The following is a 57671-nucleotide window of genomic DNA, read 5'->3' on the forward strand; positions in this document are numbered from 1 at the left end:
GTTTCCGCATGTTGAACACGTCCTTTTTATTGGTATCCTCAGTATGATAAAAAGGATATCTACGTGTCCACTTTTTATTCTAACTTCAGTTTGATGGAATCATTTTCTGGAAAGAAGGAATTAATTTTTCAAAAGAAGGGATTAAATTCTAGAAAGCCTGAATAAGTGTCGATAATGAAGGAATCCGGCCCCGCGCCTTCAACGGACTGCTTCACACACAGCGCCTGTCGCCTTTCGCGACGGGCGCGTGTTGATACCCACCGGCCACAAAAAAACCCCTGCACCAGCAGGGGCCACAATCAATACTCCTCCAAGATCTCCTCCACCACAAACTTCACGCCATGGTACAAATACAGTGCGGCCATCAGTGATGGAAATCCGAAACGTCCGCCTGTTTCATCCGGAAGCATGCCGCGGATGGTTTGGGTGTTCAGGAAAGAATCGGCTGAAGCAGCCAAATCATCTTCTGCGTCCTTCACCTTACCTGCAATAGCGACAAAAGGGACGTCGTTTGACTGAAGTTCTGCTGCCAGCTTCAGCGCCTGCGGGTCCGTGGAGCGGCGGGTTACGAGCAGCACGCGGTCAGCGGTTGTCAGTTCAGTAACGCTAGTAAGTTCGCGTGCGCCAGTCAAGGGTTCTTCGCCGCGCAGTGCTTCGGCTGTGACGCCCTCCATTTCACCGAAGCCTGCAACGTAAATGGATCCTGCTCCGACGTTTGCCTGAGCGAGCAGGCGTGCGGCGTTTTCGATTTCGTTTTCTTCTTTACTATGCAGCCGCCCGAACAGCCCGGTCAGCTGTGTTGTGAACATCTTTAACATCCATATCAAGCCTTTCTATACCCCTAAAGGGTTTGTCGAATCTTGTAAACAAAATCTGTAAAAATCTTTAAAAGGATTCTGTACAACTCGTGTTGAATGTACCATAATACAGAGGGGCAGTTCAAAATATTGACTGGGATACTTTTGATGAAGAGGTGTAAGAATGGATGAGAAAATTTTGATTGTCGATGATCAGTTCGGCATCCGGATTCTTCTGAATGAGGTTCTTTATAAAGAAGGTTATAAGACGTTTCAGGCTGCGAATGGACCAGAGGCATTGGCACTTCTTGATGAAGAACCTGATTTAGTCCTTCTGGATATGAAGATCCCCGGGATGGATGGAATTGAGATTCTGAAACGAATGAAGGAAATACGTGAAGATATCAGGGTTATTATTATGACGGCTTATGGTGAATTGGATATGATCAAAGAGGCAAAGCGGATGGGCGCACTGACCCATATTGCCAAGCCGTTTGACATTGAGGACATTCGAAAAGTCGTAAGATCATACGTTCAGGTCGGATGAGAAGCAGTGGCCTGTCTTATTAAAAACTGGACTGGATACACATTTACTTCCCGGAGCACTGATAAAGTTGTCCTGAATGAAGATGTGTCCGGTCCTGTTTTTATGTACATTTCAGAAACATAGGGCTCCTGCATGGTCAAATCGCTCAGTGTTTGATATGATACTATGGAAAATGGTTGTGAAGAGTAATGGTTTTGACGTAAACTTGAAAAAGGCGAGCGTTAATAACCATTCATTTTAAGGAGGAAAACGATTATGCCATTAGTATCAATGACAGACATGCTGAACAAAGCAAAGGATGGGGGCTATGCAGTAGGCCAGTTCAACCTGAATAACCTTGAGTTTACACAGGCGATTCTTCAGGCAGCTGAAGAAGAGAAATCACCTGTAATTCTCGGTGTTTCTGAAGGTGCGGCACGCTACATGAGCGGATTTAAAACGGTTGTGAAAATGGTTGAAGGTCTTTTAGAAGACTTAAACATCACAGTACCAGTGGCAATTCACCTTGATCACGGTTCAAGCTATGAAAAATGTAAAGAGGCGATTGATGCAGGCTTTACATCTGTTATGATCGATGCTTCACACGGTCCTTTTGAAGAAAACGTGGAAGTAACTTCACGCGTAGTAGAATACGCACATTCAAAAGGTGTTTCTGTAGAAGCAGAACTTGGCGTTGTCGGTGGTCAGGAAGATGACGTAGTAGCAGACGGCGTTATCTATGCTGATCCAAAGGAATGTAAAGAGCTTGTTGAGCGTACAGGAATCGATACGCTTGCGCCGGCACTTGGTTCTGTTCACGGTCCTTATAAAGGTGAACCAAACCTTGGATTCGTTGAAATGGAGCAGATCGGCCGCGAAACAGGTGTACCAATCGTTCTTCACGGTGGTACAGGCATTCCAACAAAAGATATCCAAAAAGCGATTTCTTACGGAACAGCTAAAATCAATGTAAACACGGAAAATCAGATTGCTTCTGCGAAAGTAGTACGTGAAGTACTTGCTGCAGACAGCGAAGTATATGATCCGCGTAAATACTTAGGACCAGCACGTGAAGCCATTAAGGCAACAGTACAAGGCAAAATGCGTGAGTTCGGTTCTTCAAACCAAGCATAATAAAGATTTAAACACTTAGTTTCAGAGGGGTAGAAATTGAGTCGTTTGAAAAGAGGGCTGACTCATAAACAGACAGGCCGCTTTGCAGATTGCATCGCGGTCCAACGTTTTTTGAGTCAGCTTTTTTGCAAACGATGTAAGCGCTTGTTTCATTTTGATAAATGTCTCAATCCGGTTAGAGGGTCCGGATGAGGTACGGTAAATATCAGGAAATAGAGTAGAGAAAGGATGGGTTAAGATGAAGTTTTTTATTGATACAGCAAATATGGAAGAAATTAAAGAAGCACACAGCTGGGGCATTTTAAGCGGGGTGACAACAAATCCGTCGCTCGTTGCGAAAGAAAACATCTCATTTCACGATCGTCTGAAGGAGATTACATCTCTTGTAGATGGCTCTGTCAGTGCAGAAGTCATTGCGCTTGATGCAGAAGGGATGATTCGTGAAGGAAAAGAGCTGGCTGCAATCGCACCGAATATTACAGTCAAGGTTCCAATGACGCCGGATGGCTTAAAAGCAACGGCCGCTTTTGCAAAAGAAGGCATTAAAACGAATGTAACGCTTGTTTTCAGCGCAAACCAGGCACTTTTAGCAGCGCGTGCAGGTGCATCTTATGTATCACCATTTTTAGGAAGACTTGATGATATTGGTCATGACGGAATGGAATTGATCAGTACGATTTCTGAGATTTTTGCGCTTCACGGCATTGACTCTGAAATCATCGCAGCATCGATCCGCCATCCACAGCATGTAACGCAGGCTGCGCTGAATGGTGCGCACATTGCCACTTGTCCAATGAAGGTATTGAAGCAGATGTATAATCACCCATTAACGGAAGCAGGAATCGAAGCCTTTTTAAATGATTGGAACAATCGATAAAACGATACAAAGGATTTCGGCTTCCTTCACATGAATCGATCAGTAGGAGACATACTAAGAAAAAGAACTCACTGATCAAGCGGAAGGAGCTCTTACAACATGGAAAAACTTAAAATTGAAGGAGGACGTCCTCTTTCAGGAACAATTAAAGTGAGTGGTGCCAAGAATAGTGCAGTTGCACTGATTCCCGCCACGATTTTAGCAGATACGCCAACGGTTATTGAAGGATTACCTGATATTTCAGATGTTCAGACACTGAAGGAACTGCTCGAGGAAATTGGTGGAGACGTGTCATTTGAAGATGGCGAGATGTACGTGAACCCTGAGAACATGGTTGCGATGCCATTACCGAACGGACGCGTAAAAAAACTGCGCGCTTCTTATTATCTGATGGGTGCAATGCTTGGGAAATTTAAAAAAGCGGCAATTGGCCTGCCTGGTGGCTGTCACCTTGGACCGCGTCCGATCGATCAGCACATTAAAGGCTTTGAAGCGCTCGGTGCAAAAATCACCAATGAACAGGGTGCGCTGTATTTGCGCGCTGATGAATTAACAGGGGCCCGCATTTACCTTGATGTAGTAAGTGTTGGTGCTACGATTAATATTATGCTGGCAGCTGTCCGTGCCAAAGGCCAGACGATTATTGAAAATGCCGCAAAAGAGCCTGAAATCATTGATGTGGCAACGTTACTGACGAATATGGGAGCGAAAATCAAGGGAGCGGGAACCAACGTAATCCGCATCGATGGTGTCGATGAACTGAAAGGTACGCGCCACACCATCATTCCGGACCGCATTGAAGCCGGTACATACATGATTCTCGGAGCAGCAGCCGGTCATGGTGTCACCATTGAAAATGTCATTCCCCTTCATATGGAATCACTGATCGCCAAAATGCGTGAAATGGGCGTTCCGATTGAAGTCGGGGATGAAGAAATTCACATTGGTAAAGCAGATACACTGCAGTCCATTGATATTAAAACGCTCGTTTATCCTGGATTCCCGACAGACCTTCAGCAGCCAATGACCTCACTGATGACCAAAATCCATGGTACGGCGATGGTCACTGACACGATTTACTCTGCACGCTTTAAGCATATTGATGAGCTAAAGCGTATGAATGCCAACATTAAAACAGAGGGACGTTCAGCCATTGTATATGGTCCATCCACCCTTCAAGGAGCAAGAGTCAAAGCGTCTGACCTACGTGCGGGTGCAGCCCTTGTTATTGCCGGATTAATGGCAGATGGCATCACAGAAGTGACAGGACTTGAGCATATTGATCGCGGCTACAGTGACCTGATCGAAAAGCTGACCGGACTCGGTGCCAATATCTGGCGTGAAGCCATGACAGAAGAAGAGCTGGAACAGGTTAAAAACGCCTGATTTTTTAAATAGTATGTCATAATCACGATTCAATGTGTTATACTTATTCCCGACAATGAAATCGTGAGGAGTTGGGCAGAATGGAACGCAGTTTATCGATGGAACTTGTACGTGTAACCGAAGCAGCCGCACTGGCATCAGCAAGATGGATGGGAAGAGGTCTGAAAAACGAAGCGGACGATGCTGCAACGACAGCGATGCGTGACGTATTTGATACGATTCCCATGAAAGGGACTGTTGTGATCGGTGAAGGGGAAATGGACGAAGCGCCGATGCTTTATATCGGTGAAAAGCTCGGAACCGGCTATGGTCCCCGTCTTGATGTGGCAGTGGATCCGCTTGAAGGGACAAATATTGTCGCATCAGGCGGATGGAATGCACTCGCAGTATTAGCGGTTGCGGACCATGGAAATCTTCTGAACGCACCTGATATGTACATGGACAAAATTGCTGTTGGACCTGAAGCGGTCGGATGTATTGATATCAATGCTTCTGTTCTGGACAACCTGAAAGCAGTGGCCAAAGCGAAAAATAAGGATGTCGAAGACGTAGTGGCAACCGTTTTAAACCGTGAACGCCATGCGAAAATTATCGAAGAACTTCGAAGTGCGGGAGCCAGAATCAAACTGATTAATGACGGTGACGTAGCCGGTGCCATCAACACGGCATTTGATGCAACTGGTGTCGATATTCTGTTCGGATCAGGCGGTGCACCTGAAGGCGTGATCGCAGCTGTCGGGCTGAAATGTCTCGGCGGTGAAATTCAGGGACGACTGCTTCCGCAAAACGATGAAGAAATCGAACGCTGCAGAAAAATGAATATCGACGTGAACAAAGTGCTGCTGATGGAAGATCTCGTACGAGGAGATGACGCCATTTTCGCAGCAACCGGTGTAACAGACGGCGAACTTCTAAAAGGCGTTCAGTTCAAAGCCACATATGGAGAAACACATTCTCTTGTTATGCGCGCTAAATCAGGAACCGTCCGCTTTATCGAAGGAACACACAGTCTGAAGAAAAAACCGAACCTTGTCATGAAATCGTAATCCGGCCCTTAGCCTGATTAAACCGGCTCTGGATCCAGTCAATGACCATTTTTCCAGAGCCTTTTCTTTTTTAATATTGATTGTCTTACTCAATAAGAGTAGAATGATGAATGACTTCAGCTAGACAGCCTCTATTTAATATCTACAAATCTGAATTCCTTGCCGAACTATCATCAATAGAATGATCCCGCTGAAGACCTTATGTGAATCATGCAATGTAAGAGCGAACTCATGTGATACGACATTGAGTTTATTTCAATATTAGATTAGCTGATTGTAGCGGAAGGCGGCGACTCCTGCGGGATAGAAGGGCAGTTGAGACTCCGAAGGCGCGAAGCGTCAAGGAGGCTCAACGCCCGGCCGCGGAAAGCGTCCGCCTGCAGCGGAAATCAGCCATTTTCAGCCAAAATTAAAGAAGTGTGGTGTCTTTATGGAAGAATTAAAAATGTCGTCACTCGACAATATGAAATTAAAAGATTTATATGAACTGGCAAAGCAGTATCGGGTTTCTTACTACAGTAAGCTGACAAAGAAGGAACTGATTTTTGCTATCCTGAAATCACGTGCTGAACAGGAAGGCTATTTCTTTATGGAGGGCGTTCTTGAAATTATTCAGTCAGAAGGCTTTGGGTTCCTCCGTCCGATCAATTATTCTCCAAGCTCAGAGGACATTTATATTTCAGCTTCCCAGATCCGCCGTTTTGATCTTCGAAACGGTGACAAGGTTTCAGGTAAAGTACGTCCTCCTAAGGAAAACGAACGTTATTTTGGACTGCTGCACGTTGAAGCAGTAAACGGTGAAGATCCGGAAACGTCTAAAGAGCGCGTGCATTTTCCTGCACTGACGCCTTTATATCCTGATCGTCAGATTAAGCTTGAAAACCAGCCTCGTCAGCTGTCAACGCGAATCATGGATTTAGTATCACCGGTTGGTTTCGGACAGCGTGGTTTGATCGTTGCTCCTCCAAAAGCAGGGAAAACGATGCTGCTTAAGGAAATCGCGAACTCTGTGACAACGAATCATCCGGAAGCAGAACTGATCGTGCTACTGATCGATGAGCGTCCGGAAGAAGTAACAGATATCGAACGTTCGGTGCAGGCGGATGTAGTCAGCTCTACATTTGACGAAGTGCCTGAAAATCACATTAAGGTGGCAGAGCTGGTGTTAGAGCGCGCGATGCGTCTCGTTGAGCATAAGCGTGACGTGATCATCCTGATGGATAGTATCACACGTCTTGCCCGTGCCTATAACCTGGTGATCCCGCCAAGTGGCCGTACATTGTCAGGTGGTATTGACCCTGCGGCCTTCCACCGTCCGAAGCGCTTTTTCGGAGCCGCACGTAACATTGAAGAAGGCGGAAGCTTGACCATTTTGGCAACTGCGCTGGTTGATACAGGATCCCGTATGGATGAGGTCATCTATGAAGAGTTTAAAGGGACAGGTAACATGGAGCTGCATCTTGACCGCAGTCTTGCAGAACGCCGTATCTTCCCTGCGATTGATGTTCGCCGTAGCGGAACGCGTAAAGAAGAGCTGCTTGTACCAAAAGATCATCTGGACAAGCTGTGGGCGATTCGTCGTGCGCTGTCTGATTCTCATGATTTCGGTGAGCGTCTCATCCGCAAAATCCGTCAGACGAAAACAAACGATGAGTTTTTCCAAAACCTGACCGATGAAATGAAGGCGGGAAGCAACGCGAGAAATAAATCATAATCATATTTGAGGCGGATCCCTTTTGATTAAGGGATCCGTTTTTAATTGTGATGGTGGGGAGTTCGTGAGGTTGAAGGTGTAATTCGTGAGTTCCTCGCCGGAGTTCGTGAGGATAGCCGGCGGGTTCGTGAGGTCAGAGGCTGAATTCGTGAGCTTGCGGGAAAGTTTGTGAGTTTAGTGAAAAAAGCCCTATAACCTTCTCTGCCTAACCTGTGCGAAGTTTGTCGCCGGGACATCCCAATCAATCAGCCGCACTGTCCCTTCTTTTTCAAAAATCATATTGTCACCTCAAATCATCACTGTTATAATGTAAGCAGTGTGCTTGAAAGATCACTGGCGGCATGCTAGTATATTAAATACTTACTCTGTTCCAGATGGTTCAGGGCGGAAGGAGATGACAGAGATGAAAACTGAAATTCATCCAAATTACAAAGTCGCAAAGGTTACTTGTACTTGCGGTAATGAATTTGAAACAGGTTCTGTAAAGGAAGACATTCGCGTAGAGGTTTGCTCTGAGTGTCACCCATTCTACACAGGACGTCAGAAGTTCGCTGCTGCGGACGGTCGTGTTGATCGCTTCAACAAGAAATACGGCCTTAAGTAAGTCGTTTAATCGTAAATCAAAACAGGCGAGAAAAATTTTCTTGCCTGTTTTTTTACGGTTAAAATCAGGGCTCAGAGGGAATAGTACATCGAAATCAGTCGAAACGCTCTTGAATTGGAACGTTTTTTTCCATAAACTAAAGTCATGTCTTAAATCAATCATGACATAAAACCTCAATGCTGTTTACTCAGAAAACAGCTGGATATAAACAAGTCTGCAGAATGATCCGCAGCACAAAGCGGGCATTCTTTTCTTTTTTTTATGAATTGCTGAAGAGATTTCAGCGACCCCAAAATCAACAGAACATCTCTTAATTTATGTAGCAGGTACATAAAAGATGCGGTCGAAATGAACCTAAGGAGCTGAATGGAACGTGTATGTAATGAAACAGACGGGCTGGGTGGAAGTGATTTGCGGAAGTATGTTTTCCGGGAAATCAGAGGAGTTAATCCGACGTGTCAGACGTGCGCAATTTGCCCGTCAGCATATTCTTGTATTTAAACCGAAACTCGATGACCGTTACAGCGAGGAAGCGATTGTTTCACATAATGGTGCATCCGTGATTGCGCTGCCGGTTGAGCATTCAAGTGAAATTCTTGATCAGGTCACAGAGGAAGCAGATCTAATTGCCATTGATGAAGTGCAATTTTTTGATGAAGGTATTATCGAAGTAGTCACGACCCTTGCAGATAAAGGATTTCGTGTCGTAACAGCAGGACTTGATCAGGATTTCCGCGGAGAGCCGTTCGGTCCGATGCCTCATCTGATGGCTTTGGCGGAACAGGTAACCAAACTTCAGGCTGTATGTGCAGTATGCGGTTCACCGGCAAGCCGGACACAGCGTCTGATCGAAGGCCGCCCGGCAGGTTATGATGACCCGATCATTTTAGTTGGCGCATCCGAAGCTTACGAACCACGCTGCCGCCATCACCACGAAGTCCCGACAGGTGTAACGGTTGGGGAAGAATAACAGACAGCCTTAACCGCACCAGGCTATATATTCCTAAACAATCTACCGGGAAAATTCTTCAGCCTCTTTATTTAAATCAGAGGCATTCAGTATCACAAAGTGCTGGATCCGTTTACAGACTGCTGTTGCCGTGAAGCAACATATAGTCATGTTTTATATAATCTAAGATATATGATTTATATTCATGGTATCCCACTTCAAGCCTTACTTTTAAAAGCAATATGCAAGTAATCCGACATTAAAGTGCCGGGACCGTCCGAAGACTCCTGCGGCAGAGAAGCGACAGGTGAGACAGCGTAGCGCAAAGCGCTAGCTGGCTCACCGCGCGGCCGCGGAAAGCGCAGGACGGTCCCGGCACGGTTCTAAAAATATTGAACCTGAACGGGTGGGACAACCTCATGTCCCGCCCGTTTTTTAAGGGAATCGCACCCCAAGAAATAATTGTCCAACCGCCATCCATCGGATATACTATCTAAAGAGGTGAAGAATCATGTTTGATCGTTTACAAGCGGTAGAAGACCGTTATGATAAATTAAATGAATTACTAAGTGATCCCGAGATCGTCAATGATACAAAAAAGCTGCGTGAGTATTCTAAGGAGCAGTCTGATCTGACGCCAACGGTTGAAGCGTATCGCCGTTATAAAGAGGTGTCTGAGCAGCATAAAGATGCCAAGGAAATGCTCAATGAAAAGCTTGATGCTGACATGCGCGACATGGTGAAAGAGGAAGTGAATGAGCTTTCTGCTGAGCTTGAAGAGCTTGAAGATCGACTTCGCGTTCTGTTGCTGCCGAAGGATCCGAATGATGATAAAAACGTAATCATGGAAGTTCGTGGTGCTGCCGGTGGAGATGAGGCGGCGTTGTTTGCAGGCGATCTTTACCGTATGTACAGCCGTTATGCGGAATCTCAGGGTTGGAAGATTGAAGTGATGGATGCGAGCACGACAGGTGTTGGCGGTTATAAGGAAATCACCTTTATGATTAATGGAAACGGTGCTTATTCTAAAATGAAATACGAAAATGGTGCGCACCGCGTTCAGCGTGTTCCAGAAACGGAATCCGGCGGTCGAATTCATACGTCTACGGCAACCGTTGCCTGTCTTCCTGAGGTGGAAGAAGTGGAAGTGGATATTAATGAAAAAGATATCCGCGTAGATACATTTGCTTCGAGTGGACCGGGTGGACAGTCGGTTAATACAACAATGTCTGCTGTACGTCTGACGCATTTACCGACAGGTGTCACGGTTTCCATGCAGGATGAAAAGTCGCAGATCAAAAATAAAGAAAAAGCGATGAAAATCCTGCGTGCCCGTATTTATGACAAATTCCAGCAGGAGGCGCAGGCGGAATATGATGCTGTGCGTAAATCTGCGGTAGGAACGGGAGATCGTTCTGAACGTATCCGTACGTATAACTTTCCTCAAAACCGGGTGACGGATCACCGAATCGGCCTGACGATCCAGAAGCTCGATCAGATTTTGCAGGGTAAAATGGATGAAGTCATTAATGCGCTCATTATGGAAGAGCAATCCGCTAAAATGGAGTCTATGAATAATGGCGACTCGCTATAAACTGTATGAGGCCCTTCAATGGGCTTCTTCTTATTTAGAGGAGCATGATCGTGAGGGTCACGCTGCGGAATTGCTGCTCAGACACGTCACGAGTCTGAGCCGTTCCGCTTTTTTTGCGGAAATGCGGGAAGAGCTGCAGGATGAACTGTTTAAACAGTTCCAGCAGGCGGTTGAAGATCATAAAAATGGTGTGCCGGTTCAGCATATTATAGGCTTTGAGGAATTTTACGGCCGATCCTTCGAGGTGAATGGGGATGTGCTTATTCCTAGACCTGAGACAGAAGAACTGATTTACCATGCGCTGAACAAAGCTGAGCGTCTATTCTACAAAGACCATCCACTACACGCCGTGGATGTAGGCACAGGCAGCAGTGCGATTGCCGTCACACTGAAGCTTGAACAGCCAGCCTGGAAGGTGACGGCAACTGACCTTTCAGCCGCTGCCCTGAAAACAGCTAAACGAAATGCAGAAAGACTTGGCGCAAAAGTTGAGTTTCTTGAAGGGGATTTGCTGGAACCGGTTAAGGGCCGCAAAATTGATATCTTTTTATCAAACCCTCCATATATTCCTTATGACGATCTGAAAACAATGTCAGACGTCGTAACAGAACACGAGCCTCACCAGGCACTGTTTGCGGATGAAAATGGTTTGATTCTGTACCGGAAAATGTGTGAGCAGCTCCCCGAGTTGATGAACACTCCGGGGCTGATTGGTTTTGAAGTTGGGGCAGGCCAGGGGGAAATCGTGGCTGAAATGCTGAGAAAAGCGTTTCCTAACGGGCAGACCGAAGTGATTTTTGATATAAATGGAAAAGATAGAATGGTTTTTTGTGAGCTTCACGTTTAAATCATGAAAAATTCGTCCACAATGCTTTTAACAAACATTGTGGGGGAATCAACATGCTTTATAAAACCATCATTCTTGTAATCATTTTATCTTTTACAGTCGTAATCAAGGCTCATGCTTCCGAAGAGGATGTGCGGCTCCGTGTGATCGGAAACAGTGATTCCGCTTATGATCAGCAAATCAAACAGGCTCTTTTCTACGAGGTGACGGCAGACTTAAAGCAGCGTTTCGGAGCAAAGGGACTAACAAAATCAGAAATGACACAATTTCTTCATCTGGAAGCAGGTGTGCTGGAAAGGGAGTACCGGGATGCTTTATATGAAATAGGTGGAACGAATGAGTTGGAAGTTTCCTTCGAACCCCACACGTTTCCAGATGGGCAGACGTTCCAGACGCTGGTCATAAAAATAGGTGAAGGTAAAGGTCAAAACTGGTGGTGTGCTCTTTTTCCGGATTTGTGCGGGCAAATTTTGCTTGTGGATGAAAAAGATACAGAGAAAGATCAAGAATGCGAATCGGACTTATCCCCAGAAAAAAGTCTGTCGAATAACGACATCAAAGTGGAATCATTTATCCTCAACTGGGTTTCAGGGACATGGAACCGCTTAACTGAAAAGTAGTGGATAACCTGATTTATTCACATACTTGTGCACAATTTGCGATAAGTTATGCACAATTTGTGGATAAGAATTGTATTCTGTTAATTAAAATCAATATAATATACTAATAACGAGATAAGAATGTTGATAAATCAACATGTCGAAAAAAATAGAATGATAAAGAAAAAATAATTTGAGAGGTGATTCACATGGATACAAAACGATGGACTGTGGATAGTGATGTGGATAAAAAAACAGATTATCCACAGCTTGAAGAAGCGGCTCATTTTTTACAGCGTGGCCATGTTGTTGCCTTTCCGACTGAAACCGTTTACGGACTTGGAGCTGATGCGACGAGTGATGCAGCTGTTAAGGGTATTTTTGAAGCAAAGGGCCGCCCGTCCGATAATCCACTTATTGTGCACATCTCATCGCTGGACGAACTGGATTCATTGGTCGCGGAGGTTACTGACATAGAGGAACAGCTGATGAAGGCTTTCTGGCCAGGACCTTTAACGATTATTTTTCCTAAAAAAGAAGGTGTTTTTTCCAATCTGGTGACAGCGGATCTGAATTCGGTCGGTATCCGAATGCCGGCTCACCCGGTTGCGCTTGAACTGATCCGTTTGGCAGGAAAACCGCTTGCAGCGCCGAGTGCGAATACTAGTGGAAAGCCGAGTCCGACAACAGCTGATCATGTTGCAAAGGATCTGACCGGCAGAGTGGCCGGTATCGTGGATGGTGGGGAGACCGGGGTTGGACTGGAATCAACCGTGATCGATTGCACCGTGTCACCTCCTATGATTCTTCGTCCTGGCGGTGTGTCAAAAGAGGAAATTGAACGATGCATTGGTGAGGTGGATATCGATCCCTCTCTAAAAAAAGAGGATGCTCCACGGTCGCCGGGAATGAAATATACCCATTATGCCCCAACTGCCCCGATGTTTCTTGTGAAAGATGCCCGTTCAATACAGGAACACATAAATACTTTTGTGGCGGAAGGTAAAAAAGTAGGCGTACTCGTCACACGTGAAACGGCTGTGAATCTCTCAGCCGATTTTGTGCGTGTATGCGGCTCGAAAACTCAGCTGGATGAAGTGGCAAGACAGCTATACGGAGGTATCCGGTCATTTAATGACACAGATGCAGATGTCATTTTAGCTGAAACGTATCCCGATGACGGAATCGGAAGAGCGATTATGAATCGCTTAGAGAAAGCGGCAGGACAAAAATGGATAGACTGATTTGAAAACCCGGAGGCGCATGCTTCCGGGTTTTTCGTGCTGCGATCCTGATTGGAAAGAGTTTTGGGTGATTTGGATAAAGTGTGCTAATCGTCCTGACTCTGTGAACCTCGTATGAAATTCTCCGAACAAGCTGCCTCATGTTATGAACCTTCGGCGAAAACCTGAGAACCATCAGCGAAATGCTGCGAACCTCCTCAAAAATCACGCGAACCTCATACTGCTTCCACAAACCAAACATACTCCGCCTCTTTTACTCATAAAATAAAAAGACATATACAGAGGGGGTTTCTCGTTGGAATTTACGATTTTGCTGGCATTTGCACTTGGGATGGATGCTTTTTCAGCGGGCATTGCCGTTGGCTCCCGTCAGCTTACCTCCAGGGTTAAATGGGTGGTCAGCATCTTAACAGGTTTTTTACATATTCTTTTACCGTTAATAGGCATGTTCATCGGCGACTATTTACTAAGTACAGTCAACTGGCTTGGTATCATTTTACTGATCGTCATTGGCAGTCAGATGATTTATGCCGGGTTTAAGAGGAGATCCTCGGAGGATTCAGTCATGTCGTTATTGAAGTGGCTCGCCTTTTCATTTGCTGTCAGTCTGGATAGTCTGTCTGTTGGCATTACGCTTGGTTTGACTGATATTAATCAGTGGACAGCTGTGCTGCCTTTTGGGATTGCGGCTTTTATCCTGACAAGAACAGGATTGGCGCTCGGACAGGTCGTAACATTGACCGCAGGCAGATTCAGCGAGGTGATTGGAGGAAGTATTCTGATTGGCCTGGCTATGCGGATGATACAGGGGTGAAAACCGGCTGAAATGTGATCAGCCGGTTTTACTTTGCCATTTTAACAAAAGATCAGGGAGGTTTTCTTCATTATCAGAACCTCTTGCCATGACATCAAAGCCATGTTTAGCGTAAAATGCCTGTGCCTGTGTGTTGACTTCAAATGTATATAGTGAAAGCTCACCGGAAGACTGCTCTTTGGCCCGGTTTAAAAGCATCTCGCCAATGCCTTTCCCCTGAAAGTCCTTGTGAATATATAACTGGCTGATTTCTTTATCGTTATAGGCGATCATGCCGGCAACCTGCTGCCCGGAGATGGCCAGTTCCACCGTAAATTGTTGAAGAAGGATATGATTCAGGAAATACAGCTGATCCTCAAAAGTGTGGAGCTCGGCCTGGTGAATGGCTTTTTCTTTGCTGTCCCTCCACATCTGGACGGTTTCGTGACCAAAGGATGGATGATAGGGGATGATGGATAATGAGAGGTCCAAATGGTTATCTCCTTTCTTATCAAATAATCATGGTATGATGACTAAGTATAGCAAAAAGAGGCAAATGAATGAGTAGAAAATAAAATTAAAGCGTTTTCAAAACAGGGTGGATTTTTACTTCGGCAAGTAGTAAACTTTTAGTAAAATATCTAGTGAAAAGGAGTGTTTGTATTGGCGATTTTAGTAACGGGCGGTGCCGGTTATATCGGAAGTCATGCTGTTTTAGCCTTACAGCGTTTAAATAAAGAGGTGGTTGTGGTGGACAGTCTCCAGACGGGTCATCAGAAATCACTTCAAAACGGTGTTCCTTTTTACCAGGGTGACTTAAAGGATGCTGCATTTCTGGATCAGGTATTTACAGCGCACAATATTGAATCGGTGATTCATTTTGCGGCGAATTCCCTGGTCGGAGAAAGTATGGAAAACCCATTTAAATACTTTGACAACAATGTTGGTGGAACGCTCAGTCTGTTGACAGCGATGAATAAATATGATGTTAAAAAAATTGTTTTCTCTTCTACAGCAGCCGTTTACGGTGAACCGGAGTCAGTGCCAATTAAAGAAACAGACCGGACTGAGCCGACGAATCCTTATGGGGAATCCAAGCTTGCAGTGGAAAAAATGCTGAAATGGGCGGATCAGGCTTATGGGCTTAAATATGCGGTACTCCGCTATTTCAATGTGGCAGGAGCCGACCATGAAGGGCTTGTGGGAGAGGATCATCATCCTGAAACCCATCTGATTCCGATTATTTTACAGGTGGCGCTCGGCAAACGGGATGAAATTAAGATATTCGGCGATGATTACAAGACGGAGGATGGTACTTGTATTCGTGATTATATTCACGTTTCAGATCTGGTGGATGCTCATTTACTGGCACTTGAGAAGATCGGGGAGACCGGAGAGAGTAACACCTATAATCTTGGAAACGGCAGCGGATTTAGCGTAAAGGAAGTCATCGAAGCAGCCCGGGCAGTCACCGGACATCCGATCCCTGCACTAGTGGAAGCGAGGCGTGCAGGGGATCCGGCTGTATTAATTGCATCCTCTGAAAAAGCACAGACCCAGCTCGGCTGGAAACCGGCTTATACAGATATGGAAAAAATCATTGAGACAGCATGGAACTGGTTTCAAAAACACCAGGATGGTTACGGACAAAACAGAGGGGGGCATGCATCATGAGCATTGATCTTCAGATTGAGCGCCTCCTGCAATTCGGGGTTCAAAAAGCGCTTATTCAGCCTGAGGATAAAGATTATGCAAGAAACCGGATTTTACATGTGCTCAAAAAAGACAGCACGGATCAACCGGCAGCACCTGAAGAAAACCTTGATTCTGCAGTGCCGATTCTCAGACAGATCATTGACCTGGCAAAGCAGCAGGAGGAGCTTGGTGTAGAAACACTGAATGATGAGGACCAGCTTGATGCAGCCTTAATGGATTGTCTGATGCCGCGTCCGTCTGAGGTTCGTCAGACCTTCTCCACTCATTTTCAAAAGCACCCAGGGCAGGCTACGGATTATTTCTATCAGCTGTCAAAAGACAGTAACTATATCAGGATGGACCGGATTGCGAAAAATGAGCATTGGTACAGCGAGACTGAATTTGGGGAGCTTGAAATCACGATTAATCTTTCAAAACCTGAAAAGGACCCGAAAACGATTGCCGCAGAGCGTAATGCTAAAGCTGTGAACTATCCGCTCTGTTTATTGTGTAAGGAAAATGAGGGGTACGCAGGAAGAATCAATCATCCTGCGCGGCACAATCACCGGATCATTGACCTGAATCTAAACGGGGAGGCATGGTTTTTCCAATACTCTCCTTACGTTTATTATAACGAGCATGCGATCGTGTTTTCCGAAGACCACCGGCCGATGAAGGTGTCTAAGGAAGGGTTTGAAAGACTTCTTGCTTTCGTTGAGCAGTTCCCGCATTATTTTGTCGGCTCCAATGCAGATCTGCCTATTGTGGGCGGCTCCATTTTAAGCCATGACCATTTCCAGGGTGGACGCCATACATTTCCAATGGCAAAAGCGGAGTCCGTGTACAGCTTTGAACTGAGCGGATTTAATCGGGTCGAGGCAGAGGTTGTGAAGTGGCCGATGTCAGTCATTCGTCTGCGCTCTTCAGACCGTAACATGCTTGCAGAAGCGGGCGGATATATCCTGAATCAATGGAAACAATATTCAGATCCTGAAGCGGATGTTCTGGCGGAGTCGGCAGGAGAAAAACATAACACGATTACCCCGATTGCCCGGATGAATGATGAACAGTTTGAACTGGATCTCGTCCTGCGAAATAACAGAACGACTGAGGAGCATCCACTCGGTTTGTTTCATCCGCACGAAGAGGTTCACGCCATCAAAAAAGAAAATATCGGACTCATTGAGGTCATGGGACTGGCTGTACTGCCGGGCAGACTGAAGGAAGAACTTTCAGTACTTGGCGGATATTTAGCATCGGGAGATCTGGACACAATTGAGACTGATGCACGGACAGCAAAGCATGCAGAGTGGGCGAAAGCACTGGCAGCTGATAAACAGATTAACGCTTCAAACGTTGAAGACATACTGAAGCAGCGTGTCGGAGATATTTTTGCGACCGTGCTCAGTCATGCAGGTGTATTTAAGCAATCAGAAGCAGGATTACAGGCATTTAAACGCTTCACAAACGAGTTATCTTCTGTGCGAGGTGAAAAAGTATGACCGCTTCCTTTAAAGGAATTGACGCATTTATACTGGAAAACGATAGTTTAAAAGCCGTTATTTTACCAGACTTCGGTGGAAAGCTTGCCAGTCTTTATGATAAAAAAGCGGACTACGAATGGCTTTATCAGTCACATCTTGAGGAACTGAGGCTTCCTCATTATGGCGCAAGTTTCGGCGATTATACGCCGAGCGGTTTTGATGAGATGTTCCCTGGTATCGACAAAGGTCCTCACCCTTTAAACGGAAAAATCGTACCGGATCACGGGGAAGTCTGGGCCATGCCGTGGCTGGTCGTTGCTAAAGGGGAAACGTGGATCACAATGAGCGTGGAAAGCCCGGTATTCCCATATAAGCTGGAGAAAACCGTCACCCTGCTAAAAGACGGACTGGAGTTCCGCTACAAGGCAGAAAATACTGGGGAAGCACCATTTTCATATATCTGGACACCGCATGCGCTGCTTAACATGAATGAACACACAAAAATTGAAGTGCCGGAAGACTGCACAGAGGTGATCACCGTTGAAAAAGGCACAAAGCACCTGGGCGAATGGGGAACACACCATCCTTATCCCGTCACCACTTCGAAAGGCACAGGAGAACAGCTTGACCTGTCGAGAATGGAACCAATCGAAGCTGAAACAGTCGAAAAGTTTTATTTTCTCAACCGGATGAAACAGGGCTGGTGCAGAACGGTCCAGGAAGACCTCGGACGAAAACTTGTCTATACCTTCGATCCGGAAAAGGTTCCATATCTGGGCGTCTGGAAAACGCACGGAGGCTTCCAGGGAGACTACAACTTCGCACTCGAGCCCTGCACAGGCATCTACGACGACGTCTATGTCGCAGAAAAAATAGACAAAGTCTCAAAAATCCCGCCAGAATCCAACCATAAATGGGTCTTCACCATGACCCTGGATGACGTTGGGGAAATGGAATAAAACATCTTGAAAACATGCCGGGTCATTCCGCAGAAAGTCTGCAGAATAACCCGGCATTTTATTTGTCCGATCGCCAACTGAAACAATGTCATCTAAACCTTAAATTTCACGCGGTAAACAACTTAATAAAGCGCGATCCAACCTCCGCGTCAAACAGTTACTGAACTGACTTTGAAAGCAGACTCAGTGACTGTCGGGCGATTCCTTCACTCACGCTACTTATTCGATCGTTCCAAAAATTAATCCCTTCCTTTGAGAAATTAATTCCTTCTTTCCGGAAAATCATTCCTTCACAAGCACTCAAACCATCCATTTTCCCTTCATAACACCACCTTAATCACCTCACAACCCAACACAATTCCTTCATTCCAGTTCACCATTCCATCATTACACGCCCCCTCATTTGCCGCGAAACCACTCTCACTCTTGCACCAAAAACATCCGCGTCAAACATCCTTTCCCTCAAAAAATAGTGGACTTACAACCCAACAAAGGACCGTTCCCACCCGGAGACTCCTATGGTGGAAAGCGTAGGGTGAGGACGGTCCGGTTCTCAAATAAACACACAAACCCCACCCACCTATTTTACTAAAAAATTTTCAGTTAATTTACTAAAACATATTGACTCAAACAAATAATTTTACTAAAATATAATCAAATGTAAGCGGTTTCTTTCAAAGGGACAAACACAGCAGCTTGGATGAAGATCGCTCGCATCAAATTATTCATTTTAACAAGGGGGAACAAAAATGAAGAAATGGTGGTCGGCAACAGGTTTAGTCGCTGCAAGTGCAATGATGTTGGCAGGATGTTCAGGAACAGACGGTGGAAACGGCTCGTCAGGTGATGGTGAAGGCGGAAAAACGACGTTAACAGCCTGGGCATGGAACGTAAACGTTGGTGCTTTGAACGATGCGATGGAAATGTATCAGGAAGAAAACCCGGATGTTGAAATTCAGGTCGAGGATTTAGGGCGTCTTGATGTTTATGACAAGCTGTCTACGGGTCTTGCTGCAGGCGGTGTCGGACTTCCGGATATCGTACTCGTGGAGGATGACCGTATCGGCGGTTACGCAACAGCGTTCCCGGATGGATTTGTGAATCTGTCGGATATGGGATTTGATGACAATGCTGATTTGTTCCCATCATTCAAACAGGAGCTTGCACAGGTAGACGGATCTTATTATGCAATGCCGTTTGATGCAGGTCCAGGAGGTATGTTCTACCGCAGAGGGCTGTTCGAGCAGGCTGGTGTGAACGCGGATGAAATCGAAACGTGGGATGATTTCTTAGAAGCTGGTAAGAAAATTAAAGAAGAAACAGGCGCATTTGCAATGCCGCTTGATAAATTCAAGGATGATCCAACTTTCCGTATGATGCTGAATCAGCTTGGCACTTACTACTTTGATGAAAATGGAAACATTGATCTGACAAGTGACGAAGCGGTTATGGCGATGGAGAAGCTGATCGAATTTGAAGAAGCTGAACTGATTAAAGAAGTAGACGGCTGGAATGGTGTTGTTTCAGCAACGGTTGATAATTCTGTTGCGGCGATCCCGTTTGGCGCTTGGTACTACGGAACAATCATTGATCAGGCTGCTGATTCATCAGGTGACTGGGGCGTATTCCTGCTTCCGGCATTTGAAGAAGGTGGCAACCGTGCATCTAACCTTGGTGGTTCAAGCTGGATGATCCCTGCTGGTGGAGAAAATGAGGAAGCGGCTTATGAGTTCCTTGAGTACTTCTCTACAACACCTGAAGTTCAACTTGTAGCGATGCAGGATTACGGTTTATTCCCATCATTGAACTCAACGTATGAAGAAGAACTGTTCACAAGTGAAGATGAATTCTTTGGCGGACAGAAGATCTGGGAGCTGTTTGCAAACCAGATGGCAGACGTTGAAACACCTTACTACACTGAAGATTATGCGATTGGTTTAGATGAAGCGATTAAAGCGCAGGCGGATGCCTTTAATGGTATGGATCCTGCAGAAGCATTGAAAGCAGCGGCGGAACGTCTGGCAGAACGGACGGATCGTGAAATCAATAACTAACTGACAAGAAAAGAGATTTAGCAGGACCCATTGCTAAATCTCTTCTTCTTTTAAATGAACGAGTGAAAGAAGGTAGAAGATGAGATCAAAAACGTTAGTACCTTATATGTTTGTTGCACCAGCCGTTATATTATTCTCTATTTTTATGGCCTATCCGATTATCTACTCTTTTATCTTAAGCTTTCAGTCAGGACAGGGAAGCAATATGGAGTTTACAGGACTGGACAACTTCGCGCGGCTTTTCAGTGATGATATTTTTATTACTGCACTTAAAAACACTTTTATCTTATTAATTATTCAAGTACCGATTATGATTTTCCTCGCACTCATTATTGCGAATCTATTGAACTCAGCATTACTGAAATTTAAAGGCGTATTCCGGGTATCGTTTTTCCTGCCGGCAGTAACGTCATTAGTAGCTTACTCGATTATTTTTTCAATCATGCTGATGAACGACGGGGTTGTGAACCAGTTTATTACAGCAATTGGACTCGACAGTATCCCATGGCTTTCAGATCCTTTCTGGGCAAAAGCATCTCTAATCATTGCGATGACGTGGAGATGGGTGGGTTATAATATGGTCATTTTCCTTGCAGGACTTCAGAATATTCCAGAAGAGCTTTATGAAGCAGCGAGTATGGATGGCGCAAGTAAAATCAGACAGTTTTTCTCGATTACGATTCCGAACTTAAAGCCGGTTATTTTGTTTACTGTGATTCTTTCAACAATTGGAACACTTCAGTTATTCGATGAGCCGTTTGTTTTAACAAAAGGTGGACCGAGTGATGCAACGCTGACAATCGGTATGTACCTTTACCAGACAGGCTTCCGATTCTTTGATTTCGGTTATGCTTCAACGATTGCATACGTTATCGTAATCCTTATTGCGATCATGACATTTATCCAATTTAAAGTGACGGGTGATCAGGAATGAAAACACAAAACAAAATTAAAAAAGTGTCGTTATTAGTCGTGTTAATCATTGGTGCACTCGTGTCACTGTTCCCGTTTTACTGGGCAGCGATCGGGGCAACGAATACGAGTGGAAGTATGTTCTCGAAGCCTCCAACTCTGATTCCGGGCAGCATGCTGATGGAGAATATCCGCAACCTGGATGAGTCAATCGGTATTAGCCGTGTCATGTTTAACTCTTTATTTATTGCTACAACGTACACCATTTTAGCTTTATTTATCTGTACAATGGCTGCTTATGCATTTGCGAAATTCCAGTTCCCTGGACGCAATGTCATTTTTACGATTTTTCTTTTGTCGATGATGGTACCGTATCACGCCACGATCATTCCGCTGTTTAAAATGATGGCTGCGCTTAACTGGCTGAATACGTATCAGGCGGTTATTTTACCAAACCTGGCTTATCCGTTTGCGATTTTCTTAATGAGACAAAATCTGCTGGCGTTTCCAACGTCACTCATTGAAGCAGCAAGGATTGACGGAGCGGGTGAGTGGAAAATCTTTTTCCGCATCGTACTTCCGTCCATGAAGCCGGCATTGGCTGCAACTGCGATTTTCTTGTTCCTGTACCAGTGGAACAGCTTCCTGTGGCCGTTAATCGCGCTTTCTACAACGGATATGTACACGTTCCCTGTGGCACTTTCAACATTATTTGGCCTTTCGCGTATCGATTATGGTCAGGTTATGGCCGGGGTAACCATTGCAACGATTCCAATCATTATATTCTTCCTCCTTCTGCAGCGTCAGTTTATCTCAGGGATGCTTGGAAGCGCAGTGAAATAAGGAGACTCAGGCGATGCCGATATTTGTTCATGAATCCAGACAATTTCATCTGCAGGGCAGAAACGTCAGCTATGTGATCCGTCTGCTGGACAACGGACAGCTTGAGCAGACGTACTTTGGAAAAAAGGTAGCGGATCGGAGTGATTTCTCCGGTCTCGCTCCTTTACCGGCTGAACCGCTTGGGAACGCCAACTTTCCAATAAAGGATAGCCCGTTTTCTCTTGAATGGAGCAGACAGGAGTATCCTTCATTCGGCACTTCTGATTTCCGGGAACCAGCCATAGAGCTGACGGAATCAATTGGATCGAAGCTGACTCATTTCACCTTCTCTTCTTACGAGACTGTAAAAGGGAAACCCGCACTTGCAGGGCTTCCTGCGGTATATGCAGAGACGGAAGACGAATGCGAAACGTTGAAAATCACCCTGGAGGATGCTGTTTTAAATGCTCGCCTCATTCTTTCTTACACTGTTTTTCATAATCGGGACGTCATTATAAGACATGTGGAACTGAAAAATACAGGTGCTGAATCATTCAGGATCAACCGCCTGATAAGTGCTTCAATCGATTTACCTCATTCGGATTTTGAACGGATTCAGCTTGATGGCGCTTGGATCCGCGAGCGCCATCTTAACCGCTCGAAGCTGCAGCCGGGTCTTCACATCATAGATAGCAAGAAGGGAGTCAGCAGTTCCTGGCACAATCCTTTTCTTGCTCTTTGTTCACCTGATACTTCGGAAAACGAAGGGGAAGCAATCGGCCTGAATCTCATTTACAGCGGGAATTTCAGAGCGATTGTTGAAGTAGACACCTATGACACAACGCGGCTGATGATCGGATTAAATCCGTTTGATTTCAGCTGGGCGCTTGGATCTGGTGAATCTTTTCAAACACCTGAAGCTGTGCTTGTCTATTCCGCATCAGGCTTAAACGGCATGAGCCAGAGCTTCCATTCTTTATATCAGGATCGGCTGATCAGAGGAGCATGGAAAACAAAGGAGCGCCCGGTGCTGTTGAATAACTGGGAAGCCACTTACTTTGACTTCGATGAAAAAAAGCTTGTCAGTCTGGCTGATTCAGCATCGGATCTCGGCATTGAACTTTTTGTACTCGATGACGGCTGGTTTGAAGGACGCAACAACGATACGACTTCACTTGGTGACTGGACCGCTGATCTGAAAAAGCTGCCGGAAGGTCTTGGCAGCCTGGCTGATAAAGTGAGAGAAAAGAAGGTTTCATTCGGGATCTGGGTCGAACCCGAGATGATCTCTGAAAAGAGCCGTTTATATGACACGCATCCGGATTGGGTGCTTCGTGCTCCACATCGTCCACACACACCGGGGCGACATCAGATGGTACTGGATCTGACAAAGCGGGACGTGCAGGACTATATAATAGATGCAATTTGCGAGGTTCTGGAAGAATCAAATGCTTCTTACGTAAAATGGGATATGAACCGGACGCTGACAGAAGTGTATTCAGACTCACTTCCTGCAGATCGTCAAGGAGAGGTACTGCACCGCTATACACTCGGTTTATACAGGGTGCTCGATGCGATTACATCAAGATTTCCGGACGTCTTGTTTGAATCATGTGCAAGTGGCGGGAATCGGTTTGATCCCGGTATGCTTTACTATATGCCACAAACGTGGACGAGCGATAATACGGATGCCGTTGAACGCTTAAAAATCCAGTATGGCACGTCTCTGGTCTATCCGATTTCTGCTATGGGCGCGCACGTCTCTGCGGTTCCGAATCATCAGACCGGCCGAGTTACACCACTTGATTTCAGGTTTCATGTGGCGATGTTTGGTGCGTTCGGATATGAGCTGGATCCTGAAAAAATGGATGAAGCAGACAGGCAAACGGTTGCAAAGCAGATTAAACGTTTTAAAAATGAGAGAAACCTTCTGCAATTTGGTACCTTTTATCGACTGCTGAGTCCGTTTGAAGGGAATGATACGGCCTGGATGACCGTCAACAAAGATCAGTCTGAAGCCATCGTCGCATTTTACCGGGTGCTCGCACAGCCGAACAGCGGAATGAGCAGGATTAAATTAGCCGGTTTACATCCGGAATCAGAATATGAAGTAGAGTGGCAGGAAGGCAGCCGTATCAAGACGCGTACTTATTATGGGGATGAACTGATGAACATAGGCTGGCAGCTGCCACCATTTTATAACGGTACGGTAAAGACCGCACACACACATTTTTATGGGGATTTTCAGTCAGCTGTATGGAAGTTCAGGGAGGTAAAGAAAGGATGATCAGAATGAAGACGATCACAGAAGCGTTTATCAGTCAGTTTGGAGGAAGCAGTGAAGAGGTCCGCGTGTTTTTTGCGCCAGGACGTGTGAATCTGATTGGCGAGCATATTGATTACAATGGTGGGCATGTCCTTCCGTGTGCACTTGAGATTGGCACTTATCTGGCTGTGAGAAAACGTTCTGATTCCAAACTTCTTTTTTACTCGAAAAACTTTCAAGATAAAGGTGTAATTGAAGCGGACCTCTCAACGCTTGTCAACGATCCGGCGCACAGCTGGGCGAACTATCCGAAGGGGGTCATCAGCTTCCTTTCAGACCGGATCGGGTCAGAAGGGTATGAATTTTATTTCTGCGGCAATATCCCTAATGGAGCGGGGTTATCCTCGTCTGCTTCTATTGAACTCGTCACAGCTGTCTGCCTCAATGAAATGAATGGAATCGGACTGTCAAACATGGAGCTTGTTAAGCTGAGTCAGCAGGTGGAAAACCAGTTCATCGGTGTGAACTGCGGTATTATGGATCAATTTGCAGTCGGGTTTGGTGAAGCAGATCAGGCGGTTTTGTTAAATTGTGAAACGCTTGAATACCGCTATGTCCCGCTGAATCTGCCTAACCACTCGATCGTCATTGCCAATACGAATAAACAGCGCGGGCTCGCTGATTCTGCTTACAATGAGCGCAGAGCGGTGTGTGAGTCGGCACTTGAGAAAATAAAAACTGAATTTCCAATTCAGGAGCTGTGTCATTTAAATGAAGGTCAGCTTCCTCAGGCAGAGCGTTTGTTAAATGATGAAGAAAAACAGCGGGTGCGTCATGTGGTAACTGAAAATGAGCGCACTTTAAAAGCGGTTGAGGTGCTTGAGCAGGATGATTTGTTTGCCTTTGGCGACCTTATGAAGACTTCTCACGTTTCACTGCGTGATGATTATGAAGTATCCTGCCATGAGCTGGATGTGATGGTTGAGGCAGCGTGGAGACAGAAAGGTGTTGTCGGCGCAAGAATGACGGGAGCCGGCTTTGGCGGCTGCACTGTTAACATCGTGGAAGATCAGCATGTCGAATCATTTAAAGCCAATGTTAAAGAAGAATATACAGCAAAAACAGGATTAGTTCCTGACTTCTACACCGTAAAAGTGGGTCGTGGAACGCGTGAACTGACAGGTGAAGAAGTAACGCAGCTTCAGCTTTAATGGAGGAGGAATCAGACGATGTATGTAGGAGTCGATTATTATCCGGAGCACTGGCCGGAGGATATGCTTGAAAAGGATTTAGATGGAATTAAAGAGCTGGGTGCCAATATGATCCGGATCGGGGAATTTGCCTGGCACCTGATGGAATCACAGGAAGGGACCTTTGATTTTTCCTTTTTTGATAAAGTGATTGAAGAAGCCAAAAAACGCGGCATTGATGTGATGTTTGGAACTCCGACAGCCACTTTCCCTGCCTGGCTTGCTAAAAAACATCCTTCTATATTATCTAAAGATGAATATGGTCATGTGCGGGCATTCGGGGGGAGAAGACAGTATTGCTTTAACTCGGAAGCATACAACCGCTATGCAGCAAAAATCACTCAGGAAGTCGTGAAGCACTATGCCAATGAACCGGCAGTCGTAGCCTGGCAGATCGATAATGAATTTGGCCACGAAGGCAGTGACTGGTGCTTCTGTGAGCAGTGTCACAGCGGTTTCCATCAGTTCCTTGAAAAGAAATATAAGACTGTTGAAGAATTAAATGAACGCTGGGGGACGATTTTCTGGGGACAGACGTACAATGAATTCTCAGAGATTCCGATGCCTGTTCCGACCGTGACAACGCATAACCCTTCACTGAAGCTGGATTATTCACGTTTCCGCTCTGAATCCGTAAACGGTTTTGCGCACCGGATGACAGATATCGCGAGAAAATATGCAGGTGCTCACCAGCCGATTACAACCAACGTCTCCGGCGGATTTTTCGATAAAGCTTTTGATCATGCGGAAAACGTTCGTCCGATGGATTTTGTTTCTTACGATAACTATCCGGTGTGGGGTGGCTTGACTGAACCGATTCCTCCTGCTGCGATCGCGATGACACATGATTTCAATCGGGGGCTGAAAGATCAGAACTACTGGATCGTAGAGGAACTGATGGGGGCACAGGGTCATAACGTCATTGGCTATCTGCCGCGGCCAAACCAGGCGAAAATGTGGTCTTACCAGGCGTTCGCACATGGCTGTACCAACATGCTTTACTTCCGATGGCGCGGGATGACAAAAGGTGCTGAGCAGTTCTGCTTTGGTGTTGTGGATCAGGATAACCGCTACGGACGTAAATTTAAAGAGGTTCAATCACTGTTCAGTGAAATTTTACCTTACGAAAATGTGCTAAATGAAAAAATCGAATCTGATATTGCGGTCATCTATGATTACGATAATATCTGGTCATGGAAATCTCAGGTGCAGAGTGCGAGCTTTGATTTTAACGCAGAACTGATGCGTCTATATGCACCGTTTTACCGTCATAATGCATCCATCGACGTGATTCCGGCTGACCGTGATTTTACAAAGTATCGCGTATTGCTCGTTCCGGTGATGCAAATCATTGACGATGAACTCGCTGTCCGTCTGAAGTCGTTTGCTGAAGCGGGAGGCACGATTATCTTCTCGTTCCGCGCAGGCTTAAAGGACCGCGATAACAATATTCATTTCAATCAGACGCTGCCGGGGCCTGTGGCAGAACTTGCAGGTATTGAAATTTATGAAACGGAAGCATTAGCGACTCACCAGTCCGTTCCGGTACAAACCACTGACGGCAAAAAGGCAGAAGGAAGAGTATGGCGCGACCTGGTTACAGCTACATCGGCAGACGTGCTATATAAGTATGCCGATGAATTCTATGAAGAACGTGCAGCACTGACTGTGAATTCATTTGGTAAAGGAAAGGTGTATTACCTCGCAACTGGTCTTGATACAGCTGAGCTTGCGCCGCTTGCACTTGAGTTGATTAAGGAGTATGGCGTCTGGCACGCAGAAACGCCGGATGGGACGGAAGCGGTTAAACGTGGAGAGCACCTGTTCCTGATGAATCATACTGGTAACGCGCAAACCGTTATGGGTGAATCATTAGCGCCTTACGGTTCGAAAGTGGTAAAGTTAACGTAGGTGAAAAAAGTAACCGTATAAGCAAACCTGCTTTATGGCAGGTTTGCCTTATCGTTTAATGATAATTTAAGAACCTGGCGAATGATGGGTGGTGATTGAAAATGGCAACATTAAAAGATATTGCAGCAAGAGCGGGTGTTTCCCTGGCGACCGTTTCCCGTGTACTGAATGATGATGTCAGTCTGTCTGTAACAACGGAAACAAGGGATCGCGTCATGACCATTGCAAAGGAAATGAACTACCAGGGTGTCAGGCGGAAAGCAACAGTAAGGAAGTCAAAAACATTGCGTGTTGGACTGGTCTACTGGTATTCAGAAGAACAGGAGCTTGAGGATCCTTATTATCTTTCTGTCAGACTCGGTGTTGAACGGGCCTGTGTAGACAGAAGTATTAACCTGGTGAAGCTGTATAAGAATCAGGATACATTCCGCATCCGTAATGATGCTGCCCTGGATGGGATCATTGCTGTAGGAAAATTCAGTATCGAAGATCTGGATGAATTTAAAAAGTGGGCAGATAAGCTGGTGCTTGTCGATTTCACACCAACGGATGAGGTGGACTCGGTTGTTGTAGATTTCAGAAAAGCGATGATTGATGTGTTGCGCCATCTGATTGAACTGGGCCATGAGCGTATCGGATATATCGGCGGGCATGAATATGTGCACGGTGACGAGCTGATCAAGGATGAGCGTGAAGTGACTTTTTACGAGTATTTGTCATTGTATCACACGTTTTATCCTGAATTTATCTGGACCGGCAAGTTCACTGCTGAAGACGGCTACGCCATGATGAAGGAAGCGCTGAAGCTGGATAAGGGCCCTTCCGCATTTATCATGGGAAGCGACACGATGGCGATTGGTGCGATGCGTGCCCTGCATGAAAAAGGTGTCCGTGTCCCGGAGCAGGTCTCCATCGTCGGTTTTAACGACATTGAAATGTCCCGCTACCTGCAGCCATCCCTGACCACCATTCAGGTTCATACAGAATACATGGGTGAAGCAGCGATTGACCTGCTGCTCGAACAAATCAATCTGAAAAGATCGATTCCGAAAAAAGTCGTGCTGCCAACATCACTTTTAGTGCGCGAAAGCAGCGGGCCGTATACAGGATAGCAGAAACCTCTGGTGATCATCATCGGGGGTTTTATTTTGGGATGTATGGAGAGTTTCTACTGCGGATGAACAGTACAAAAATGGGTTAAAACGATACAAATGTAGAGTTGATTCGATGTGAAAAAATGGTGGAACATAACAAAAAAGTCGGCTTTGAGCCGTATCAGTACAATTAAAAAGTAGAACAGTACATAAATCTTTTGAATCGATTGAATAAAAAATTCAATCGATTTAAAATGTCCACGAACGATACAATTCCCGCGGAGTGACGCCTCCGGTCTTATGCCATAAATCACGCAATCCCCTCTTCAAACAAACGTTTAATCAACCCTCCGCTAAGAAACCCTCCCGCGCGAAAAAGTGTCTAAATTGTGATAGAATAAGGTGCAAGGTATAGGAAAACCTAGTACGTAAAGGAATTTTACAGGGGGTGCAGTCATGAGGATCCTATTTGTATGCACAGGAAATACGTGCAGGAGTCCTATGGCAGAAGCGATTTTAAAAAATCGTGTTGAAGAGGAAGTAGAAGTCCGGTCGGCCGGATTATTTGCGATGGAAGGTGGCAGAGCGTCACACCACGCACAGCAGGTGATGGACGAGCAGGGGTTATCCCATGATCACCGTTCTCATACTGTAACCCAGAGTGACGTACACTGGGCGGATTACGTGTTTGCCATGACAAGCGCTCACAAATCGATGCTGATGGATCAATATCCATTTGCGGCAGATCGCATTTTCACCTTAAAGGAATTTGCGTCAGGAATGGGACTGGATATTTCAGACCCTTATGGCGGTTCAGTTGATACGTACAGACAGACGTTCAGAGAAATCAATCATTTAATGGATGGCATGCTGGCGAATCTTCAAAAGCAGAGCCAGCAATAAAGGAGGAACCATACTTATGAAGGTAGCATTGGCATCAGATCACGGCGGTATTAACTTACGTAAAGAAATCGCTGATCTTTTAACGGAAATGGAAATTCCATTCGAGGACTTCGGGTGTGACTGTGAAGGATCTGTCGATTACCCTGACTATGCACTGCCGGTCGCTAAAAAAGTCGCGTCTGGTGAATTTGACCGCGGTATTCTGATTTGCGGAACAGGTATTGGCATGAGTATTGCAGCGAACAAAGTAAAAGGAATCCGCTGTGCACTTGTACACGATACATTCAGTGCAAAAGCGACGCGTGGGCATAACGATTCCAATATGCTTGCTATGGGTGAGCGTGTCGTTGGACCGGGACTTGCACGTGATATTGCGAGAATCTGGCTGTCTGAGGAATATGAAGGCGGACGTCACGCTAATCGTGTAGGCAAAATTACTGAGTTTGAAGCGCAGGAATCTTAACGAAAAGAGGAATCGCGATGAAACAGGAATTGCTGGCAATTTTGAATGAATATCAGGAACAGTCTTCTTTGAAAAAAGGTCAGCTTTTTGTCATTGGCTGCTCTACATCCGAAGTGGTCGGTAAAAAGATTGGAACGTCTGGAACAGATGAGGTGGCAGCTGATTTGTTTGATGGGTTCAAAACGTTTTCTGAACAGACTGGCATTCATCTGGCGTTTCAGGGCTGCGAGCATATTAATCGTGCGCTGATCATGGAGCGGGAAGCAGCGGAAAAGTATGGCTTCGATGAAGTGACAGTCGTCCCTGTCCGTAAAGCGGGTGGTGCGATGGCCTCATACGCTTACCGACACTTTAAAGATCCTGTTACCGTTGAACGTATTCAGGCGCATGGCGGAATCGATATCGGGGATACACTCATCGGGATGCATTTAAAACCGGTCGCCGTTCCTGTGCGTGTCAGTACCAAAACACTCGGTGAGGCGCACATCACACTCGCCCGCACCCGCCCTAAACTGATCGGCGGAGCGAGAGCAGTATATGAGCTTGAATAAACGAAAACCGGCCATAGAGCCGGTTTTTTCTATAAGGATTCGTTTTAACGATTCGTTTATAATAGTAAGCAAGAAGTTAAAGTGAGCAGGGAGGTACAGAAGTGGATACCAATCATCGTAAACTACTAAACAGCCTCAATAATCTTGAGCTGGCTATTGCAAGACTCGAAGAAGCTTTATCAGAAGATGCAACGAATCCACTTATTGTAGATGGAACGATACAACGGTTTGAATTTACCATTGAACTTTTTTGGAAGACGTTAAAAAGAGCCCTTCAATCAGAGGGGATAGAGACTAAAACGCCTAAAGAAGCTTTAAAAGAAGCATATCAAGCGGGATGGTTAAATGACGAGAGCGCGTGGCTTCAAATGCTGAAGGACCGAAATGAAACGTTACATACGTATAACGAAGAATTAGCCCGTGAAATACTTGCACACATTCATCAGTATTTTCCTGAAATGAAAAGGGTAAGTGAGTTTGTTTTGAATAAATATCAGGAGGGGTCAAGTTGATTCCTGTTAATCTTGAAAATAAACTGATTGACATTGTTGCTACCTATCCAGATGTTAATAGACTTTTATTATTTGGTTCAAGAGCACATGGGGATTATCAGGAAAGATCAGACGTTGATTTAGCGCTTGAAGCGCCTGGACTATCAAATGGCTCGTGGCTGTTATTATGCCAGGAGATAGAAGAGGTTGAAACATTGTTGAAAATAGACCTTGTAAGATTAGATGGAGCTCCGGAAAAACTACTGATTGAAGTGCAGCGATGTCATCATGTTTTATTTGAACGGACAGGAGAAGTAACTAATTTAACATGAGGCTGAGCTTATTAAAATTTCGCCTTTATAAAACCTTGCCTGGTCAATTTTCGAATTGACCAGGCACTCTCATGTAATTCATCACCCTATTTGTCTATTCCTTCACAATCTCTATTTTCACAATCGTTAAAATCATGTTAAGATTAAGTTGATTTTTGACCACGACGGGACGGGTCCCGACGATGACATGAGGGAGGATTCACACACAATGAATAAGATTCAACAGCAGGATCAGGCATTGTTTGAAGCAATGCAGAATGAACTGAAACGTCAGCGTACGAAAATTGAGCTGATCGCATCAGAGAATTTTGTAAGTGAAGCAGTCATGGAAGCGCAAGGATCTGTATTAACGAATAAATACGCTGAAGGTTATCCGGGTCGCCGCTACTATGGCGGATGTGAGTATGTGGATGTTGCTGAAAATCTGGCACGCGACCGCGCGAAAGAGATTTTTGGTGCAGAGCATGCGAACGTGCAGCCTCACTCAGGTGCACAGGCCAACATGGCGGTTTATTTCACGATTCTTGAGCCTAGAGATACAGTGCTTGGCATGAATCTGTCTCATGGAGGTCATTTAACGCACGGAAGCCCTGTTAACTTCAGTGGGGAACTATATAATTTTGTCGATTACGGCGTTTCTGAAAAAGACGAGCGTATTGACTATGAAGATGTGCGCCAGAAAGCACTTGAGCATAAGCCGAAGCTGATTGTGGCTGGTGCGAGTGCCTACTCACGCACAATTGATTTCGCGAAATTCCGCGAGATTGCTGATGAGGTTGGTGCCTACTTAATGGTTGATATGGCCCATATTGCAGGTCTTGTAGCAACAGGTGCTCATCCAAGCCCGGTGCCGCATGCTGACTTCGTTACAACAACAACACATAAGACTCTTCGCGGACCGCGTGGCGGAATGATTCTTTGCAGAGAAGAATTCGCGAAAAAGATTGATAAATCTATTTTCCCAGGCGTCCAGGGTGGCCCACTTATGCATGTGATTGCAGCGAAAGCGGTAGCCTTTGGTGAAGCACTGAAGCCTGACTTTAAAGAATATATTGATCAGGTTGTCAAAAATGCACAGGCGATGGCTGAAGCATTTAAAAAGCAGGGGATTGATATCGTATCTGACGGAACGGACAACCACCTCGTTCTTGTAAATCTCCGCTCTCTGAACCTTACGGGTAAAGTGGCTGAGAAAGTACTTGATGATATCGGCATCACTGTAAACAAAAACACGATTCCTTTCGATCCGGAAAGCCCGTTTGTCACAAGCGGTATCCGCATCGGAACACCAGCGGTTACATCACGCGGATTTAAAGAAGCGGAAATGGTTGAAATTGCAGAGCTGATTGCTGACGTGCTAAAGAACCATGAAGATGAAGCAAAGCTGAAGGAAGCCGCGGATAAAGTAGAAGCGATCACAAGTCGTTTTGAACTATATGTATAATGAAGAAGGTCCCTTAACGGGGGCCTTTTTAGCGGTTACAGGAAGATTAATTCATACGGTTCTTGTCAAAAAATCGGAAGTGTGATAACTTTCGTAAGGATTTGTTTTATAATAGAAGGAACGTTTTATAACATAATAGTGAAGAATGGAGAAGCTGGCTGGGTGCTGCTTACTCATTTCAACACGAAAGAGGAGTGACTGGTGTGGGAAAAGTACATGTATTTAACCATCCGTTAATTCAGCATAAGCTGACATTTATCCGTGATGAAAAAACAGGGACAAAGGATTTCCGTGAATTGGTGGATGAAGTGGCAACGCTGATGGCGTTTGAGATTACACGCGATCTGCCATTAGAGGAAATTGACCTTCAGACACCGGTAAGTGCAACAAAAGGAAAAGTCCTGTCCGGTAAAAAACTGGCGATCGTCCCAATCCTGCGTGCAGGAATCGGAATGGTTGACGGGATCCTGAAGCTGATCCCGGCAGCGAAGGTTGGACACGTGGGCCTTTACCGCGACCCTGAAACATTAAAGCCGGTTGAATATTACGTCAAGCTTCCGTCAGACGTGGAAGAGCGTGATTTCATCCTGGTTGACCCGATGCTTGCAACAGGCGGATCAGCCGTTGAAGCTATCAACTCCCTTAAAAAGCGCGGAGCAAAAAACATTAAATTTCTTTGCCTGGTTGCAGCGCCTGAGGGTGTAGAAGAGATTAAAAAAGCGCATGATGATGTAGATATCTACATTGCTGCCCTTGATGAAAAGCTTAATGAAAAAGGTTATATTGTACCGGGTCTTGGTGACGCCGGCGACCGTTTGTTTGGAACAAAATAAAGTGAAGCGAAACCGGGATCTCACGTGTGTGATGTGAGCCCCGGTTTTTCTGTGTAAAGGAAGTTAGCTTGTGATGGTTGACCGCTTGAAAGTTTAATACGGAGATGAACTATGAGGAAGGCGCAATTAAGATCTTTCTGAGATTCCATCACTCAAGTGAATGATTCCATCTTTCTGAAAATGAATCCCTTCTTTTCAGATTTTAATTCATTCTTTCCGGAAATTAATTCCTTCACTGAGTCTGCTAGTGACCTTCATTCCATCACTAAAGCTGCCGGATTCCTTCACTAAATTTCATCATTCCTTCAAATAAGTGCACAATTCCATCAAAGTCTTTTTCCAGGATCAAGATAAAATTCCTTCCTGCCCTAAAGACTGACAGTCACATCATGCAGATCGGATCCCGCGTCACCCTTCCGTCCCGATGTCATAAAACCTCCACCCAACTCAAGCATCCTGCTTATCAAAACACACCTGAAATCTTCGTTTTGTCAAAAATGTGAACGCTAAAGGGAGCATATGTGATCTTGTGAACTTTTTGTCGAGATCGCGTTGACATAGATTGGTGCCTATTGTATGCTTTTAAAGGGTATAATGATAAGGTTTTCATAGACTTATCAAAGGCTTCAAAACCTTGATATACCAACCCCAATTCCATTCTCAGAATGTGAGGATGCGCTTATGCGTCAGTCACGACGTCCGTTCCATGCGATGGCTTTGTATTCAGCCATTCTGTCACAATTAACTGGTTCCATTCTCGTCGGCATTTTCGGCGGAAGGTGGCTTGATCGCCAATGGAATTCAGAACCGCTGTTTTTGATCATCGGTCTTCTCCTGGGATTAGCTGCAGGAATTTACGCGATGCTTCGCACAGTGAATCATTTCGACTCAGGAGAGTAGAAGAATGCCTGACATTAGAAAGCACTTCTTGCGATACACCAGGTACATATTATACTTGTTATCGATTTTTGTCCTTTGCTGGGGATTTACACCCTTCCCGGATGTTTTTCTCGGTCTGATACTGGGAACTTCTTTCAGCCTTTTTAATCTATGGCTGATGAAGAACAGAATGGAAAGGTTCGACCGCGCATTGGATGAGGGAAAGAAAGTGCGTTCGCTTGGAACTTTGTCCCGTATGGCTTCAGCAGGAGCTGCAGTGCTGATTGCGCTGGAATTTCCGGAACTCATTCATTTGATTTCCACTGTAATTGGATTAATGATGGTTTACATCGTCATTATGATAGATTATTTTTGGCAACAACTCTTACATAAGAAGCGGGAAGAGAGGTGAAATAAATGAATCATGAAGCGCCATTAGCAGAATTTTTGGGGCTGACCTTTAATCTCTCCAATGTCCTGATGGTAACCGTTGCAAGTGTCATCGTATTCCTGATTGCTGTTCTGTCAACGCGTACACTCGCAATGAAGCCGACAGGCATGCAGAACTTTATGGAATGGATTATGGATTTTGTGCGGAATATCATCAAGAGTAACATGGACTGGAAAACGGGTGGAAGCTTTCACATCCTGGGGATTACTTTGATTATGTATGTTGCGATTTCGAACTTTTTAGGATTACCTTTTGCGATTACATATGATCATTATCTCTGGTGGAAGTCGCCGACAGCCGATCCAATCATCACGATGACTCTTGCTGTCATGGTAATTGCGCTTACGCACTACTATGGAATTCGCATGAAAGGCTTCAGCGAATACGGAAAAGACTTTTTCCGTCCAATGGGTTTCTTATTCCCGCTGAAGATTATTGAAGAGTTTGCAAACACGTTAACACTCGGTTTGCGTCTTTACGGTAACATCTACGCAGGTGAGATCCTTCTCGGACTCCTTGCAGGAAGTCTGGCAACAGGCTTATGGGGTACCCTGGCAGCAGCATTGCCAACCCTTGCATGGCTTGGTTTCTCTGTCTTTATCGGTGGAATCCAGGCATTCATTTTCGTAATGTTAACGATGGTTTACATGGCGCACAAAGTGAGTCACGACCATTAATATATTTACCTGTTCAGTCACTGAACAAACTTTTATTACAAAAATTATTACCCACAACAAGGAGGATATATCCAAATGACAGGTTCAATTGGTCTTTTAGCAGCAGCACTAGCAGTAGGATTGGCAGCACTTGGTGCCGGTATCGGTAACGGTTTAATCGTATCTAAAACAGTAGAAGGTATCGCACGTCAGCCAGAAGCACGTGGTATGCTTCAAACTACAATGTTCATCGGGGTAGCACTAGTTGAGGCCGTTCCGATCATCGCGGTAGTAATCGCGTTCATCGTACAAGGTCAATAATCTACATCGATCAAATGGCGAAGATCACTCTCAGAGAACCTTCGCCATTTTTTAAGACAAAATGCGAATAGCTTGTCTTTTGTATTTTAAAACAGAACTAAATGACTCATATAATAGAAGGTTTTCGGACTTGATCGACTTCTGAAGGGAGTGAAACGAGCGTGTTCACACTTGATGCATTTGTACTTGGAGCCAGTGGCTTCAGTGAAGGAGACATCCTATTCCAATTAGTGATGTTCCTTATCCTTATGGCATTACTTAAGAAATTTGCATGGGGCCCGTTAATGGGAATCATGAAACAGCGTGAAGACCACATCGCTGGTGAGATCGAAGCGGCTGAACGCAGTCGTGCAGAAGCGAAAGAGCAGCTTGAAGAGCAGCGCAAGCTTTTAAAAGAAGCTCGTCAGGATGCACAGGAGCTTATCGAAAACGCCCGCAGACAAGGTGAAGCGCAGCGTGAAGAAATCATTACAGCAGCGCGTGCTGAGTCTGAGCGTATGAAGGAAGCAACTCTTCGCGAAATCGAAACAGAGAAAGATCAGGCAGTTGCCGCACTTCGCGAGCAGGTTGCAACGCTTTCTGTGTTGGTAGCATCTAAAGAAATTGAGAAAGAATTGACTCTTGAAGAACAGCAGAAGCTGATCAACGAGACAATTGAAAAGGCAGGGGATCTGCGATGAGCAAATCAACTGTCGCTTCACGCTATGCCCAGGCGCTTTTCGAGCTTGCGGTTCAGCACCAGCAGGTAGACCGGATTGAAGAAGAGCTTCGCACAGTTCGTCAGGTTTTCTCAGAAAATCCTGAGCTGTCACAGATCCTTCAGTCTCCTAAATGGTCTAAAGATCAAAAGAAGCAGTTGATTTCAACATCCTTTAACGGAGCTTCTGAACACGTTCTTCACACATTATTCATCCTGATCGACCGCCGCCGCATCAATGAAGCAGCAGCTGTCGCAGATGCATACATTGAAAGAGCGTTAAATTCCCGCGGAACAGCGGTTGCACACGTATCATCAGCAACAAAACTCTCAGATGCAGACAAACAGGCTTTATCGGCAGCATTTGCTTATAAAGTCGGAAAACAGCATCTTGAAATTCATAATCACGTAGACAGCTCACTTTTAGGCGGCGTACGTATTCGCATTGGAAACCGTATTTTTGACGGAACACTGCGCAATAAGCTGAATCGCCTTGAACGTGAACTGAAACGATAAGATCCACGAAATGAGGGGTGACATTCATGAGCATCAAAGCTGAAGAGATCAGTGCGCTGATTAAGCAGCAGATTGAAAATTATCAATCGGATATCGAAGTAACGGAGGTTGGTACGGTTATCGAAATCGGTGACGGTATCGCACGTGCTCATGGCCTTGATAACGTTATGGCTGGAGAGCTTGTTGAGTTCTCTAACGGCGTTATGGGTATGGCGCAAAACCTGGAAGAAAACAACGTCGGTATCATTATTCTTGGACCATACCGCGACATTAAAGAAGGCGACGAAGTTCGCCGTACAGGCCGTATCATGGAAGTTCCAGTTGGAGAAGAACTGATTGGCCGCGTAGTAAACCCACTTGGACAGCCTGTTGACGGTCTTGGACCAATCAATACATCTAAAGCACGTCCAATCGAAAGCCCGGCACCTGGCGTAATGGCACGTAAGTCAGTACACGAGCCACTACAGACAGGAATCAAGGCGATTGATGCACTTGTACCAATCGGCCGTGGTCAGCGTGAGTTAATCATCGGTGACCGTCAGACGGGTAAAACATCTGTTGCGATCGATACAATCCTGAACCAGAAGGACCAGGATATGATCTGTATCTATGTAGCAATCGGACAAAAAGAATCAACGGTACGTGGAACAGTTGAAACACTTCGTAAACACGGAGCTCTTGACTACTCAATCGTTGTAACGGCATCTGCATCACAGCCGGCACCACTATTATTCCTTGCACCTTATGCAGGAGTAACAATGGGTGAAGAATTCATGGTAAACGGCAAGCACGTGCTTGTTGTATATGATGATCTTTCTAAGCAGGCAGCAGCATATCGTGAGCTTTCACTTCTTCTTCGCCGTCCTCCAGGTCGTGAAGCATATCCTGGTGACGTATTCTATCTGCACAGCCGTCTACTTGAGCGTGCAGCGAAGCTGAATGAAACACTTGGAGCAGGTTCAATCACTGCCCTTCCATTCGTTGAAACACAGGCTGGAGACATCTCTGCCTACATTCCAACGAACGTAATCTCAATCACTGACGGACAGATCTTCCTTCAGTCTGATCTATTCTTCTCGGGTGTACGTCCAGCGATCAACGCCGGTCTTTCTGTATCCCGTGTAGGTGGATCAGCACAGATCAAAGCGATGAAGAAGGTATCTGGTACACTTCGTCTTGACCTTGCAGCATACCGTGAACTTGAGGCATTTGCCCAGTTCGGTTCTGACCTTGATAAAGCAACACAGGCGAAGCTTAACCGTGGTGCCCGCACAGTAGAAGTACTGAAGCAGGACCTGAACAAGCCGCTAAAAGTAGAAAAGCAGGTTATGATCCTTTATGCATTAACAAAAGGACATCTTGATGACATTCCGGTTGAGGATGTTCGCCGTTTTGAAGGTGAATTCCTGAGCTGGCTGGATTCAAACCACACAGAACTGCTGGACCACATCCGCACTACGCAAGGTCTGCCGGAAGACAGCGCAATGGAAGCTGCAATCAACGGATTCAAAAAGACATTTGCTAAAAGCGAGTAAGGTTGATTCTCTGGAGCAAGTCTCCAGAGAACCGGCAATTCAACATTAAAGGGTGGTGAGAACCAGTGGCATCGTTACGCGATATTAAAAACAGAATCACGTCGACGAAAAAGACAAGTCAGATCACAAAAGCAATGGAAATGGTATCTGCCTCCAAGCTTGCACGTGCCGAGTCAAATGCCAAGTCATTTAACCCGTACATGGACAAGATCCAGGAAGTAGTAGCCTCCATCGCAGTAGGCGCAAAAGACGCAACGCATCCAATGCTTGTATCACGCCCGGTGAAAAAGACTGCTTATCTCGTCATCACTTCTGACAGAGGACTGGCCGGAGCTTATAACTCCAACGTGATCCGTTCAGCAATGAATGCGATCAACAGCCGTCACTCAAGCAAGGATGAGTACGTTATTCTTGCAGTTGGACGTGTAGGACGTGACTTCTTTGCGAAAAAAGGCATGAATATCATCGATAGCATCATTGGATTACCCGACCAGCCAACTTTTGCTGACATTAAAGAAATCACAGGAAAAGCGGTTGGTATGTACGCAGATGAAGCGTTTGACGAGCTTTACATGTACTACAACCACTTTGTGAGTGCGATTTCACAGGAGGTAACAGAAAAGAAGGTTCTTCCTCTTACAGATGTAGCGAATGTATCCAATAAGCTGACATCTTATGAATTTGAGCCATCTGCTGATGCCATCCTTGAAGTGCTTTTACCACAGTATGCAGAAAGCCTGATCTATGGCGCTCTGCTTGATGGAAAAGCAAGTGAGCACGCAGCACGTATGACAGCAATGAAGAGTGCAACGGATAATGCCAAAGAGCTTATCGATTCATTATCATTATCATATAACCGTGCCCGCCAGGCAGCGATCACTCAAGAAATTACAGAGATCGTTGGTGGGGCGGCAGCGTTAGAATAAAAGATAAAACATAAGCGACCGTTAAGCGGTGTACACACTGGACTGAAGCGTCGGAGATAAAGGAAACACGACGAACGTAAGTGAGGCGATGTTGACTTATCGGACAGAGCTGAGGGAAGTGTGCTAACCGCTGGGAGCTGGAGTTAGAATAACGAACAAAGCGGGCTTCCCGCCCGCTTTTTAACAGCAAGCTAGGAGGGAAAAGAATGAATAAAGGACGCGTTTTACAGGTTATGGGTCCAGTTGTTGACATTAAGTTTGACGATGGCCAGCTGCCTGATATTTATAACGCTCTAACGGTACCAACCAGCGTTGAAGGTGAAGTACTGACGTTAGAAGTAGCGCTTCACCTTGGTGATGACGCTGTTCGTACCATTGCCATGTCCTCCACTGACGGTATTAAGCGTGGAGCTGAAGTAACAGACCTTGGTTCACCGATCACTGTTCCAGTTGGTGATGCAACACTAGGACGCGTATTTAACGTGCTTGGAGAAGCAATTGACCTTGCAGGAGATGTTGATGCAAGTGTGCAGCGTGACCCGATTCACCGTCTCGCACCAACTTTCGACCAGCTTTCTACTGATACTGAAATTCTTGAAACGGGAATCAAAGTAGTTGACCTGCTTGCTCCTTACATCAAGGGTGGTAAGATCGGTCTCTTCGGAGGAGCCGGTGTAGGTAAAACAGTACTAATCCAGGAACTGATCAACAACATCGCACAGGAGCACGGCGGTATCTCGGTATTCGCAGGTGTTGGTGAGCGTACTCGTGAAGGAAATGACCTTTTCCACGAGATGACAGATTCAGGCGTTATTAAGAAAACAGCGATGGTATTCGGTCAGATGAACGAGCCGCCGGGTGCGCGTATGCGTGTTGCCCTGTCAGGTCTGACAATGGCTGAATTCTTCCGTGATGAACAGGGTCAGGACGTACTTCTGTTTATCGATAACATCTTCCGTTTCACGCAGGCAGGTTCTGAGGTATCAGCCCTTCTTGGACGTATGCCATCTGCCGTAGGTTACCAGCCTACTCTTGCAACTGAAATGGGTCAGCTTCAGGAGCGTATCACATCAACAAACGTTGGTTCTGTAACGTCAATCCAGGCGATTTATGTACCTGCCGATGACTACACGGATCCGGCTCCGGCGACAACATTCGCCCACCTTGATGCGACAACAAACCTTGAGCGTAAGCTTTCAGAAATGGGTATCTACCCTGCCGTAGATCCACTTGCTTCGACTTCACGCGCACTGTCGCCTGAAATCGTTGGAGAGGAACACTACAATGTAGCACGTGAAGTTCAGCAGACGCTTCAGCGTTACAAAGAACTTCAGGATATCATTGCAATCCTTGGTATGGATGAGCTTCAGGAAGAAGATAAAATGATTGTAGGCCGTGCGCGCCGCATTCAGTTCTTCCTTTCCCAGAACTTCCACGTAGCAGAACAGTTTACCGGTCAAAAGGGTTCTTATGTTCCTGTTAAAGAAACAATTGCAGGATTTAAGTCAATTCTTGAAGGTAAATACGACCATCTTCCGGAAGATGCGTTCCGTCTTGTAGGACGTATCGAAGAAGTAATCGAAGCTGCGAAGAACATGGGCGTAGAGGTATAATTAGGGACCAGGAGGGGAAAAAATGAAGACCGTTAACGTCAATATCGTCACTCCCGATGGCCCTGTGTACGAGTCCGCTGTAGAAATGGTCAGTACAAAAGCTCAAAGCGGGGAGCTCGGCATTCTGCCAGGGCACATCCCGATGGTTGCTCCTCTTGAAATCGGTGCGGTCCGCCTGAAAAAAGAAGGACGCACAGAGTTAGTAGCGGTAACGGGTGGATTTTTAGAAGTCCGTCCGGATAAGGTAACGATTCTCGCACAGGCTGCAGAGCCTTCAGCAGAAATCGACATCGACCGTGCAAAGGAAGCCAAACAGCGGGCTGAGCGCCTTCTGCAGGCCAAGCAGGACAACGTTGACTTCAAACGCGCAGAACTTGCACTTCGTCGTGCAATGAACCGCATTGATGTATACGAAAACAAAATGTAATCATGATAGACCGGCTGTCTGATCCGGATTGGCAATTGCCCGCCGGATCAGACAGCTTTTTTATGTTAAAGATTTCAATGATCTTTTCAGCGATAAGCGCCGTTAACATAAAAAGAATCAATAGAATTTAATGAATAGTCACTAAATGATTGAAAGTTTAACAAGGATCTAAGTTTACTTCTGATAAATCCCGGGAATGAAGTACATTGTTGCTTCTCAGACTTTCGAGGGGATTTGCGCCAAGGCAATCATAGAGAATAAGTCACCTGATGGAATGACTTAAGGGCTGTTTTGCAAAAAATATCGAAAGACGGTCAAATTCTCACCAATTTCTAAGAAACCTTTGATAAACTTAATACGTCTAAATGAAAGGAGTTTAACAATGGCTGTATTTGGTCAGCAGGCACTTATCAGTATGATGATTCACCTTGTTTTTATTGCTTTAACATTCTGGTCCATGCAGGCATTGCGTTTTGAAAAAGCAATAAGCCCGAATCGCGTTTTACAGGCGAGAGTTCTTTTTATTCTCGTAAGTATAGCGATTGGTTCAACTGTCGCAAATTTCTTCCTGTCCTATACAACCTGGTCGCAACAACTTCCATATTTGTGGTAGTTTCAAGGATATAATTAAAAAATCCTTTTAAGGATGTTATTATGCAGATTCTAGTGGTTTAAAATTACCCATGGGTGGAATACTCAACCATACGCATAATATGACACGGTTGTAACATGGAACGTTTTCTATACAAGAGAATGCCAGACTGAAATCTGATCGGCTGCTGCCGATAAAAAAGTGTAAAAGATTGATTGTTTTGGATGAAAAATGACGAATTATGACTTTTTTCTCTTGTATTTAAGCGTTTCAAACTGATATGATGAGTAATGTTTTAGTTTTTTGAAATGTTAACTTGTATTTTTGAGATGATCGATAACTTAGTCTATTGGGCGATTGGAGCAATCACTTCAGTCACTAACGTTGAATATGAATAATAATAGAAGAACGAAGACGCGGAGGGGAACTCACTTGGAAAAAATCATCGTACGCGGCGGTCACGCGCTGCAGGGATCAGTCAAGGTTGAAGGAGCAAAAAATGCAGTCCTTCCTATTTTAGCTGCTGCATTGCTTGCAGGAAAAGGAAAGAGTACTTTACTTGAAGTACCGGCATTATCTGATGTAGGTACCATCAATCAGGTATTAACGCATTTGAACGCCAAAGTTGACTACACAAAGGAAGAAAATAAGCTGATTGTAGATGCGAGCAGCGAGCTGGCGATCGAAGCGCCATTCGAATATGTACGTAAGATGCGTGCATCCGTTCAGGTAATGGGACCGCTTCTGGCACGTAACGGTCATGCAAGAGTAGCGCTTCCTGGCGGCTGTGCTATCGGCTCACGTCCGATTGATCTTCACCTGAAAGGCTTTGAAGCAATGGGTGCAGAGGTAACAGTTGGAAACGGTTTTATTGAGGCGAAAGCTGACGGCAAGCTGAAAGGCGCAAAAATCTATCTTGATTTCCCGAGTGTAGGTGCAACTGAAAACATTATGGCTGCTGCAACACTTGCAGAAGGAACAACGATCATTGAAAACTGTGCAAAAGAGCCTGAAATCGTTGATATGGCAAACTACATGAACAAAATGGGTGCCAAAATCAAGGGAGCTGGAACAGACACCATTCGTATCGAAGGTGTTGAAGAGCTTCACGGTGCTGAGCATACAATCATTCCAGACCGTATCGAAGCAGGAACATTTATGATTGCAGCCGCGATCACAAACGGTAATGTCCTGATCGAAAATGCGGTACCTGAGCACCTGACTTCAGTTACGGCAAAGCTAAAGGAAATGGGCGTTACAGTCATTGAAGAAGGTGAAGGACTTCGTGTTATTGGAAACGATGAACTGAAATCAGTTGACATCAAAACAATGCCACATCCGGGCTTCCCGACAGATATGCAGTCACAAATGATGGCGCTTATGCTTATGGCGAAAGGAACAGGCGTGATCACTGAAACCGTTTTTGAAAACCGTTTTATGCACGTGGAGGAATTCCGCCGCATGAATGCCAACGTGAAAATTGAAGGGCGCTCTGTTATCATGAATGGGCCAAGCAACCTTCAAGGAGCAGAAGTAGCAGCAACGGATCTTCGTGCCGGAGCAGCACTGATCCTGGCAGGACTTGTATCAGAAGGCTACACACAGGTAACAGAACTAAAACACCTTGACCGCGGATATGTAAACTTCCACGGAAAACTCGTTGCACTGGGTGCAGACGTTGAACGTATTAAAGAAGAAACAGAAGCAAAAGAAGAAGCAGTACGCGTATAATTCCGAACTCATCCTTCTTATCTTATACATCATGAATTCTATTTCTTAATTATACGTTTATAAGCAGTATACACACGTTTCGACGTGGGTATACTGCTTTTTTATTTTATATGGGGAACTGCTTATCGGAGACCGCTTATACAAAAAGATCTTATCATACTTCTAATCGATCCATTAAGGACATACGCTTCAACAATGTCCCAATTCAGGAGGAGCGACGATGAACCAGACGACACGACTTATTCTTTTCAGCATTCTCTACTTTTTTGTGATCCTGCTGATACCTGCATTCATTGTAAATAAAGAAAATCTTGTGAAAAGTGAGCCAATCGCTCAAAAGACAGTAGTAACGCCAGAGATTCAGGAGCAGGAGACGCCTGAAGATCAGGAACTGATGATCGCAGTTTTACGTGATGCGGATCAGACAGTGGAATCCATCGACCTTGAGAGCTATGTTGCCGGAGTAGTGGCAAGTGAGATGCCTGCCTCCTTTGAGATTGAAGCGCTAAAAGCTCAGGCACTTGCCGCGAGAACCTATGTAACCAGAATATTGGCCGAAGGTGCACCTGAGCTTCCTGGTGGTGCTGAAATAACCGATACGACCACTCATCAGGTCTACAAAAATAAAGAAGAACTCAAAGCCATATGGAAAGATGATTTCGATTGGAAAATGAAAAAAATAGAAGAAGCCGTTCAGGAAACAAAAGGAGAGATCATTACTTATGGAGGAGAACCCATAACCGCCTCCTTTTTTTCAACAAGCAATGGATGGACTGAAAATGCGGGAGACTACTGGAATGAAGATATACCTTATTTAAAATCAGTTGAAAGTAAATGGGACCGGGAAGTAGCACCAGGCTATGAGGAGCGGGTAACAATCAGTCTCGGGGAATTTCAGCAGAAGCTGGGGATTACGCTGGCTAAAGGTGAAGCCGGGAATATTATCGAACGGACTCCCGGGAATCGGGTAAAAACAATCGAAATAGGCGGAAAAACATTTTCAGGCAGGGAGATTCGGGAAGCTTTGAATTTGCGGTCATCCGACTTTAACTGGCTCATGCAGGGAGACCAGGTTGTGATAGAAACAAGAGGTTACGGTCACGGAGTCGGAATGAGCCAATACGGCGCGAACGGAATGGCACTTGAAGGCAAAAAGTATACGGAAATTGTGGCCCATTATTTCAAAGACATCACGATCTCCCCAATTGAGCAGGCAGTCCCATCTCTCGTAGCACATAGATAAATAAGTTCGTGAGGCTGTTCCGTGAATTTGTGAGTTTAGCGGTAAAGGTTGTGAGTTCAGCGACTACTTTTGTGAGTTGAGTCCGAACTTTCGTGAGCTCACACCCTTACTTTGTAAGTTCAGTGTCAAAAGCCTCGCATGATTGATACTTAGTAGCGCGGCCGCAGTAAGCCCCCAAAGCATAACCGACCAAAAAATGCCCTCTTTTGAACAGCTCAACCTCTAAAAAAAGCGCTGATCACCACTGATCAGGGCTTTCTTTTTTTCTATAGCCGAACCATTCCTCTATCCGCACGAAAACAGACCTCAGCCAATTCGAGCGTTTTGAAAAATAAAAACGCTGGACGATCATGTATACAAGCAGCACACCAATCAGATCCTTGACGGCATCAATAACAGTCGCTGAACGGTAGGGCACAAATGCCTGATGGATTTCATCAATAAATCCATAAAAAGCTGCAAATACAGCAGCCAGGGCATGTGTGGCTGAGGTCAGGCGTCCATGAACAAGCAATGCTGCGATAAATAAAAGGTGGAGAATCCCGAATTCAACCAGATGAAGAGATTCTTTTAAAAAGCGGTCTACCGTGCCGTTTGATAATTCAACAACGGCATTGTGGGGGAGACTCGATAAGATCCATATCAATATCATATAAAGAAAGGGGAGTGCAGTAACAGTGATCTTAAGCCATTTTTTCATAGAGTGAAAAGGTCCTTTCCAGATTGATCCTACCGGGATTGTAACACGCCTGAAAGCACGTTGAAGAAATAATTTGTGACAATGTATAGAATTTCCTCTAACCGTTCAGAATGATTGCTGAGGTGATGAAAAATGATCAAGGGAGACAAATCACAATCTACCCTAAAAACAAAGTTCAAACGCTTTACGCAAAAACGCTGGGCAGTTCCGGCGCTGTATCTTGGATGCGGGGCACTCGTTCTGACTACCGTGTTCGTGCTTCAGGATCGTAATGAAGAAGTAGCAGTTAATCCTCAGCAGCAAGTTTCATATGAGGAGAATGGACAGGACGTTACGTTTGGTCCGGATGAGGCTGTGGAAGTAAACAGCCAGGTTGAAAAGATGGCGCTGCCTGTTGAAGACCCTTCAGCGGTAACGGTTCACCGTGCTTTCTATGACCAGGAAGCATCGGCTGAAGAACAGCAAAATGCACTCGTTGTGGTCAATCAGACTTATTATCCTAATCTTGGTGTGGATCTGGTTCAAAGCGGTGAGTCCTTTAACGTAACAGCTGCGATGAGCGGAACAGTTACACTGGTACAGGAGGATCCGTTTATCGGAAATGCCGTGGAAATTGAGCATGAAGATGGTCTCGTAACGCGCTATCAGGCGGTACAGGATATTGCTGTAGCAAGTGGAGACAAGGTCATGCAGGGTCAGGTTATCGCAACATCAGGTGTGAGTGAATTAAATCCGGATGCCGGTACACACGTACATTTCGAAGTGTATAAAGATGATGTAGCAGTCGATCCGATTTCTTTTTCAGAGTAAGCATAATGACGCCTCCTGCCGGCATATAATGCACAAACGGACCTACAGGAGGCCGGCATCGTGCATGATTACATCAGGGAAAGAACGATCTCAGCTGGCAGACACATAGTTGAGACAGGTGAAACGGTACGCGCCACTGCCAAAACCTTTGGTGTATCTAAAAGCACAGTTCATAAAGATCTTACCGAGCGGCTGCCGGAGCTTCAACCGGCACTTGCAGACGAAGTAAAACATATACTTAATTACCATAAGTCCATACGCCATTTAAGGGGTGGCCTTGCCACTAAAAAGAAGTATGAAGACCAAAAGCAGTAGTTCAGCATGGATAAGAGGTCATGAATCAAACGTTTGTTTGGTTCATGACCTCTTGTTTTTGTTGTGGTAAGATATACTTATTGGACTATGCTTACTTTTAAACAATGTGCATTTTGACCCGATATAAATGACGTATGCCAAAATGACTGATGCAGAATCCATACAGATCATTTTTCTCTGACATTTTCGTTTGATCAGAGTGTATGAATAAGAAAAGAACGAGTGAGAAGAAGGGAGTCAACCAAGAAGATGTTTGCAAAAGATATAGGAATTGACTTAGGAACAGCCAACCTGCTGATCCACGTAAAAGGTAAAGGGATCGTCCTGAATGAACCATCTGTTGTAGCCATTGATAAAACAACCAACCGCGTGCTTGCAGTAGGAGAAGAAGCACGTAACATGGTAGGACGTACACCTGGTAACATCGTCGCAATCCGTCCATTGAAAGACGGAGTTATCGCAGATTTTGACGTCACAGAGGCGATGCTCAAACACTTCATTAATAAGCTGAATGTAAAAGGATTTTTATCAAAACCACGTATTCTGATCTGCTGTCCGACCAACATCACAAGCGTTGAGCAAAAAGCGATTCGTGAAGCGGCTGAAAAAAGCGGTGGTAAACGCGTATTCCTTGAGGAAGAACCAAAAGTGGCGGCGATCGGTGCCGGCATGGATATTTTCCAGCCAAGCGGCAACATGGTCGTGGATATCGGTGGAGGAACGACGGACGTGGCGGTTCTTTCAATGGGTGATATCGTCACATCTTCATCCATCAAAATGGCAGGAGACCAGTTTGATTCTGATATTTTAAACTATGTCAAAAAAGAATACAAACTGTTAATCGGTGAGCGCACAGCTGAAGCAATTAAAATCAACATCGCAACCGTTTTCCCTGATTCACGCAATGAAGAAATGGAAATTCGCGGACGCGATATGGTAAGCGGTCTTCCAAGAACGATTACAATCCGTTCATCTGAAGTGGAAAGAGCACTTCGGGAATCTGTAGCTGTTATTGTGCAGGCAGCCAAAAACGTACTTGAACAGACCCCGCCGGAGCTTTCTGCTGACATCATTGACCGCGGCGTGATCCTGACAGGCGGAGGCGCGCTGCTGCACGGAATCGATCACCTGCTTGCAGAAGAACTGAAAGTACCGGTCTTCGTAGCAGAAAATCCGATGGACTGCGTCGCAATCGGAACAGGTATCATGCTTGAGAATATTGATAAAATTGCAGTTAGAAAATAATTATTGACTTGAACTTTTTTATACAATCGAAATAGATATTCTTAAAGTTTTTTTGGCAAAATTCTCACTTTGTAACTTGATACAATCAGGCTGACTGTAGCAGAAGGGGTACGACTCCTGTCTTCCCAGAGTTCAACTGATTTTTCCTGTGCTTATACAAAGAGACTTTTCATTAAACTATAATGCTTTAGACAGTTATGATCAGTGCCGGACAAATGCGAGTCTCCTGCGGGAAGGTGGCTCGCCACCCGCCCGGGAAAGCGAGTATTTGTCCGGCACGGTTAAAAGCATTTTACAAAAACTCATGGCACAACTGTCGAAAATTGCTATAATAAAAAGATACACAATACATAACGAGGTGAAACAAACATGTTCAGAGGGTTCTACACCGTTGCAACAGGCATGATTGCCCAGCAAAGAAAAACTGAAATGCTGACCAACAATATGTCCAACGTCAATACACCTGGCTTCAAGGCGGATCAGTCTGCCATGCGCGCTTTTCCAGATATGCTGCTCTCAAGTCTTGGAAAAACAGAAATTCCGACTCAAAACGGCCTTACCTTACCGAATTCGCCCGTAGTCGGCGGCTTGAACACAGGTGTATACATGCAGGAAGCGATTCCTCTTTTTACACAGGGAGACATCCGGGAAACAGGGCTGAGAACAGATGCAGCCATTTTGCAGGGAGACATGCCTGTCAATGAAGAAACAGGTTTTCCGGGAGCAGTGTTTTTCCCTCTCGAACATGAAGATGGTGTCATCCGCTATACGAGAAACGGGAATTTTGCGCTCGATGCGGACGGCTTTTTAACAACACCAGCGGGGCATTACGTTCTGGATGAAAATGGGGAGCGAATTGAACTGACAAGCGATCAGTTTGAAATCACTCCTGAAGGACAGATCATTCAGGATGGCGCACCTGTTGCCAGAATCGGTATGACGTATTCTGATGACCCGCGCTCCCTTGTCAAAGAAGGAGACGAGCTGTATCGTGCCCCTGAGGGTGTCCTGCTTCCAAATGCTTATGCGGCGGCAGATGTGAACTTCACTGTCGTGCAGGGCTCACTTGAACGGTCAAACGTGGATAGTGCAAGAACAATGACAGACTTAATGACAGCTTACCGCTCATTTGAAGCCAATCAGAAAATACTGCAGGCTTATGACCGAAGCATGGAAAAGACGGTTAATGAAGTCGGGCGTCTTAACTAAGGGGGATAACAAATGATCCGCAACATGGTGACCGCTACCAATACAATGAATCAGCTGCAAAAACAGCTTGATATGATTGCAAATAACCTTGCGAACACTGCTACAAACGGTTATAAACAGACTACAGCAAACTTTACTTCTTTATTACATCAGGAAATTCAGCACACACGTGAAACGGGTGCACCCCGTATGACACCTGATGGATTGCGACTTGGGAACGGAGCAAAAATCGCACAATCCCAGCTCGTAACCACACAGGGAGCGCTGCAACGGACAGAGCGGATGATCGATTTTGCTTTTACGCGTGAAAATCAGTATTTTAAAGTGCTCGTTCAATCAGCAGACGGCGCACAGGAGCAGAACTTTACACGGGACGGAGCATTTTACTTTACCCCAATGAACGATGATGAAGTCATGCTCGTTGATGGGCAGGGAAATGCTGTCCTTGATCAGAATGACCAGCAGATTATTGTCGATGGTCCGGTAAATGAGGTACAGTTAAATGATGACGGCACACTCGTCTTTACGAATGGAGGAGGCGCACAGCAGGAAATTCAGCTTGGCGTTGTGACCATTGAGCGTCCTCAACTGATGGATCGCGTCTCAAGCGTGTATCTCGGCATTCCGGGAAATCTGGCTGAGCTTGGAGTGACAGAAGCTGAACTCCTCACTCAAATGGAGGGTGCTCTTCGTCAGGAAATCGGACTGGAACAGGGAGCCCTGGAAACGTCAAACGTAGATATGGGGAGAGCCGCTACAGAACTAATTGAAGTTCAGCGTAATTATCAATTTCATTCAAGAGCGATCTCGATCTCAGATCAGATGTCAGGTCTTGTGAACGGAATGCGTTAAAGGAGTAAGGAATATGTCTGAAACCCGCAGTGAAAAAAAGAGTAAACCAACGGAAGAGATAAAAGAGTCCCGTGTCCCGAGGTGGGTCCAGGTTCGACTGTTTCCCATTTTAATAAGAATTGTTCTGATTGTTGCCTTAGCTGCCGGAAGCCTGGTCGTAGGGCTGATGGTAGGGTACGGTGTAATAGGAGACGGAAGCCCCACAGATGCTCTGAAGAAAGAGACGTGGACACATATTATTGATCTTGTGACACAGGATACAGAATAGCAGGAGGTTTTTTGATGTTAGACATTCAGCAGATTAAAGAAATTATTCCTCACCGTTACCCATTTTTATTAATTGATAAAATGGTGGAAATCGAAGAAGGAAAACGCGCTGTTGCCATTAAAAACGTAACAGCAAACGAAGAATTTTTTAACGGACATTTCCCTGACTATCCGGTAATGCCAGGCGTACTGATCGTTGAGGCACTCGCACAGACAGGCGCAGTCGCCATGCTGAAACAGGAAGAATACCGCGGTAAACTCGCCTTCTTCACCGGAATCGACAAATGCCGCTTTAAGCGCCAGGTCAAACCGGGTGACCAGCTTCGTCTTGAAGTCGAAATCATCCGCATCAAAGGTCCGCTCGGAAAAGGAAAAGCAACCGCAACCGTAGACGGCGAAATCGCCTGCGAAACAGAAATCATGTTCGCGATTCAATAATTTAATTTATACGCGATATAGTTCATATACAATTCGAGGACGGGATTCAACCAAAGACTCCTGCGGCAGGGAAACGACAGGTGAGCCAGCATAATGCGAAGCATAAGCTGGCTCACCGCGCGACCCTAGAAAAGCGTAGGCGACTCGCTCAGCCCCGACAAGCATAAGGCGAAGATGAAAAGAGGGCTGACCTTTGCCCTCGTTCATCTTTGACTTATGACCTCGAGGGGCTAGTCGCCGCAGCTAGACAAGGAAAGCGTAGGATGCCTCCTGCCCGGCTGCTAAAAAATATCTAACCCATACATAATCCCCACCCTCTCCGGGAAAACTAGCCAAAGACCGCATCATTAGGTCACAAAAAACAAAAGGAGAGGGAAGCGACATGAACAAAACACTAAAGCTCACAGCAGGCGCTATGATGGCAGCAGCACTTATGGTTGGATGTAATGTCAATGACGGCGTTCCAGATAACAACGAATCCATGATGGACAACAACCGCATGAATGACGTCCAAAACGACATGAACGACAACGCGGGCGAACGTGGCGACGGTTATAACAACATGGGCCGTGACAACAACGGAACAAACGGCAACAATGACATCATCGATAACAATAACAACAACCGTGAAGATATCATTGAAGATGATATCGATCGCGAAGACCGCGATAACCGGGACGAATAAGAGACAGGCTGCCGGATTGATCCGGCAGCCTGTTTGTATAAAATCAGAGTAATTTATTTTTTTACAATCCTTGGCCTTTCCCTCATCTGTTTTTTAAATTGTATTAGCAGCTCTTCCCCGCTCAGATTATCGTTTTCAAGAATAGAGGCCAAAAGCTTTTCAGCGTAATCATTTCTCTGATTCCGAATGTGCCCGATAAAAAGAACACTGATTCTTTCTCCTATGGGCCGTACATCATGAACATGAGCATAGAGAGATGCAGGATCATTTTTCTCACTTGAAATAACAGCCAGAACCTCAATGTTCTCCCGACTCTGTTGAATTCTCTGAAAATAGTCTATCTCCTTGTGATCAAGGAAAGCTTCCAAGATCCAAGTCTGGTGATCATCTTCCTTATTAATAATCAGGCCGTCGATCAGGTCGAATTGGCGAATTGAATCCCCTTCAACAATCTGAACCCGCTTGAGTTTAAACGTTTTCACAACTACGCCTCCTTCAACACTCCGTTGTCTCATTATAGCATAATCATTTTCTGAAACTTTGTTTGAAAATGTTGAAATTAGAAATTTCCCGGGGAATAATAGGATCATTTCAAAAGAAATCCCCAGCAAAAAGAACGGAAATTCTTCGTAGAAATACACAAAAAATCAATTTTTCCGTGTTTTACAACAATTTTCCCGCCCGGTATGCTTAGGTCATTCCTTAAGAGAAAGGAGGGAAGACATGATTAATCAGGTGACGATTGTCGGAAGACTGACCAGGGATCCGGAATTAAAGGAGATTGGATCAAACAAACACGTGTTGAATGTTACCGTTGCAGTAAATCGGCCTTTTAAGAATCAGGCTGGTGAAAATGAAGCCGATTTTATCCGCTGTATCATTTGGAATCGGGTGGCTCAGAACACGTCTGAGTATTGTGCAAAAGGATCGCTTGTCGGTATTACCGGTAGACTCCAGACGAGAGTGTTCAGTCGTGATGACGGATCAAAAAGCTACTTCACCGAAGTATTCGCAGACTCCGTTAGATTTCTGGACCGCAAAAAAGTATCCACGGACGCAGAATTTGAACCTTTTCCTGAACCGCCGCCGACCCCTGCAGAACAGAATGCTTCAACAGAAACCCATTTTGAAGTCATCCGTTAACGTCATTTGATTCTCCGTTTTAAGATGGTCACCGGACGGCCCCTTATGGCGAACCTTCCCCTCCCCATAAGCAGGCCGTCACGTTGACTACTCCGTAACACCAACTCCGTTTAACATAAAGTATAAAAAGACCGTCTGACAGTCAGACGGTCTTCCCATTATGACAGAACAAGAAGATCTTCAAGCTCCTGGTTAGATAGCTCAGTAATCCACTGGTCTCCCCGTATGATCTCCTCATTTAAAGACTGCTTCTTTTCAAGCATTTTATCAATTTTCTCCTCAACTGTGCCAGAGGAGATGAATTTATGAACGTGAACAAACTTTGTCTGACCAATCCGGTAAGCACGGTCAGTCGCCTGGTTTTCAACTGCGGGATTCCACCAGCGGTCATAGTGAATCACGTGGTTGGCAGCTGTCAATGTTAGACCCGTTCCGCCAGCTTTCAGAGACAGGATGAAAATAGGGAATTCACCTGACTGAAACTTTTCAACAAGCTGATCACGCTGGTGTTTAGGTGTCGAACCATTTAAAAATGGAACGGTTTGACCATATTTCCGTTGCAGTACCTGCTGAATCATTCTGCCCATTGATAAATACTGGGTGAAAATAATGGTGCCTTCACGAGCCTCCATAATCTGCTCAACGAGGTCCATCAGCTTACCCATCTTTTCAGAGCGTTCGATCAGCATGTCAGGAGACTCCTCCTGCAGATAAAGAGCAGGGTGATCACAGAGCTGCTTTAACCGGTTGAGCATTTGCAGCACAACACCTCTGCGTTCAATCCCCGTTAAAGTAGGAATCTTCTCAAGCGTATCCTTAACAAGCTGCTCATAAAGAGTTGCCTGTTCCGTTGTCAGCGGACAGAATTCCTTCTGTTCAATTTTAGAAGGAAGATTTAAGCCGACGGCAGGATCGATTTTCGTTCTCCTCAGTAAAAATGGTCTGATCCGCTTTTGCAGCTTTTTAGTCAGATCTTCAGAGCCGTCCCGCTCAATAGGGGCTATATAATCTTTTCTGAAATTTGACAGCGAGCCGAGGTAACGGTGATTAATAAAGTCAAAGATAGCCCATAGCTCAGACAGGCGGTTTTCCATTGGTGTTCCTGTCAAAGCAAGATGATGCTGACCACGAAGGCTCCGGATCGCTTTCGATTGTTTCGTAAACGGGTTTTTAATATTCTGCGCCTCATCCAGGGCAACCGCTGCCCATTGTAGGGAGGTCAGCTCTTCCTGATCAGAGTGGCAAAGACCAAATGAAGTCAGCACAACATCAGCCTCGCGGATGGAAGCCGGAAAATCTTCTCCTTTAGCGCGTGCAGGTCCGTAATGCAGGTGCACATGTAAATCAGGGGCAAAACGTTCAATTTCCTTTTGCCAGTTGCCGAGCACAGACGTTGGACAGACGATCAGAAAAGGATGTTCCGGTGCTTCAGTTTCCCTGACATGAAGCATGTAGCTGATCAGCTGAATCGTTTTCCCAAGACCCATATCATCTGCGAGACAGGCTCCGAACTGATTCGAGCGTAAAAAGCTCATCCAGCTGTAGCCCTGCTGCTGATACGGGCGAAGCTCTCCCTGCAGACCTGGAGGGGGATTAAGGAGTGGGATTTTTCCTACATCGTTCAGCTTCTCCATCATGGACTTCATCGAACGGTTCAGCTCAAATTGAATGCGGAGATGATCTGCATCATTCTCCTCATCTTCTTCATCAAGATGATCAACCAGGAGGTCCTGCATACTGATGCCATGTTTCTTTGCGGCATTCATTGCCTGCTGAATTCTGGCGATCATCGCTGGATCGAGTGCGACCCAATCTCCGTTGACCTGAATAAACCGTTTTTTCTCATCAACGAGTGCCTGAAATTCCTCATCGGTTAAATCACTGCCATTAATCGAAATTTTCCAGTCATAATCAACGAGTGCTTCAAGTCCCACAAAAGAAGGACGGTAACTGCGATCCCCTTTAACAGAAGCTTTAAGTGAAACAGATGATTTCTGAATCTGTTTCCACCAGGAAGGCAGAAGAATCTCCACGTCAAGTGCCAGAAGCTTTTCACTACCTTCAGTTAAAAACAGCCAGGCGCGTTCTTCAGCCATTTCCAACTGCCAGACATCGTCCTCTTTTAAATAAGGAATAAGTCGGATCCACCGTTCCAGCTCCTGTTCGATCATTGAAATCTGGTCCGTCCAGCGGGAAGGAACAGAGCGTTCAAGTGGCGCATACAGGTTGAGGTCATACGTCCAGTCAGCTCTCCTGCGGTCTCTGAGAAACGGCTGCATTGTCCAAAGCTCTTCTTCAGAGGAAGGCTCCTCCAGTCTGATCCCAAACCGGTAAGGAAGCTCAAGATCCTGTTGTTTGACCCACATCTGCCACTTTTCCTCATCAAAATAAGCGGCCAGATCCTCAGCCTCCAGAATATGTCCTTCATTGAACACACGCTCTGCAAGCCCGCTGCTTCTCGGATGATGATCAAAAAAGGAGATGATGGCATGACGGTACCAATGATTCAGAAATGTCTGCTGATCTCCGTCCGGTTTCTCAGATGCCCCGGACATATCTGACCACTCCGCCCAAAAGTCTTCACTCAGCGAAATATCAAACGATTGGCCACCAGATGTATGATTCCACTCAGACAGCCACTTTCCTTCTGTGATCCACTCAAATATAAGAGGAGCCGTATCGTATATAAACTGCGCCTGTTCAGACAGCGCCCATTTATAACGTCCATGAAATTCCGGCTGTGAAAACAATGTCAGCAAACTCCAGCTGTCCAGTGCGATACTTTGCGACGGCAGTTCTGTGACATCCGGCAGCACGGTTCCATGAAAGGACTCCTTATGCCATAAAAGCAGAGAGTTTTGCCATTGTTCAGGAGGAATCATTTCGCCGTCACCACTGACCATTCTGAGTGAAAAATATCCGTCACTGAGCGGATAAATATCAATGGTTTGCATCAATCAATTTCCCCCTTTCACATTCTTCACGGAATGCTCTCAGCCGCTTGTATTTTTTCATTAGACGGTCAAAATAAATATCAAAACGTGCCAGCTGTCCTGTTTCTTTATATATGTTCCGCAGCTTTTTTAAATATCTCACGGCTTTTTTATACGTATCGCGCTGTTTTCTGACAATCAGTACTTCAATCCATTGATGTAACAATGGCACAGCAAATTCAGGCTTTTGTTCAATCAGCTTTTTTAAGCCGGCCATCTCAAGCTCCTCAGGAGTAAAATCAATCCAGTGAACCAGCTCGACCCATTCCTTATATTTTCCGGCATCCAAGAGGAGAGAACCGAGGTGTCGGGCGCTGAACGGAAGCAGTTTTTCATACAGTCTGATCGTCACATCAGGAGAATGCATCCGCAACTTATCACCCTCGATTTTATAAATGAGCCACATGGCAAAAGAACGCCTGTCGGATAATTCCGGCAGTCTCTCAAGATACCCCTCAAGCTTCTCCTGAATTCCTTTCATCACTTCAATAGCCTGATTCTTCTGCTCATCCCAAAGAAGCCACTCCAGCCACTGTACTGCATGAGGTACTGCAGCATCCGGCGTTTCCCGGAATGAGGACAGGAACGAATCATGCTTCAGCAAAAGAGAAAATAAGGATTTTGCCAGCAATATTTCTTCAGACGTATTCATTTCCTTCAAACGATTCCACTCCTGCTCACGCTGTGCGGGCTTCGTGAAAAGCTGAAACCAGAGCATGCCGTAAACCGTAAAATGAAGCGGATTACGATGCTGCAAACATTGTGAGCTATCATTCCTCAGCTTTGCTAAAAATGGATCAAACGAAAATGGATGTGCGTAAACAGCCAGGTCATACATCGCATCTTTCATTTGATCAACAGGAATAGAGAGGGCATGCTCAATATCCTCTTGCGGCTTTTCTCCAAAAGCATCCGACAGCCTGCTGAACAGGTAGAAGGAAGTATAAAGCTTATATAAAGGTGCCCATTCTTTTTCAACAGGTACCTGATCAGTCAATTTACGCAGCGCAGCCAGCACATAATGCTCTGCAAGAAAAGGCTTGTCAAAAAGCACAGTGAACTCACCGGACGTCCAAACATTTTCAATCACCTTATCCCAGGATTCCGGTGTTTTTTCAATGCGAGCCAAATCATGCTTCTGATTGCGCCAGGTGGTGATCCACTGACTTACGCTCGCATTCTGCTGATAAAACTTAAAAAACACAGCCATGCGGTGGCGGCACCAGGATTCTTCAGGACAACTGCAGCTGCTGCCTTTAGCTGGGTCAAGCGAAATGCGCACGCTGACGCCATGAACATCACGGACCTTTGCCTTCAGCATCTGATTATTCACATCAAAACCCATATCATAAACCGTCCCCTGACGATATAAAAAGAGCCCTTTCTGAATCAGTCGCTCATCCTCCTGAACACCAGGAGAAAACCTTCGAAACAACTTCTGATCCAGCTGCTCCAATCCCTCAGCCAGCAAATCAGTCTGCATAATCAATCTCCACCTTTTCGAAAAAAAACGTATCTTTAATTATACCTTATATTTGGCTGAAAACAAAAGGGGAGGGGAGAATTGCTCAGATCAGGTGTGGATAGGAGAGAGTGGACGTGGCTGATTTTCACAAAAGTGACCAAGTTACCTCATAATGTGACCAAGCTTGCACCGAAAGTGACCAAGCTCCCACTCAAAGTGTCCAAACCGCCGCCACATGTGTCCAAGTCCCCCTTCAGTTACCCAACCCCTCCATATAAAAACCATCGGGGCTAATTTCACAAAAGTGACCAAGTTATCTCACAAAGTGACCAAGCTTGGCGTGAATGTGACCAAGCTTGCACCGAAAGTGACCAAGCTCGCACCCAAA

Annotated in this window: 58 protein-coding genes; 52 read left to right on the forward strand and 6 right to left on the reverse strand. The window is 45.4% G+C overall.

Annotated elements, in window-relative coordinates; genetic code table 11:
• Window positions 1-299: 299 nt before the first annotated feature.
• On the reverse strand, window positions 300-809 hold the full coding sequence (locus E2491_RS09740; RefSeq protein ID WP_371414469.1) for a DUF2529 family protein: 510 nt from the start codon (window positions 807-809) through the stop codon (window positions 300-302).
• 172 nt (window positions 810-981) lie between these two features.
• Between E2491_RS09740 and E2491_RS09745 the strand changes: the two genes are divergently transcribed.
• The 13 genes from E2491_RS09745 (at window position 982) to E2491_RS09805 (ending at window position 14131) form a co-directional block, all read left to right on the forward strand.
• Window positions 982-1344, forward strand: a complete 363-nt coding sequence (locus E2491_RS09745) for a response regulator (protein ID WP_134375424.1) — start codon at window positions 982-984, stop codon at window positions 1342-1344.
• Between the two features lie 255 nt (window positions 1345-1599).
• Window positions 1600-2457, forward strand: coding sequence for a class II fructose-bisphosphate aldolase (locus E2491_RS09750; protein WP_134375426.1), 858 nt, complete (start codon window positions 1600-1602; stop codon window positions 2455-2457).
• Window positions 2458-2695: 238 nt separating this feature from the next.
• Complete coding sequence (gene fsa / locus E2491_RS09755) at window positions 2696-3334, forward strand: fructose-6-phosphate aldolase (protein ID WP_134375428.1); 639 nt, start codon at window positions 2696-2698, stop codon at window positions 3332-3334.
• A 99-nt stretch (window positions 3335-3433) separates the two neighbouring features.
• Window positions 3434-4720, forward strand: coding sequence for a UDP-N-acetylglucosamine 1-carboxyvinyltransferase (locus E2491_RS09760; protein ID WP_134375430.1), 1287 nt, complete (start codon window positions 3434-3436; stop codon window positions 4718-4720).
• An 80-nt stretch (window positions 4721-4800) separates the two neighbouring features.
• Window positions 4801-5766 carry a class II fructose-bisphosphatase gene (gene glpX, locus E2491_RS09765; protein WP_134375432.1) on the forward strand — a complete coding sequence of 322 codons (966 nt, stop codon included), beginning with the start codon at window positions 4801-4803 and terminating at the stop codon, window positions 5764-5766.
• Window positions 5767-6196: 430 nt separating this feature from the next.
• Complete coding sequence (gene rho, locus E2491_RS09770; RefSeq protein ID WP_134375434.1) at window positions 6197-7480, forward strand: transcription termination factor Rho; 1284 nt, start codon at window positions 6197-6199, stop codon at window positions 7478-7480.
• Window positions 7481-7883: 403 nt separating this feature from the next.
• Complete coding sequence (gene rpmE / locus E2491_RS09775) at window positions 7884-8084, forward strand: 50S ribosomal protein L31 (RefSeq protein WP_134375436.1); 201 nt, start codon at window positions 7884-7886, stop codon at window positions 8082-8084.
• 373 nt (window positions 8085-8457) lie between these two features.
• Entirely contained in the window at window positions 8458-9054 is a 597-nt protein-coding gene (locus E2491_RS09780; RefSeq protein ID WP_134375438.1) for a thymidine kinase, read from the forward strand.
• A 490-nt stretch (window positions 9055-9544) separates the two neighbouring features.
• The gene (gene prfA / locus E2491_RS09785) at window positions 9545-10627 is read left to right on the forward strand and encodes a peptide chain release factor 1 (RefSeq protein ID WP_134375440.1); all 1083 of its coding nucleotides are present in this window, start codon (window positions 9545-9547) and stop codon (window positions 10625-10627) included.
• Window positions 10611-11474 carry a peptide chain release factor N(5)-glutamine methyltransferase gene (gene prmC / locus E2491_RS09790; RefSeq protein ID WP_134375442.1) on the forward strand — a complete coding sequence of 288 codons (864 nt, stop codon included), beginning with the start codon at window positions 10611-10613 and terminating at the stop codon, window positions 11472-11474. The genes prfA and prmC overlap by 17 nt, the downstream gene beginning before the upstream one ends.
• A 53-nt stretch (window positions 11475-11527) precedes the next feature.
• Window positions 11528-12094 carry a stage II sporulation protein R gene (locus tag E2491_RS09795; protein WP_134375444.1) on the forward strand — a complete coding sequence of 189 codons (567 nt, stop codon included), beginning with the start codon at window positions 11528-11530 and terminating at the stop codon, window positions 12092-12094.
• 188 nt (window positions 12095-12282) lie between these two features.
• Window positions 12283-13317: an L-threonylcarbamoyladenylate synthase gene (locus tag E2491_RS09800; protein ID WP_134375446.1), complete on the forward strand. Its 1035-nt coding sequence runs from the start codon at window positions 12283-12285 to the stop codon at window positions 13315-13317.
• 295 nt (window positions 13318-13612) lie between these two features.
• A complete protein-coding gene (locus E2491_RS09805) occupies window positions 13613-14131 on the forward strand; it encodes a manganese efflux pump MntP (RefSeq protein ID WP_134375448.1) in 519 nt (172 codons plus the stop codon).
• 18 nt (window positions 14132-14149) lie between these two features.
• On the opposite strand, the gene E2491_RS09810 is transcribed toward E2491_RS09805, so the two are convergent.
• Window positions 14150-14542 carry a GNAT family N-acetyltransferase gene (locus tag E2491_RS09810; protein WP_134375591.1) on the reverse strand — a complete coding sequence of 131 codons (393 nt, stop codon included), beginning with the start codon at window positions 14540-14542 and terminating at the stop codon, window positions 14150-14152.
• Between the two features lie 231 nt (window positions 14543-14773).
• On the opposite strand from E2491_RS09810, the gene galE reads away from it, so the two are divergent.
• The 30 genes from galE (at window position 14774) to spoIID (ending at window position 45161) form a co-directional block, all read left to right on the forward strand.
• Window positions 14774-15784, forward strand: a complete 1011-nt coding sequence (galE, locus tag E2491_RS09815) for a UDP-glucose 4-epimerase GalE (RefSeq protein WP_134375450.1) — start codon at window positions 14774-14776, stop codon at window positions 15782-15784.
• Window positions 15781-17307, forward strand: coding sequence for a UDP-glucose--hexose-1-phosphate uridylyltransferase (galT, locus tag E2491_RS09820; protein WP_134375452.1), 1527 nt, complete (start codon window positions 15781-15783; stop codon window positions 17305-17307). The genes galE and galT overlap by 4 nt, the downstream gene beginning before the upstream one ends.
• On the forward strand, window positions 17304-18248 hold the full coding sequence (locus tag E2491_RS09825) for an aldose epimerase family protein (protein WP_134375454.1): 945 nt from the start codon (window positions 17304-17306) through the stop codon (window positions 18246-18248). The genes galT and E2491_RS09825 overlap by 4 nt, the downstream gene beginning before the upstream one ends.
• Window positions 18249-18997: 749 nt before the next feature.
• Window positions 18998-20302: an ABC transporter substrate-binding protein gene (locus E2491_RS09830; protein ID WP_134375456.1), complete on the forward strand. Its 1305-nt coding sequence runs from the start codon at window positions 18998-19000 to the stop codon at window positions 20300-20302.
• Window positions 20303-20381: 79 nt separating this feature from the next.
• On the forward strand, window positions 20382-21236 hold the full coding sequence (locus tag E2491_RS09835; protein WP_134375458.1) for a carbohydrate ABC transporter permease: 855 nt from the start codon (window positions 20382-20384) through the stop codon (window positions 21234-21236).
• Window positions 21233-22057: a carbohydrate ABC transporter permease gene (locus E2491_RS09840; RefSeq protein ID WP_208528063.1), complete on the forward strand. Its 825-nt coding sequence runs from the start codon at window positions 21233-21235 to the stop codon at window positions 22055-22057. Before E2491_RS09835 ends, E2491_RS09840 begins: the two co-directional genes overlap by 4 nt.
• A 13-nt stretch (window positions 22058-22070) precedes the next feature.
• Window positions 22071-24323, forward strand: a complete 2253-nt coding sequence (locus tag E2491_RS09845) for an alpha-galactosidase (RefSeq protein WP_134375460.1) — start codon at window positions 22071-22073, stop codon at window positions 24321-24323.
• Window positions 24320-25513 (forward strand): galactokinase, encoded by a 1194-nt coding sequence (locus E2491_RS09850; RefSeq protein WP_244093929.1) that lies wholly within the window; start codon window positions 24320-24322, stop codon window positions 25511-25513. The genes E2491_RS09845 and E2491_RS09850 overlap by 4 nt, the downstream gene beginning before the upstream one ends.
• Before the next feature lie 18 nt (window positions 25514-25531).
• Window positions 25532-27463, forward strand: a complete 1932-nt coding sequence (locus tag E2491_RS09855) for a beta-galactosidase (RefSeq protein WP_134375462.1) — start codon at window positions 25532-25534, stop codon at window positions 27461-27463.
• Between the two features lie 101 nt (window positions 27464-27564).
• Entirely contained in the window at window positions 27565-28575 is a 1011-nt protein-coding gene (locus E2491_RS09860; RefSeq protein ID WP_134375464.1) for a LacI family DNA-binding transcriptional regulator, read from the forward strand.
• Between the two features lie 438 nt (window positions 28576-29013).
• Complete coding sequence (locus E2491_RS09865; protein WP_134375466.1) at window positions 29014-29460, forward strand: low molecular weight protein arginine phosphatase; 447 nt, start codon at window positions 29014-29016, stop codon at window positions 29458-29460.
• Window positions 29461-29476: 16 nt separating this feature from the next.
• Complete coding sequence (gene rpiB, locus E2491_RS09870; RefSeq protein WP_134375468.1) at window positions 29477-29923, forward strand: ribose 5-phosphate isomerase B; 447 nt, start codon at window positions 29477-29479, stop codon at window positions 29921-29923.
• A gap of 17 nt (window positions 29924-29940) precedes the next feature.
• Entirely contained in the window at window positions 29941-30474 is a 534-nt protein-coding gene (locus E2491_RS09875) for a TIGR01440 family protein (RefSeq protein ID WP_134375470.1), read from the forward strand.
• Window positions 30475-30575: 101 nt separating this feature from the next.
• Window positions 30576-30986, forward strand: a complete 411-nt coding sequence (locus tag E2491_RS09880) for an HI0074 family nucleotidyltransferase substrate-binding subunit (RefSeq protein ID WP_134375472.1) — start codon at window positions 30576-30578, stop codon at window positions 30984-30986.
• Window positions 30983-31297 (forward strand): nucleotidyltransferase domain-containing protein, encoded by a 315-nt coding sequence (locus E2491_RS09885; protein ID WP_208528064.1) that lies wholly within the window; start codon window positions 30983-30985, stop codon window positions 31295-31297. The genes E2491_RS09880 and E2491_RS09885 overlap by 4 nt, the downstream gene beginning before the upstream one ends.
• 208 nt (window positions 31298-31505) lie before the next feature.
• A complete protein-coding gene (locus E2491_RS09890; RefSeq protein ID WP_134375474.1) occupies window positions 31506-32741 on the forward strand; it encodes a serine hydroxymethyltransferase in 1236 nt (411 codons plus the stop codon).
• 203 nt (window positions 32742-32944) lie between these two features.
• Entirely contained in the window at window positions 32945-33574 is a 630-nt protein-coding gene (upp, locus tag E2491_RS09895; protein ID WP_134375476.1) for a uracil phosphoribosyltransferase, read from the forward strand.
• 681 nt (window positions 33575-34255) lie between these two features.
• Window positions 34256-34474 carry an AtpZ/AtpI family protein gene (locus tag E2491_RS09900; protein ID WP_134375478.1) on the forward strand — a complete coding sequence of 73 codons (219 nt, stop codon included), beginning with the start codon at window positions 34256-34258 and terminating at the stop codon, window positions 34472-34474.
• Window positions 34475-34478: 4 nt separating this feature from the next.
• On the forward strand, window positions 34479-34865 hold the full coding sequence (locus E2491_RS09905; protein WP_134375479.1) for an ATP synthase subunit I: 387 nt from the start codon (window positions 34479-34481) through the stop codon (window positions 34863-34865).
• A 5-nt stretch (window positions 34866-34870) separates the two neighbouring features.
• Window positions 34871-35581 (forward strand): F0F1 ATP synthase subunit A, encoded by a 711-nt coding sequence (atpB, locus tag E2491_RS09910; RefSeq protein ID WP_134375481.1) that lies wholly within the window; start codon window positions 34871-34873, stop codon window positions 35579-35581.
• A gap of 87 nt (window positions 35582-35668) precedes the next feature.
• Window positions 35669-35881 carry a F0F1 ATP synthase subunit C gene (gene atpE / locus E2491_RS09915; protein WP_134375595.1) on the forward strand — a complete coding sequence of 71 codons (213 nt, stop codon included), beginning with the start codon at window positions 35669-35671 and terminating at the stop codon, window positions 35879-35881.
• Between the two features lie 161 nt (window positions 35882-36042).
• Window positions 36043-36561: a F0F1 ATP synthase subunit B gene (gene atpF, locus E2491_RS09920; RefSeq protein WP_134375483.1), complete on the forward strand. Its 519-nt coding sequence runs from the start codon at window positions 36043-36045 to the stop codon at window positions 36559-36561.
• Complete coding sequence (locus E2491_RS09925; protein ID WP_134375485.1) at window positions 36558-37094, forward strand: F0F1 ATP synthase subunit delta; 537 nt, start codon at window positions 36558-36560, stop codon at window positions 37092-37094. Before atpF ends, E2491_RS09925 begins: the two co-directional genes overlap by 4 nt.
• Before the next feature lie 26 nt (window positions 37095-37120).
• Window positions 37121-38629, forward strand: a complete 1509-nt coding sequence (gene atpA / locus E2491_RS09930) for a F0F1 ATP synthase subunit alpha (protein WP_134375487.1) — start codon at window positions 37121-37123, stop codon at window positions 38627-38629.
• Window positions 38630-38694: 65 nt separating this feature from the next.
• Window positions 38695-39555: a F0F1 ATP synthase subunit gamma gene (locus tag E2491_RS09935; protein ID WP_134375489.1), complete on the forward strand. Its 861-nt coding sequence runs from the start codon at window positions 38695-38697 to the stop codon at window positions 39553-39555.
• A 206-nt stretch (window positions 39556-39761) separates the two neighbouring features.
• Entirely contained in the window at window positions 39762-41168 is a 1407-nt protein-coding gene (atpD, locus tag E2491_RS09940) for a F0F1 ATP synthase subunit beta (RefSeq protein WP_134375491.1), read from the forward strand.
• 22 nt (window positions 41169-41190) lie between these two features.
• Complete coding sequence (locus E2491_RS09945; protein ID WP_134375493.1) at window positions 41191-41595, forward strand: F0F1 ATP synthase subunit epsilon; 405 nt, start codon at window positions 41191-41193, stop codon at window positions 41593-41595.
• 382 nt (window positions 41596-41977) lie between these two features.
• Window positions 41978-42208 (forward strand): DUF1146 family protein, encoded by a 231-nt coding sequence (locus tag E2491_RS09950; RefSeq protein ID WP_134375494.1) that lies wholly within the window; start codon window positions 41978-41980, stop codon window positions 42206-42208.
• Window positions 42209-42619: 411 nt separating this feature from the next.
• Window positions 42620-43918 (forward strand): UDP-N-acetylglucosamine 1-carboxyvinyltransferase, encoded by a 1299-nt coding sequence (gene murA, locus E2491_RS09955; protein ID WP_134375495.1) that lies wholly within the window; start codon window positions 42620-42622, stop codon window positions 43916-43918.
• A 220-nt stretch (window positions 43919-44138) separates the two neighbouring features.
• Window positions 44139-45161 (forward strand): stage II sporulation protein D, encoded by a 1023-nt coding sequence (gene spoIID / locus E2491_RS09960; protein ID WP_134375496.1) that lies wholly within the window; start codon window positions 44139-44141, stop codon window positions 45159-45161.
• Between the two features lie 238 nt (window positions 45162-45399).
• Here the strand turns inward: spoIID and E2491_RS09965 are convergent, their stop codons facing one another.
• On the reverse strand, window positions 45400-45861 hold the full coding sequence (locus E2491_RS09965) for a VanZ family protein (RefSeq protein ID WP_134375497.1): 462 nt from the start codon (window positions 45859-45861) through the stop codon (window positions 45400-45402).
• Window positions 45862-45993: 132 nt separating this feature from the next.
• On the opposite strand from E2491_RS09965, the gene spoIIQ reads away from it, so the two are divergent.
• From spoIIQ to E2491_RS10005, 8 genes are all read left to right on the forward strand, one after another.
• Window positions 45994-46671 carry a stage II sporulation protein SpoIIQ gene (spoIIQ, locus tag E2491_RS09970; protein ID WP_134375498.1) on the forward strand — a complete coding sequence of 226 codons (678 nt, stop codon included), beginning with the start codon at window positions 45994-45996 and terminating at the stop codon, window positions 46669-46671.
• A 60-nt stretch (window positions 46672-46731) separates the two neighbouring features.
• On the forward strand, window positions 46732-46986 hold the full coding sequence (gene spoIIID, locus E2491_RS09975) for a sporulation transcriptional regulator SpoIIID (protein WP_134375499.1): 255 nt from the start codon (window positions 46732-46734) through the stop codon (window positions 46984-46986).
• 249 nt (window positions 46987-47235) lie between these two features.
• A complete protein-coding gene (gene mreB, locus E2491_RS09980; RefSeq protein ID WP_134375500.1) occupies window positions 47236-48231 on the forward strand; it encodes a rod shape-determining protein in 996 nt (331 codons plus the stop codon).
• A gap of 369 nt (window positions 48232-48600) precedes the next feature.
• Window positions 48601-49440 carry a flagellar hook-basal body protein gene (locus E2491_RS09985; RefSeq protein WP_134375501.1) on the forward strand — a complete coding sequence of 280 codons (840 nt, stop codon included), beginning with the start codon at window positions 48601-48603 and terminating at the stop codon, window positions 49438-49440.
• 12 nt (window positions 49441-49452) lie between these two features.
• Window positions 49453-50292 (forward strand): flagellar hook-basal body protein, encoded by an 840-nt coding sequence (locus tag E2491_RS09990; RefSeq protein ID WP_134375502.1) that lies wholly within the window; start codon window positions 49453-49455, stop codon window positions 50290-50292.
• 13 nt (window positions 50293-50305) lie between these two features.
• A complete protein-coding gene (locus E2491_RS09995) occupies window positions 50306-50560 on the forward strand; it encodes a DNA-directed RNA polymerase subunit beta (protein WP_134375503.1) in 255 nt (84 codons plus the stop codon).
• A gap of 14 nt (window positions 50561-50574) precedes the next feature.
• Window positions 50575-50997 (forward strand): 3-hydroxyacyl-ACP dehydratase FabZ, encoded by a 423-nt coding sequence (gene fabZ / locus E2491_RS10000; RefSeq protein ID WP_134375504.1) that lies wholly within the window; start codon window positions 50575-50577, stop codon window positions 50995-50997.
• Window positions 50998-51379: 382 nt separating this feature from the next.
• Window positions 51380-51682 (forward strand): hypothetical protein, encoded by a 303-nt coding sequence (locus E2491_RS10005; RefSeq protein ID WP_134375505.1) that lies wholly within the window; start codon window positions 51380-51382, stop codon window positions 51680-51682.
• Window positions 51683-51735: 53 nt separating this feature from the next.
• Here the strand turns inward: E2491_RS10005 and E2491_RS10010 are convergent, their stop codons facing one another.
• Complete coding sequence (locus E2491_RS10010) at window positions 51736-52164, reverse strand: YwpF family protein (RefSeq protein ID WP_166805843.1); 429 nt, start codon at window positions 52162-52164, stop codon at window positions 51736-51738.
• 241 nt (window positions 52165-52405) lie between these two features.
• Between E2491_RS10010 and E2491_RS10015 the strand changes: the two genes are divergently transcribed.
• Complete coding sequence (locus E2491_RS10015) at window positions 52406-52825, forward strand: single-stranded DNA-binding protein (RefSeq protein ID WP_134375507.1); 420 nt, start codon at window positions 52406-52408, stop codon at window positions 52823-52825.
• A gap of 158 nt (window positions 52826-52983) precedes the next feature.
• Here E2491_RS10015 and E2491_RS10020 read toward each other — a convergent pair whose 3' ends face one another.
• Together E2491_RS10020 and E2491_RS10025 are read right to left on the reverse strand one after the other, a co-directional pair.
• On the reverse strand, window positions 52984-55779 hold the full coding sequence (locus E2491_RS10020; protein ID WP_134375508.1) for a DEAD/DEAH box helicase: 2796 nt from the start codon (window positions 55777-55779) through the stop codon (window positions 52984-52986).
• Window positions 55766-57301 carry an SWIM zinc finger family protein gene (locus tag E2491_RS10025; RefSeq protein WP_134375509.1) on the reverse strand — a complete coding sequence of 512 codons (1536 nt, stop codon included), beginning with the start codon at window positions 57299-57301 and terminating at the stop codon, window positions 55766-55768. The genes E2491_RS10020 and E2491_RS10025 overlap by 14 nt, the downstream gene beginning before the upstream one ends.
• Window positions 57302-57671 lie beyond the last annotated feature (370 nt).

The organism is Jeotgalibacillus sp. R-1-5s-1 (assembly GCF_004405105.1).
In the GTDB taxonomy this organism is placed as follows: domain Bacteria; phylum Bacillota; class Bacilli; order Bacillales; family Jeotgalibacillaceae; genus Jeotgalibacillus.

Bases quoted from the DNA above. Each gene is read 5' to 3' on its own strand.
- atpB (WP_134375481.1), top strand. From the start codon at position 34,871: ATGAATCATGAAGCGCCATTAGCAGAATTTTTGGGGCTGACCTTTAAT.
- E2491_RS09825 (WP_134375454.1), top strand. From the start codon at position 17,304: ATGACCGCTTCCTTTAAAGGAATTGACGCATTTATACTGGAAAACGAT.
- prfA (WP_134375440.1), top strand. From the start codon at position 9,545: ATGTTTGATCGTTTACAAGCGGTAGAAGACCGTTATGATAAATTAAAT.
- E2491_RS10020 (WP_134375508.1), bottom strand. From the start codon at position 55,779: ATGCAAACCATTGATATTTATCCGCTCAGTGACGGATATTTTTCACTC.
- E2491_RS09835 (WP_134375458.1), top strand. From the start codon at position 20,382: ATGAGATCAAAAACGTTAGTACCTTATATGTTTGTTGCACCAGCCGTT.
- E2491_RS09830 (WP_134375456.1), top strand. From the start codon at position 18,998: ATGAAGAAATGGTGGTCGGCAACAGGTTTAGTCGCTGCAAGTGCAATG.
- E2491_RS09925 (WP_134375485.1), top strand. From the start codon at position 36,558: ATGAGCAAATCAACTGTCGCTTCACGCTATGCCCAGGCGCTTTTCGAG.
- E2491_RS09965 (WP_134375497.1), bottom strand. From the start codon at position 45,861: ATGAAAAAATGGCTTAAGATCACTGTTACTGCACTCCCCTTTCTTTAT.
- spoIID (WP_134375496.1), top strand. From the start codon at position 44,139: ATGAACCAGACGACACGACTTATTCTTTTCAGCATTCTCTACTTTTTT.
- rpmE (WP_134375436.1), top strand. From the start codon at position 7,884: ATGAAAACTGAAATTCATCCAAATTACAAAGTCGCAAAGGTTACTTGT.
- E2491_RS09760 (WP_134375430.1), top strand. From the start codon at position 3,434: ATGGAAAAACTTAAAATTGAAGGAGGACGTCCTCTTTCAGGAACAATT.
- E2491_RS09905 (WP_134375479.1), top strand. From the start codon at position 34,479: ATGCCTGACATTAGAAAGCACTTCTTGCGATACACCAGGTACATATTA.
- E2491_RS09750 (WP_134375426.1), top strand. From the start codon at position 1,600: ATGCCATTAGTATCAATGACAGACATGCTGAACAAAGCAAAGGATGGG.
- E2491_RS10005 (WP_134375505.1), top strand. From the start codon at position 51,380: ATGAACAAAACACTAAAGCTCACAGCAGGCGCTATGATGGCAGCAGCA.
- mreB (WP_134375500.1), top strand. From the start codon at position 47,236: ATGTTTGCAAAAGATATAGGAATTGACTTAGGAACAGCCAACCTGCTG.
- E2491_RS10025 (WP_134375509.1), bottom strand. From the start codon at position 57,301: ATGCAGACTGATTTGCTGGCTGAGGGATTGGAGCAGCTGGATCAGAAG.
- E2491_RS09990 (WP_134375502.1), top strand. From the start codon at position 49,453: ATGATCCGCAACATGGTGACCGCTACCAATACAATGAATCAGCTGCAA.
- E2491_RS09740 (WP_371414469.1), bottom strand. From the start codon at position 809: ATGTTCACAACACAGCTGACCGGGCTGTTCGGGCGGCTGCATAGTAAA.
- E2491_RS09850 (WP_244093929.1), top strand. From the start codon at position 24,320: ATGATCAGAATGAAGACGATCACAGAAGCGTTTATCAGTCAGTTTGGA.
- E2491_RS09985 (WP_134375501.1), top strand. From the start codon at position 48,601: ATGTTCAGAGGGTTCTACACCGTTGCAACAGGCATGATTGCCCAGCAA.
- E2491_RS09900 (WP_134375478.1), top strand. From the start codon at position 34,256: ATGCGTCAGTCACGACGTCCGTTCCATGCGATGGCTTTGTATTCAGCC.
- E2491_RS10015 (WP_134375507.1), top strand. From the start codon at position 52,406: ATGATTAATCAGGTGACGATTGTCGGAAGACTGACCAGGGATCCGGAA.
- spoIIQ (WP_134375498.1), top strand. From the start codon at position 45,994: ATGATCAAGGGAGACAAATCACAATCTACCCTAAAAACAAAGTTCAAA.
- E2491_RS09845 (WP_134375460.1), top strand. From the start codon at position 22,071: ATGCCGATATTTGTTCATGAATCCAGACAATTTCATCTGCAGGGCAGA.
- E2491_RS09810 (WP_134375591.1), bottom strand. From the start codon at position 14,542: ATGTGGAGGGACAGCAAAGAAAAAGCCATTCACCAGGCCGAGCTCCAC.
- rho (WP_134375434.1), top strand. From the start codon at position 6,197: ATGGAAGAATTAAAAATGTCGTCACTCGACAATATGAAATTAAAAGAT.
- E2491_RS09890 (WP_134375474.1), top strand. From the start codon at position 31,506: ATGAATAAGATTCAACAGCAGGATCAGGCATTGTTTGAAGCAATGCAG.
- E2491_RS09855 (WP_134375462.1), top strand. From the start codon at position 25,532: ATGTATGTAGGAGTCGATTATTATCCGGAGCACTGGCCGGAGGATATG.
- E2491_RS09745 (WP_134375424.1), top strand. From the start codon at position 982: ATGGATGAGAAAATTTTGATTGTCGATGATCAGTTCGGCATCCGGATT.
- prmC (WP_134375442.1), top strand. From the start codon at position 10,611: ATGGCGACTCGCTATAAACTGTATGAGGCCCTTCAATGGGCTTCTTCT.
- E2491_RS09945 (WP_134375493.1), top strand. From the start codon at position 41,191: ATGAAGACCGTTAACGTCAATATCGTCACTCCCGATGGCCCTGTGTAC.
- E2491_RS09950 (WP_134375494.1), top strand. From the start codon at position 41,978: ATGGCTGTATTTGGTCAGCAGGCACTTATCAGTATGATGATTCACCTT.
- atpD (WP_134375491.1), top strand. From the start codon at position 39,762: ATGAATAAAGGACGCGTTTTACAGGTTATGGGTCCAGTTGTTGACATT.
- glpX (WP_134375432.1), top strand. From the start codon at position 4,801: ATGGAACGCAGTTTATCGATGGAACTTGTACGTGTAACCGAAGCAGCC.
- rpiB (WP_134375468.1), top strand. From the start codon at position 29,477: ATGAAGGTAGCATTGGCATCAGATCACGGCGGTATTAACTTACGTAAA.
- fabZ (WP_134375504.1), top strand. From the start codon at position 50,575: ATGTTAGACATTCAGCAGATTAAAGAAATTATTCCTCACCGTTACCCA.
- atpA (WP_134375487.1), top strand. From the start codon at position 37,121: ATGAGCATCAAAGCTGAAGAGATCAGTGCGCTGATTAAGCAGCAGATT.
- E2491_RS09995 (WP_134375503.1), top strand. From the start codon at position 50,306: ATGTCTGAAACCCGCAGTGAAAAAAAGAGTAAACCAACGGAAGAGATA.
- E2491_RS09840 (WP_208528063.1), top strand. From the start codon at position 21,233: ATGAAAACACAAAACAAAATTAAAAAAGTGTCGTTATTAGTCGTGTTA.
- E2491_RS09860 (WP_134375464.1), top strand. From the start codon at position 27,565: ATGGCAACATTAAAAGATATTGCAGCAAGAGCGGGTGTTTCCCTGGCG.
- E2491_RS09795 (WP_134375444.1), top strand. From the start codon at position 11,528: ATGCTTTATAAAACCATCATTCTTGTAATCATTTTATCTTTTACAGTC.
- E2491_RS09800 (WP_134375446.1), top strand. From the start codon at position 12,283: ATGGATACAAAACGATGGACTGTGGATAGTGATGTGGATAAAAAAACA.
- fsa (WP_134375428.1), top strand. From the start codon at position 2,696: ATGAAGTTTTTTATTGATACAGCAAATATGGAAGAAATTAAAGAAGCA.
- E2491_RS09875 (WP_134375470.1), top strand. From the start codon at position 29,941: ATGAAACAGGAATTGCTGGCAATTTTGAATGAATATCAGGAACAGTCT.
- galT (WP_134375452.1), top strand. From the start codon at position 15,781: ATGAGCATTGATCTTCAGATTGAGCGCCTCCTGCAATTCGGGGTTCAA.
- E2491_RS09865 (WP_134375466.1), top strand. From the start codon at position 29,014: ATGAGGATCCTATTTGTATGCACAGGAAATACGTGCAGGAGTCCTATG.